40 protein-coding genes and 1 pseudogene are annotated in these 48,905 nt (G+C 68.6%); 24 read left to right on the forward strand and 17 right to left on the reverse strand.

Features of this window, described 5'->3' with window-relative positions:
- Positions 1 to 191: 191 nt before the first annotated feature.
- The gene (locus ABZS64_RS32115) at positions 192 to 959 is read left to right on the forward strand and encodes a hypothetical protein (RefSeq protein ID WP_355837325.1); all 768 of its coding nucleotides are present in this window, start codon (positions 192 to 194) and stop codon (positions 957 to 959) included.
- Positions 960 to 1,070: 111 nt separating this feature from the next.
- On the opposite strand, the gene ABZS64_RS32120 is transcribed toward ABZS64_RS32115, so the two are convergent.
- Positions 1,071 to 1,565, reverse strand: coding sequence for a cupin domain-containing protein (locus ABZS64_RS32120; RefSeq protein WP_355837327.1), 495 nt, complete (start codon positions 1,563 to 1,565; stop codon positions 1,071 to 1,073).
- 234 nt (positions 1,566 to 1,799) lie between these two features.
- Between ABZS64_RS32120 and ABZS64_RS32125 the strand changes: the two genes are divergently transcribed.
- From ABZS64_RS32125 to ABZS64_RS32145, 5 genes and pseudogenes are all read left to right on the forward strand, one after another.
- Positions 1,800 to 2,780, forward strand: a complete 981-nt coding sequence (locus ABZS64_RS32125; RefSeq protein ID WP_355837329.1) for an alpha/beta hydrolase — start codon at positions 1,800 to 1,802, stop codon at positions 2,778 to 2,780.
- A gap of 77 nt (positions 2,781 to 2,857) precedes the next feature.
- The gene (locus ABZS64_RS32130; protein WP_355837331.1) at positions 2,858 to 3,496 is read left to right on the forward strand and encodes a histidine kinase; all 639 of its coding nucleotides are present in this window, start codon (positions 2,858 to 2,860) and stop codon (positions 3,494 to 3,496) included.
- Between the two features lie 34 nt (positions 3,497 to 3,530).
- Positions 3,531 to 4,175 carry a response regulator transcription factor gene (locus tag ABZS64_RS32135; RefSeq protein ID WP_355837333.1) on the forward strand — a complete coding sequence of 215 codons (645 nt, stop codon included), beginning with the start codon at positions 3,531 to 3,533 and terminating at the stop codon, positions 4,173 to 4,175.
- 501 nt (positions 4,176 to 4,676) lie between these two features.
- A pseudogene (locus ABZS64_RS32140) lies at positions 4,677 to 5,201 on the forward strand (zinc-binding dehydrogenase); the annotation flags it as partial.
- Positions 5,202 to 5,319: 118 nt separating this feature from the next.
- A complete protein-coding gene (locus tag ABZS64_RS32145; RefSeq protein ID WP_355837400.1) occupies positions 5,320 to 5,958 on the forward strand; it encodes a DUF6300 family protein in 639 nt (212 codons plus the stop codon).
- Between the two features lie 104 nt (positions 5,959 to 6,062).
- Here ABZS64_RS32145 and ABZS64_RS32150 read toward each other — a convergent pair whose 3' ends face one another.
- The 3 genes from ABZS64_RS32150 to ABZS64_RS32160 all read right to left on the reverse strand — a co-directional run bounded on the left by ABZS64_RS32150 (position 6,063) and on the right by ABZS64_RS32160 (position 9,353).
- Positions 6,063 to 7,049 (reverse strand): helix-turn-helix domain-containing protein, encoded by a 987-nt coding sequence (locus tag ABZS64_RS32150; protein WP_355837335.1) that lies wholly within the window; start codon positions 7,047 to 7,049, stop codon positions 6,063 to 6,065.
- Positions 7,050 to 7,166: 117 nt separating this feature from the next.
- A complete protein-coding gene (locus ABZS64_RS32155) occupies positions 7,167 to 8,057 on the reverse strand; it encodes a helix-turn-helix domain-containing GNAT family N-acetyltransferase (protein WP_355837337.1) in 891 nt (296 codons plus the stop codon).
- 114 nt (positions 8,058 to 8,171) lie between these two features.
- Positions 8,172 to 9,353 (reverse strand): Gfo/Idh/MocA family oxidoreductase, encoded by a 1,182-nt coding sequence (locus tag ABZS64_RS32160; RefSeq protein WP_355837339.1) that lies wholly within the window; start codon positions 9,351 to 9,353, stop codon positions 8,172 to 8,174.
- 284 nt (positions 9,354 to 9,637) lie between these two features.
- On the opposite strand from ABZS64_RS32160, the gene ABZS64_RS32165 reads away from it, so the two are divergent.
- Positions 9,638 to 10,879: a ricin-type beta-trefoil lectin domain protein gene (locus tag ABZS64_RS32165; RefSeq protein ID WP_355837341.1), complete on the forward strand. Its 1,242-nt coding sequence runs from the start codon at positions 9,638 to 9,640 to the stop codon at positions 10,877 to 10,879.
- A 53-nt stretch (positions 10,880 to 10,932) separates the two neighbouring features.
- Here the strand turns inward: ABZS64_RS32165 and ABZS64_RS32170 are convergent, their stop codons facing one another.
- Positions 10,933 to 11,865 (reverse strand): LysR family transcriptional regulator, encoded by a 933-nt coding sequence (locus ABZS64_RS32170; RefSeq protein WP_355837343.1) that lies wholly within the window; start codon positions 11,863 to 11,865, stop codon positions 10,933 to 10,935.
- A gap of 118 nt (positions 11,866 to 11,983) precedes the next feature.
- Between ABZS64_RS32170 and ABZS64_RS32175 the strand changes: the two genes are divergently transcribed.
- A complete protein-coding gene (locus ABZS64_RS32175; RefSeq protein WP_355837345.1) occupies positions 11,984 to 13,222 on the forward strand; it encodes an MFS transporter in 1,239 nt (412 codons plus the stop codon).
- A gap of 76 nt (positions 13,223 to 13,298) precedes the next feature.
- On the opposite strand, the gene ABZS64_RS32180 is transcribed toward ABZS64_RS32175, so the two are convergent.
- Both ABZS64_RS32180 and ABZS64_RS32185 read right to left on the reverse strand, forming a co-directional pair.
- On the reverse strand, positions 13,299 to 13,490 hold the full coding sequence (locus ABZS64_RS32180) for a DUF6381 family protein (protein WP_355837347.1): 192 nt from the start codon (positions 13,488 to 13,490) through the stop codon (positions 13,299 to 13,301).
- A 148-nt stretch (positions 13,491 to 13,638) separates the two neighbouring features.
- Positions 13,639 to 13,830, reverse strand: a complete 192-nt coding sequence (locus tag ABZS64_RS32185) for a GNAT family N-acetyltransferase (protein WP_355837349.1) — start codon at positions 13,828 to 13,830, stop codon at positions 13,639 to 13,641.
- A gap of 346 nt (positions 13,831 to 14,176) precedes the next feature.
- Here ABZS64_RS32185 and ABZS64_RS32190 point away from each other — a divergent pair, with 346 nt between their 5' ends.
- A complete protein-coding gene (locus ABZS64_RS32190; RefSeq protein WP_355837351.1) occupies positions 14,177 to 15,037 on the forward strand; it encodes an aldo/keto reductase in 861 nt (286 codons plus the stop codon).
- Positions 15,038 to 15,154: 117 nt separating this feature from the next.
- Here the strand turns inward: ABZS64_RS32190 and ABZS64_RS32195 are convergent, their stop codons facing one another.
- Positions 15,155 to 16,180, reverse strand: coding sequence for an NADP-dependent oxidoreductase (locus ABZS64_RS32195; RefSeq protein WP_355837353.1), 1,026 nt, complete (start codon positions 16,178 to 16,180; stop codon positions 15,155 to 15,157).
- Positions 16,181 to 16,294: 114 nt separating this feature from the next.
- Between ABZS64_RS32195 and ABZS64_RS32200 the strand changes: the two genes are divergently transcribed.
- A complete protein-coding gene (locus ABZS64_RS32200; protein ID WP_355837355.1) occupies positions 16,295 to 17,113 on the forward strand; it encodes a rhomboid family intramembrane serine protease in 819 nt (272 codons plus the stop codon).
- A 127-nt stretch (positions 17,114 to 17,240) separates the two neighbouring features.
- Positions 17,241 to 18,221, forward strand: coding sequence for a hypothetical protein (locus ABZS64_RS32205; protein WP_355837357.1), 981 nt, complete (start codon positions 17,241 to 17,243; stop codon positions 18,219 to 18,221).
- On the opposite strand, the gene ABZS64_RS32210 is transcribed toward ABZS64_RS32205, so the two are convergent.
- On the reverse strand, positions 18,218 to 18,988 hold the full coding sequence (locus ABZS64_RS32210; protein WP_355837359.1) for an NPP1 family protein: 771 nt from the start codon (positions 18,986 to 18,988) through the stop codon (positions 18,218 to 18,220). The genes ABZS64_RS32205 and ABZS64_RS32210 overlap by 4 nt on opposite strands.
- Here ABZS64_RS32210 and bla point away from each other — a divergent pair.
- Positions 18,983 to 19,900: a class A beta-lactamase gene (bla, locus tag ABZS64_RS32215; protein WP_355837361.1), complete on the forward strand. Its 918-nt coding sequence runs from the start codon at positions 18,983 to 18,985 to the stop codon at positions 19,898 to 19,900. The genes ABZS64_RS32210 and bla overlap by 6 nt on opposite strands.
- 168 nt (positions 19,901 to 20,068) lie before the next feature.
- Here the strand turns inward: bla and cpt are convergent, their stop codons facing one another.
- The 3 genes from cpt to ABZS64_RS32230 form a co-directional block, all read right to left on the reverse strand.
- Complete coding sequence (cpt, locus tag ABZS64_RS32220; RefSeq protein ID WP_355837402.1) at positions 20,069 to 20,602, reverse strand: chloramphenicol phosphotransferase CPT; 534 nt, start codon at positions 20,600 to 20,602, stop codon at positions 20,069 to 20,071.
- A 115-nt stretch (positions 20,603 to 20,717) separates the two neighbouring features.
- Positions 20,718 to 21,188 carry a GNAT family N-acetyltransferase gene (locus ABZS64_RS32225; RefSeq protein WP_355837363.1) on the reverse strand — a complete coding sequence of 157 codons (471 nt, stop codon included), beginning with the start codon at positions 21,186 to 21,188 and terminating at the stop codon, positions 20,718 to 20,720.
- Between the two features lie 319 nt (positions 21,189 to 21,507).
- Positions 21,508 to 22,371: a hypothetical protein gene (locus tag ABZS64_RS32230; RefSeq protein ID WP_355837365.1), complete on the reverse strand. Its 864-nt coding sequence runs from the start codon at positions 22,369 to 22,371 to the stop codon at positions 21,508 to 21,510.
- Positions 22,372 to 22,719: 348 nt separating this feature from the next.
- On the opposite strand from ABZS64_RS32230, the gene ABZS64_RS32235 reads away from it, so the two are divergent.
- A complete protein-coding gene (locus ABZS64_RS32235) occupies positions 22,720 to 22,893 on the forward strand; it encodes a hypothetical protein (RefSeq protein WP_355837367.1) in 174 nt (57 codons plus the stop codon).
- A gap of 109 nt (positions 22,894 to 23,002) precedes the next feature.
- On the opposite strand, the gene ABZS64_RS32240 is transcribed toward ABZS64_RS32235, so the two are convergent.
- On the reverse strand, positions 23,003 to 23,668 hold the full coding sequence (locus ABZS64_RS32240) for a hypothetical protein (protein ID WP_355837369.1): 666 nt from the start codon (positions 23,666 to 23,668) through the stop codon (positions 23,003 to 23,005).
- A 382-nt stretch (positions 23,669 to 24,050) separates the two neighbouring features.
- Here ABZS64_RS32240 and ABZS64_RS32245 point away from each other — a divergent pair, with 382 nt between their 5' ends.
- On the forward strand, positions 24,051 to 26,180 hold the full coding sequence (locus tag ABZS64_RS32245) for a SpoIIE family protein phosphatase (RefSeq protein WP_355837371.1): 2,130 nt from the start codon (positions 24,051 to 24,053) through the stop codon (positions 26,178 to 26,180).
- Positions 26,181 to 26,182: 2 nt separating this feature from the next.
- Positions 26,183 to 28,630 carry a SpoIIE family protein phosphatase gene (locus ABZS64_RS32250; RefSeq protein ID WP_355837372.1) on the forward strand — a complete coding sequence of 816 codons (2,448 nt, stop codon included), beginning with the start codon at positions 26,183 to 26,185 and terminating at the stop codon, positions 28,628 to 28,630.
- Between the two features lie 73 nt (positions 28,631 to 28,703).
- On the opposite strand, the gene ABZS64_RS32255 is transcribed toward ABZS64_RS32250, so the two are convergent.
- Positions 28,704 to 30,200, reverse strand: a complete 1,497-nt coding sequence (locus ABZS64_RS32255) for an FAD-dependent monooxygenase (RefSeq protein ID WP_355837374.1) — start codon at positions 30,198 to 30,200, stop codon at positions 28,704 to 28,706.
- Between the two features lie 344 nt (positions 30,201 to 30,544).
- Here ABZS64_RS32255 and ABZS64_RS32260 point away from each other — a divergent pair, with 344 nt between their 5' ends.
- From ABZS64_RS32260 to fxsT, 5 genes are all read left to right on the forward strand, one after another.
- A complete protein-coding gene (locus tag ABZS64_RS32260; RefSeq protein ID WP_355837376.1) occupies positions 30,545 to 30,724 on the forward strand; it encodes a hypothetical protein in 180 nt (59 codons plus the stop codon).
- A 25-nt stretch (positions 30,725 to 30,749) separates the two neighbouring features.
- Positions 30,750 to 33,026: an FxsB family cyclophane-forming radical SAM/SPASM peptide maturase gene (locus ABZS64_RS32265; protein WP_355837378.1), complete on the forward strand. Its 2,277-nt coding sequence runs from the start codon at positions 30,750 to 30,752 to the stop codon at positions 33,024 to 33,026.
- Positions 33,027 to 33,219: 193 nt separating this feature from the next.
- Entirely contained in the window at positions 33,220 to 33,876 is a 657-nt protein-coding gene (locus tag ABZS64_RS32270) for a TIR-like protein FxsC (RefSeq protein ID WP_355837380.1), read from the forward strand.
- 1 nt (position 33,877) lies between these two features.
- Positions 33,878 to 35,098: an FxsC protein gene (gene fsxC, locus ABZS64_RS32275; RefSeq protein ID WP_355837382.1), complete on the forward strand. Its 1,221-nt coding sequence runs from the start codon at positions 33,878 to 33,880 to the stop codon at positions 35,096 to 35,098.
- Complete coding sequence (fxsT, locus tag ABZS64_RS32280) at positions 35,095 to 39,078, forward strand: FxSxx-COOH system tetratricopeptide repeat protein (RefSeq protein ID WP_355837384.1); 3,984 nt, start codon at positions 35,095 to 35,097, stop codon at positions 39,076 to 39,078. The genes fsxC and fxsT overlap by 4 nt, the downstream gene beginning before the upstream one ends.
- A 103-nt stretch (positions 39,079 to 39,181) precedes the next feature.
- Here fxsT and ABZS64_RS32285 read toward each other — a convergent pair whose 3' ends face one another.
- Both ABZS64_RS32285 and ABZS64_RS32290 read right to left on the reverse strand, forming a co-directional pair.
- Complete coding sequence (locus ABZS64_RS32285) at positions 39,182 to 40,114, reverse strand: alpha/beta hydrolase (RefSeq protein WP_355837386.1); 933 nt, start codon at positions 40,112 to 40,114, stop codon at positions 39,182 to 39,184.
- Positions 40,115 to 40,398: 284 nt separating this feature from the next.
- Positions 40,399 to 40,989: a hypothetical protein gene (locus tag ABZS64_RS32290; protein ID WP_355837388.1), complete on the reverse strand. Its 591-nt coding sequence runs from the start codon at positions 40,987 to 40,989 to the stop codon at positions 40,399 to 40,401.
- A 55-nt stretch (positions 40,990 to 41,044) separates the two neighbouring features.
- On the opposite strand from ABZS64_RS32290, the gene ABZS64_RS32295 reads away from it, so the two are divergent.
- On the forward strand, positions 41,045 to 41,809 hold the full coding sequence (locus tag ABZS64_RS32295; protein WP_355837390.1) for a type 1 glutamine amidotransferase domain-containing protein: 765 nt from the start codon (positions 41,045 to 41,047) through the stop codon (positions 41,807 to 41,809).
- Positions 41,810 to 41,973: 164 nt separating this feature from the next.
- On the opposite strand, the gene ABZS64_RS32300 is transcribed toward ABZS64_RS32295, so the two are convergent.
- The gene (locus ABZS64_RS32300; protein WP_355837392.1) at positions 41,974 to 43,086 is read right to left on the reverse strand and encodes an ABC transporter substrate-binding protein; all 1,113 of its coding nucleotides are present in this window, start codon (positions 43,084 to 43,086) and stop codon (positions 41,974 to 41,976) included.
- A 402-nt stretch (positions 43,087 to 43,488) separates the two neighbouring features.
- Between ABZS64_RS32300 and ABZS64_RS32305 the strand changes: the two genes are divergently transcribed.
- From ABZS64_RS32305 to ABZS64_RS32315, 3 genes are all read left to right on the forward strand, one after another.
- Positions 43,489 to 43,830, forward strand: a complete 342-nt coding sequence (locus ABZS64_RS32305) for a CU044_2847 family protein (protein ID WP_355837394.1) — start codon at positions 43,489 to 43,491, stop codon at positions 43,828 to 43,830.
- Complete coding sequence (locus ABZS64_RS32310; protein WP_355837396.1) at positions 43,827 to 48,170, forward strand: trypsin-like peptidase domain-containing protein; 4,344 nt, start codon at positions 43,827 to 43,829, stop codon at positions 48,168 to 48,170. The genes ABZS64_RS32305 and ABZS64_RS32310 overlap by 4 nt, the downstream gene beginning before the upstream one ends.
- A 352-nt stretch (positions 48,171 to 48,522) precedes the next feature.
- On the forward strand, positions 48,523 to 48,834 hold the full coding sequence (locus ABZS64_RS32315) for a hypothetical protein (protein WP_355837398.1): 312 nt from the start codon (positions 48,523 to 48,525) through the stop codon (positions 48,832 to 48,834).
- Positions 48,835 to 48,905: the final 71 nt, after the last annotated feature.

Here is a 48,905-nt window from a genome sequence, read left to right on the forward strand (position 1 = left end):
TTCCTCCGCCTTGCGATCGCACGCACCGCAGTGACATCAGCCGCTCCGCGGCGGGCCGCTCACTGATCCGGCCTGATCCAAACGACAGGCCCTAGGGGCCGCACCCTGACATGACGTCAGGGGCGGCTCAGGGTACGGCGAGGGGGCTTCCCGATGGCTGCCGCAATGTGTGCGACGGCAGGCTCAGAGTCATGCAGATCACCGCTGAGAAGCGCCCCTCGACGGTCCGCCGCGGGGCCGCCGGACTCGCCGTCACCGCCACCATCGCCGCAACGCTCGCCGGTGCGGCCGGCGCCCCCGCCCTCGCCGCCGACGCGCCTCCCATCCCCTCGTACGACTTCAGCGACTGCCCGGACATCCCTGCAGGGGTCGACGCGACCCGCTGGAAATGCGAAGTCCTCATCGCTACCGGCTCGTTGACCGTCGGAAGCCGAAACGTTCCCGAACTCGCGCCGATGACCATCACCCACGCCGAGGGCCCGCTGTCCGACGGAAGCAACGGGCAGGTCTTCGGCGCGCTGCGCGGCGCGCCCAGCGCCGTCCCCGGCGGCCTTCTGGACAACGCCGCTGCCGACCACAACCCCTTGCTCTCGCTGTCCTTGCAGCCGGAATACGGCGGCCGGTCCGACTTCTATTCCGTCGGCAACAGCCTCGGCCTGTTCACCATGCGCTTCCGCGTCCTCAGCCCCTTGCTGCCGCACAGTTGCGTCATAGGCGGCGACACCCCCATCGAGCTCCGCCTGCAGCGCACGGGCAGCTCCCAGTGGGTCTCGAAGAACCCGCCAGTCATCAGGTTCGACGCGCGCGACGACGCCTTCGCCGCCCCTGCCGCCGACGGCTGCCGCCCTCTGGGCAGGCTCGTCAACGACCGGCTCGGCCTCCCCACGACGACCGGGAACGCAATCACTCTGTCCGCGTACTACACGTTCAAGACCTACGACCAGCTTCCGCCACGCTGACAGCACTCGTCGTGGCGACAGGAGCTGCGTGAGCAAACACAGGAGTGCCGGTCACCGATCGTCGCTCGGTGACCGGCCCTCCCGCGTTCACTCAGGCCGTACCCACGACCACTAAAAGACCAGCCCGTGCCGCGTGACCAGAGCCATGGTCGCTTCCATGTCCGCCGAGCAGCCGTACGGCCCGGCCTTCTGTTCCAACTCCTCCGGGCTCAATTCCTCACTCAGCTGATCAAGCCACCGGAACAGCTCTTCAAGGCCCCCCGGAGAGATGATCTCAAGCACCCGAGCCGGCGTCTCCCCGGCGTTCCAGAACGTGTGCCACTCATCGCGCGGTTTGAATACGAGATCGCCAGGCCCGGCTACGACTTCCTTGTCACCGAACCTCGCACCAATCGACCCCTCGAGGACGAAACTGAACTCGTCCTCGAGAGTGTGTTTGTGCACTGGGGCCGCGAGCACCTTCGGGGGCAGACGATGCTCGACGAGCGAGAAGCGACCGCCCCACTCATCACTGTTGATCAGGAATCGGTCTCCGCACGCCCGCTCCGGCTGATAGAGCTCGCCGTCCTCAGGACCCAATATCCGGTGCTCAACCACTGCGCCCACCGCCCTCCACGAGGACTCCACAGACGACCTCTTTCGACGATACGCGAGCCTCCGGCCTCGTTCACCGTGAAAAGCGCAGGGCCGAGCGGAGGCTCTGGACGCATCAGAACCGTGAGATGTGTTCGCCAGAGCCATTTTGCCGAACCGGCAACAAGATTCGCAGCGACCGCGCCGCTCCCCGCATGATCGGCACGGATCTTGGCGCATGGCAGATCGAGAGCCCTGGAGGATTTCATGCCGCATCAGGCCACGGACGTCACTCACCGGCTGGTCCCCTCGCCCGCAGGCCGGATCCACGTGGTGGAGCAGGGCACCGGGCCGCTGGTGCTGCTCGTGCACGGCTTTCCGGAGTCCTGGTACTCCTGGCGCCACCAGCTGCCGGTGCTGGCCGCAGCCGGGTACCGCGCGGTCGCCATCGATGTCCGCGGCTACGGGCGTTCCTCCAAGCCCAAGGAGGCCTCGCGGTACCGGATGCTCGAGCTGGTGGAGGACAACGCCGCGGTGGTGCACGCCCTAGGCGAGCAGTCCGCGGTGATCGTCGGCCACGACTGGGGGTCGACCATCGCCGCCAACTCCGCCCTGATCAGGCCGGATGCCTTCAGCGCGGTGGGGCTGCTCAGCGTTCCCTACGCCCCGCGCGGCGGACCGAGGCCCAGTGAGGTCTTCCAACAGATGGGCGGGGAAGAGGAGTTCTACGTCTCCTATTTCCAGGAGCCCGGTCGCGCCGAAGCAGAGATCGAGCCTGACGTGCGCGGCTGGCTCGCGGGCTTCTACGCTGCTCTGTCCGCCGACACCATGCCCGAACCCGGGGCACCCGGCCCGCACTTCGTCAGCAGGGGCGGGACGCTGCGTGACCGCTTCCCCGCAGGCCGGCTGCCCGCCTGGCTCAATGAGACAGACCTCGACGTCTACGCCGGGGAGTTCGAGCGGACCGGCATGAGCGGGCCGCTCAACCGCTACCGGAACATGGACCGGGACTGGGAAGAGTTCGCCGACTTCGACGGCGCCCCCATCACCCAGCCCTCCCTGTTCATCGCCGGCAGCCGGGACGCCTCAACCACGTGGATGGCCGATGCCATCACGGCATTCCCCGTCACGCTGCCCGGCCTGACCTCCTCCCACATCCTCGACGGCTGCGGTCACTGGATCCAGCAGGAGAGGCCCGCGGAGATCAACCGCCTCCTGACCGACTGGCTCGCCTCCCTGCCCGCCTGAGACCCCCCGCAGCACGGCCTTGCTCAGCCAGGTGAAGCACAGGAGCGCTGCTCGGGCCCGGGGCGCTCGCCGAGCGGGTGCGGGACCTGGAGGAGACTCGGGCACTCGCGGTGGACGACTCCGCCGCACTGCTGCGCCGCCTGGAACGCGATCTGCACGACGGAGCGCAGGTCAGGCTGGTCGCCCTCGCCCTCAGCCTCGACATGATCAAGACCAAGCTGGCTGACGAGGTCTCCCTCGATCTCAGCACGGTCCGCCGCCTCGTCGACGGCGCCCACGAGAACGCGACCGAGGCGCTCACCGAACTGCGCGACCTGGCCCGCGGCATCCATCCGCCCGTCCTGGACGACGGACTGCCCAACGCCCTGGCGACACTCACGGCCCGCAGCACCGCGCCCATCCAGCTGACCGTCGACGTGCCGGAGCGCCCCTCCCCCGCCATCGAGACCATCGCCTACTTCTGCGCCGCGGAACTCCTCACCAACGTGATCAAACACAGCGGCGCCACCCGCGCCACGCTATCGGCCGTACGACAGCCGGACGGCACGCTGCGACTGCGCGTGAGCGACGACGGACAAGGGGGTGCCGAGGCCGGTCTCGGCAGCGGACTGACCGGGTTGCTGCAGCGAGTGCGCACAGTGGACGGGACACTGGACATCCGCAGCCCCGAGGGCGGCCCCACGATCGTCACCGTCGACCTGCCGCCGCACGCATGAGGTCCGTGGCCGACGCACATGACAGCATGCCGCCATGCGCGTCGTGATCGCCGAGGACGCCGCCGTGCTGCGGGAGTTGCTCGTCCAGATGCTGATGGACCGGGGGTACGAGGTGTGTGTCGCGGTCCCCGACGCGGACGCCCTGCGGACCGCGGTGACCGAACACAGCCCGGACGTCGCCATCGTAGACATCCGGATGCCGCCCACCCACACCGACGAAGGCCTGCGCGCCGCCATCGAGATCCGCCGCGAACAGCCAGCCACCGGCGTGCTGCTGTTCTCCCAGTACGTCGAGACGAAATACGCCACGCAGCTCCTTGCCGACGGTTCGGCGGGCGTCGGCTATCTGCTCAAGGACCGGGTGGCGAACGTCGCAGAGTTCACGGCGGCCCTCGACCGAGTCACCGCCGGCGGCACCGCCCTCGATCCTGAGGTGGTCACGCAGCTGGCCGGGGCCGGCCGTCGCACCCCCGACCTGGCGACCCTCACCAGCCGCGAGCGTGAGGTGCTCTCCCTCATGGCCGAGGGCCGTTCGAACGCGGCGATCGCAGCGGCTCTCCATGTCTCGGCCGGCACGGTCGAGAAGCATGTGGCCAGTCTCTTCGGAAAGTTGGGCCTGCCCGCTTCGGAAGACATGAACCGCCGGGTACTCGCCGTCGTGCGCTATCTCCGGGACTGAGATCTGCGAGGCGGCCCGCCGATTGAAGGGCCCGTCAGACCTCCATCACGGCATCGCACTGGGCGCAGACGAGCCGGGCGTACTGCGGTGGGTACCACGATGAACCCCCATGCTCCGAAGGCTTCCAGGAGGCCGCCTCCATGGCGAACGTGTCGTGACCGCACAAGGTGCGTGGCCCTGGAGTGGTGGACGCCCCCGGAGCGGCGTTCGCGGCGTGCACGCGCAGGACGGGCCGCTCTCCAACCGGTGCCCCTCCGGAAAGGGATCGCGCTGCAGACGGCTGATCGAGCTCGTACATCACGAAGATCTCGCCCATGTTCCAACGGTAGGCCGGTACGGCGGATCACGCATTGGTGGCACGGACCCGGGGGCTGGGCGGCCTGAATCCCTGGCGAGAGCTGTCAGTGATCCCGGCTGCAGTTCCCGCAACACGAGCACAACTGCACATAGGTAGTACAAGGGGTGGACGACAAGAATGAGGCAGACCAGACGCATACGCGCGGCGTACTCGGCGGTGTCAGCTCGCTGGCCGCCCAGCTGGCCCGCTGGGGCGGAGCAACGGTGCTCGCCACCGTAGTGCGCAGCAAGGACCTGGACCGCGTCGATCCCTCCGTGGTGTCCCACGCCGTCGCACTCGACCAGGACGACCCGGCGAAAGCCATCCGCGCCCACGCGCCGCAGGGCGTGGACCGCATCGTCGAGGTTGCACTGTCCGACAACGGTGACCTCGATGCCGCGGTGGTGGCCAACGACGCGGTCATCGCCGCCTACGCCACCCGGGCGGACCGGCCCCAACTGCCGTTCTGACCGCTGCTGTTCGCCAATGTGACCCTGCGCCTGCTCGGGAGCGACGACTTTCCCGTCCAGGCGAAGCAGCAAGCCGCCCGTGACCTCACCGCCGCAGCCGCCGTTGGCGCCCTCACAGTCGACATCGGCGACCGCTACCCGCTGGAGGAGATCGCGCAGGCCCACGACCGCGTCGACGCCGGCGGCCGTGGCCGCGTCCTGGTCACCATCCCCCAGTGACGACCGGGGCGCGGGCTTCGGCTTCCCACTGCAGCAGAATTCGACGAGGAGGTTGACGCTGCAGATCAGGCGGGCTTTGGTGGGCGCAGGCAGGAGCAAGGAGGATGGCGTGACCCAAGTGGAACTCGCAGAGAAGTTGCCGTCGTGTTCACGATGCGGCGGGCCGCTGATCACCAGCGCTGTCATGCCGCAGGAAGACGCGGAAGGCTTTCCGATCCACCTGGAACTGTGCTCTTCCTGCGATCCCGAGAAACCGGCCGCCGGCGCGCTGCTGCGCTGGTTCGCCACCGGCGGCGGCCACGACATGTCGCGCGTCCACGAGGGCGCGGACCTGCTGATGGAGTGGACCAAGGAGGGCATGGCCGAACACGGCTGGACCTGGTCCGCCCACGAACCGGACGATGCGCCCGGCGAGGCGGCCCGCCCCACTCCCGATGAGACGAGCCTCCGGGTGCTGATGACCCAGGACATCCCTGGCAACATCGCTGACGTCGAACGTCTTCAGGAGATCCGAGACGCCCTTCGCAGCCAGCTCACCACCGCAACTCCGGAGGAACGCGCACGGCTCCAGGAGGTCATCCGGCACTTCGGAGAAGCCACCGCGGAGGGCCTGGCCGCCCAGGACCCCACTGCCGCCGAACTGCGCGATGAGGTCCCCCAGCCACCGGGTCCATTGAGCCCGGAGGCCGAGCAGCGCCTGATGGAACTGCTCCGGCAACTGACGGAGGAGCCGCCACAGCGCGACTCGGACGGCTGACCTCGCCAGGGGTGATGTGGCAACCCGGCGACCTGTGAGGTGTCGGGCCCAGCCGTGTCTTCCGGCGTCAGGCGGTGACGGTTGGCACTCGATCCATACGTCGCTCAGCTGTGAGTCGATTTCCTGACTCCGATCACCTGGCACCGGTAGTCCTTGGGCGGAAGTTCGTACGCGGTGCGGAAGGCGCGGCTGAAGTCGGCTGCGCGGGGGAAACCCCAGCGAGTTGCGATGGCGTGGATGGGAGTGGAGTGCAGCGCCGGATCGGTGAGGTCGCGGCGGGCCGCCTCCAGGCGCCGGAGGCGGATCCAGGCAGCGACTGTGGCCTCTTCATTCTCGAAGAGGCGGTGCAGATAGCTGGTGGAGATGTGGTGCGCGGCAGCGATGACGGCCGGGGTGAGCTGCGGGTCGTGCAGGTGCTCCTGGATGAAGTTCTTGATGCGAAGCACGAGGGTTCGCCGGTGGGTGTCCGCCGGGAGGATGTTCTCGGCTTCGACGGCGTGGGCGAAGAGCGCGGAGACCAGATCGGTCAGGACCGTTCCCAGGCGGGCCCCGTCGGAGGACTGGTACGGGGTGGTGTCCGCGATCAGTTGAGTGAGGAACTGCGCCAGCAACGCGCCGATCCCCGTCCGCGCCGTGACCCGCCGTGGGACGGCGCGGCCGGTCATACCGAGCGGCAGCGGCAACAGCGACTTGGGGACCTCGACCCCCACAGCCGTGACCGGGTCCCTGCCGGTGCGGATCTCCCACGGCACCGAGGAATCGTTGATATGCAGGTCGGACGGCCGGTAGACGGCCTCATGGCCGTCCCAGTTGCCTACCCCCGTCCCGCCCACGACAAGTGAGAGGTGGTACAGCTCCGGGTCGGACTGACGGATCAGTTTCGGCGTGCGCCGGATGACCAGCTGCTGGAACGTGGCCGGCCACACGGACACGGCACCGAGGTCCAACACACGCTGGGTGGCCCGGAAGTCGTCGGCATGGTCGCTGCTCATGCGCACAGGAGCATGGGTCTGCCCCACACGCTCCGCCCAGTAGGCCAACCGGTCCGCCGCCGGCACGTCTTCACTCCGGAAAACGGTCTCGTTCAGCACTCGTTCTTCCCCCGTCTCGTGAGTGTCAGAAGATCAAACAGGGGGACGATAAGCGTCTGATGAACGGTTGCCTGCCGCCGCCATCCGGTGGGCGCGGCACGCCGGGGAGGCACCCGCTCACACTCCGGTGATCCGCTTCTCGAACCAGTGGTGGGCGTACGGCTCGTCGTTGAAGGCAGCGACCTCCTCGAAGCCGAAGGAGTGGTACAGGCTGATCGCGGCGCTGAGCGCCTTGTTCGTGTCCAGACGCAGTACGTCGCAGCCGTACCGGGCGGCCCGCGCCTCCAGCTCGGCCAGGAACCGGCGGCCGAGGCCGAGGCCCCGGGCGTGGGGCGCGACCCACATACGTTTGATCTCTGCCGGGGCGCCGGGCGGCAGCTTCAGACCGGCGCAGCCGACGGGCTCGCCGTGGAGCCGGGCGATCAGGAACAGGCCGTGCGGCGGCCGCAGTTCGCCCGCGTCGGGCAGCAGGCTCCGCGCGGGGTCGAAGCCGGTCTCGAAGCGCTCCTGCAGCTCGGTGAAGTAGGACCGCAAGCAGTGCTGGGCGTCGGGGTGTTCCGGGTCCACGACGTCCAGCGTGACCGTCCCGGCGGTCAGCAACCGTTCGACGTCGGCCATGGCGGCGACCAGCTGGGCGCGCTGGGCGGTATTGAGCGGCTCCAGCAGCGAGCCGGCCAGCTCGTCGCTGCGGCCATCGAGCAAGGCGCGCTCCGCGCGGCCTGCCTCGGTGAGCCGGACGGTGCGCACCCGTCTGTCACGGGGCTGCGGTTCCACCGTCACCAGTCCGTCGGTCTCCAGGGAGCGCAGCAGGCGGCTGACGTACCCGGAGTCGAGCCCGAGTCGCTCGCGCAGCCGCCGCACGTCCTGGCCTTGCTCGCCGATCTCCCAGAGCAGCCGGGCCGCCCCGATGGGCCGGTCACGACCCATGTAGTGGTCATAGAGAACCCCCACGCGCTCCGTGACGGTGCGGTTGAACCGCCGCACCTGGTCGATCTGCACACCATCCATTCTCTGACTCTAGTCAGAGAACGCTGCGCGGGCCACTGGGGCGACGCCCCGCGCTCGACCAGACACCGGATCGAGCGAGTGCACCCCTCACGGTCGGGGCGATGTTTCATCGCATCAGAGGATGTTGCGGACCTGACCGCGTTCGAAGTACGCGATCAGCTCCGGGTCGAGGGCCGGTACGTCGTACGGCACGCCCCCTTCGCGCAACGAACGGGTCGCGAGCACACCCGTGGCGACGCTCATCCGGGCGGCGACAGGAGAGGTGTCGGTGACGCCTCCGTCGCGCACGAACCGGCAGAACTCGTCCATGATCCGGCTGTCCCCGCCGCCGTGCGAGCCTCCGGCGTCCGGCACCCGGTAGGTCGCATCGGAGTCCGCGCGGTATCCGCTGGGGCCGGTGTTCCAGACCTTGACCTCGTCACCGGGGCCGTCACCGAAGTTCTCCAGCCGCCCCTCCGTACCGATGACGGTGTAGTTCCGCCAGTAGTCGGGGGAGAAGTGGCACTGCTGATAGGCGGCAACGACGCCGTTGTCGAGCTGCATGTTCATCACCGAGACGTCCTCGACGTCCACGACGTGGTTCATGTCGCGGCGGGCCGTCGGCGGCCAGTCGAACTCCCGCAGCCAGTTCGCCGGACGCTGGGTGTCCGGCTCGCGGCGCGGCAGGTCGCCGTAGACGAGGAGGTCGCCCAGAGCGGTGACGCGCCTGGTGTAGCCGCCGGCCAGCCAGTGCACCACGTCGATGTCGTGGGCGGCCTTCTGCAGCAGCAAGCCGACGGTACGACGCCGGTCTGCGTGCCAGTCCTTGAAGTAGTAGTCACCGCCGTAGCCGACGAAGTGCCGCACCCAGACAGCCTTGGGCTCGCCGATGTCGCCGCGGGCGATGATGTCGCGCATCAGGCGCACTACACCCATGTGGCGCATGTTGTGGCCGACATACAGCCGGGTGCCGGTCTCGTACGCGGTTCGCAGGATGTTGTCGCAGCTCTCGACGGTGATACCGAGCGGCTTCTCGACGAAGACCGCCTTGCCGGCCCGCAGCGCGTCGACGGCGATGACCTCGTGCGTGTCGTCCGGGGTGGCGACGATGATGCCGTCGAGGTTGCCGCGATCGAGGAGCAGTTTGTAGTCATCGACCGCCACCTCCGTGCCGAAGCGCTCGGCTTCACGGGCGCGCACCTCGGGGTCGAGGTCGGCGACAGCAGTGATCGCCGAGCCCTGTCCCGGCCGGTGGGCGCAGACGGCAATCGAACGGCGAAGGCCGAGCCCGACGGCACCGAATCGCAGGTCTGACACGGAGGTCCCTTCTGTCCTTTTGGGTGCTGGTACTGGCCGGAGACTCGACTGTCCCCCGCCCCGACTCGCGTCCACCACCAGCCTGTCATGACCTCGGGTGTCACCAACTGACAGGCCACACGCTCCTGTTCAGGGGCTCATCTATCATCTGATCGACTCCTGGGCACCCGACTGGTGCATGCAGGAGGTCGTGAAACGTCAATTGGTGAAAGGGCAACGGGGACTTGCGATTTACAGGTAAGCGTCGAATATCCATTGTCGCCGCGTGTGCGGTGGCGGCGATCGTGGGGAGTCTGCAGATCTCGTCCAGTGCGTTCGGCTCCCAGGACGAGGAGCAGGGGACGGCGCACTCGGCCGGCGCGCCGGCGGACAGGGAGATGGACGACTCCGGCTCGGGGGACTTCGGTACCTCCAGCACCGACGGGACGAGCTTCAAGAACGGCGTCATGTCGCTGGATGCGGGATCCGCGCCGAGGACGGCCGCGGCCGCCGCGCCACCCCATGGCGAAGGCTGGAAGCTGAGCGGTGCCACGAAGTGGCTGCAGACCGGCTACACGATCAAGTTCTACGACCAGAGGTCCGCGGACTGGCTGGCGCGCTACGTGAAGGCGTCGGCTGCGGACCTGCAGCGCGTCACGAGCCTGCCCGTCACCGTCGATACCAAGCCGGTGGGTTGGGACTATGTCAGGCCCAAGGGCGAGGTGGTCGTGGGTGTTCTGAAGCGCCCGTGCGTGCCACCCGCGGACGGCGGCAACAAGGGATGGAAGGTCGTCCGCGACGGTTCGGGGAGCCAGAATCTGAGTTGCGGTTTCACCGCTTCGTCTCTTCCCTCCACCGTGACCAGCGGACACGCGTACATCGACAGCGAGTTCTTCACCGCAGCCGGCAAGCCCTCGCCTTCCTGGGGTGAGACGTTCATGCGGAACCACGTCAGCCACGAACTCGGCCACACGCTGGGGCTGACGCACGCGAACCGCAGCGCGGCACGGGGTGACTGCGTCAAGGGCAGCGACTCCGGCGAGAAGCCGGTCATGTGCACGCCTGCCGAAGCGTATCCGGACAAGCGGGCGGGCACCTACGTCCAGCAGTTCGACGTGCAGGGCCTGCGCTACCTCGCCGCCGGCACCGGCGCGGCGCTGCCTCCGCAGGGCAAGGTGACAGGCCTGGGCAACAAGTGCCTCGACGTGAAGGGCGGGAAGGCGGCCAACGGCACGCAGATCCAGCTCTACACGTGCAACGGCTCGGTGTCACAGTCGTGGATCCTGGGGAAGGACGGCACGTTCCGGGCGCTGGGCAAGTGCCTGGACAACGCGCGCAACGCGAGTACGGACGGCAACAAGATCGACCTGTACGACTGCAACGGCCAGGCATCACAGCGCTGGTTGGTCAACGCGAAGGGCCAGATTGTGCACGTCGCGTCGGGCAAGGTGCTCGATGTGAGCGGCGGGAAGACCACCAACGGCACCAAGATTCAGCTCTTTACGGCGAACACGAACAAGCGCCAGCTCTGGGTCGCCCCGAAGTAGCATCCGTCAAAGGCAAGGGGCCGGACGGGCATGAACCCTGTCCGGCTCCTTCGTCATCTTCGCGCCCACTCCGGCGTCCATGTCTCGGCGACGCCGTGGTCGGGCTGCGTGGAGCCGAGGTGGTTACGGAGTGTGGTGAGCGCAGGGTGCGGGTTGTCGCTGCGCCAGATCAGTGAGTGCGGATAGACGGGCGTCGGCGCGTGCACGGGGATGCGGCGCAGGTCGTGGTCGGCGGGCCAGACGACCCGGGTCTGTTCGCCGACGAAGGTCGCGAGCAGCGGGGAGTCGGCGATCGTGTCGAGGAGCGGCTCGGTGCCGAACTCGGGGCCGGTCACCTCGATGGTGAGCCCGAAGGCGGCGGCGAGGTCGTCGTAGTAGGCGGCCCACTCGGTGCCGGCGACGTTGCCGGGCATCCAGATCCGGTGCCCGGCCAGCTGGGCGGGGGTGACCGAGCGGGCGGCGGCGAAGGCGTGGGCCGGTCCGGTGAGCAGTTGGACGGGCTCGTCGTGGACGCGGGCGGCCTCGATGCCCTCGGGCAGCTGCCGCGCGGGCCGGGTGAGGGCGCGGAAGGACGCGTCGATCGTGCCTGAGCGCACGGCGGCGAGGGCCGCGTCGGCGTCGAAGAGGGTCACGACGTCGAGGGCCACCTCCGGATGCGCGTGGTGGAAGCCCCGTACCAGATCGGCCGGTGCGAGCCGCCGGCCGATCACGTCGACGCGCAGCGCGCGACGGCCGGGCTGTACGGAAGCGGCGGCCCGCTCCTCGGCCCGGAGGAGATCGCGAGCGTGGGGCAGGAAGACCTGCCCGTCGACGGTGAGCAGAGCTCCGCGCGCCGTGCGGGTGAACAGGCGCACGCCGAGGTGCTTCTCCAGCGCGGCGACCCGCTTGGAGACGGCTTGCTGGGTGACCGACAGGGTGAGGGCGGCTTCCCGGAACTGTCCGGCGTCGGCGACGGCCACGAAGGTGCGTACGGCATCGAGATCCACGTACCCAGTCTTACAACGTCTGGTTGTCGCTTGCCGGGTGAGTCGGTTGTTTGCTCCGCTGCCTCAGGACCCGCTTTGATGTCGCCGGTCGACTTTCGAGGGCAGCGGAGAGGTGAGCATGCGAGCCAGACGGTCGCTGGGGCGGCAGTTCGGGTGGCTGTGGACGGCGTACGCCGCGAGCACGCTCGGCACACGGCTCGCCTTCGACGCGTTTGCGTTGATCGCGGTGCTCGTCCTGCACGCCGGGCCGACCGAGGTGGCTGTGCTGACGGCCGCGGGGCTTGCGGTGGGGGCGGCGGCGGCGGTGCCGCTCGGGCCGTGGGTGGAGTTTCGCCGTAAGCGGCCGGTGATGGTCGTGATGGACCTGATCCGGTGCGCGGCGCTGCTGACCGTCCCGGCGGCATTCGCACTGGGCTGGCTCACCTTCGTACAACTCCTGGTTGTGTCAGTGGTCGTCGCCGCGGCCGACATCGGTTTCAACGCGGCCAGTGGGGCCTTCCTCAAGTCGCTGGTGCCCTCGCACGACCTGCTCGTCGCGAACGCGCGCATCGAAGCCACCAACTGGACCGCCACCGTGCTCGGACCGCCGCTCGGCGGGGCCGCGATCGGGCTGTTCGGTCCGGTGACGACCGTGGTGGCCGATGCGGTCAGCTATCTGTTGTCAGCGCTGGGGATCCGTGCGATCGGCGCCAAGGAGATGCCTCCCGCACGCACCGGGCCGGCGCGGGTCGGCGGCCTGCTCGACGGGTGGCGCTACATCCTGGCCCACCCGGCGCTGCGCCCGATGTTCTTCAACACGGTTCTGGTCAATGCCCTGATCATGGCGGTCTCGCCGCTGCTCGCCGTCCTGATGGTCGGCGACCTCGGGTTCGCGCCCTGGCAGTACGGCCTCGCCTTCGCCGTGCCGTGTCTCGGCGGCCTGGTCGGCTCGCGGCTGGCAGGTGGGCTCGTCGCCCGGTTCGGGCAGCACCGGATCATGCTCACCGCGGGGACGCTGCGGGCGTGCTGGCCGGTCGGGCTGGCATTCATCCGACCCGGTACGGCCGGGCTGGTGCTCGTCATGGTCGTCGAGCTGGGGCTGATCACCTGCTGCGGTGTGTTCAATCCGGTGTACGCCACCTACCGGCTGGAGCGGACGGAGGCGGACCGGGTGGCCCGTACCCTCGCGGCGTGGTCGGTCTCAGGCAAGGGCACGACCGCGGCATTGACCGCGCTGTGGGGCCTGTTGGCCGAGGTGACCGGTATCCGCGCCGCGATCGCGATCGCCGGTCTCCTCCTCCTGACAACCCCGCTCCTGCTCCCCCGGCACGACCACACGTCGCACCACGAGCGGGATCAGGCCCCGAGCCGCACATGACACATCGCGGCTCGGCAAGGCCAACGGCCCAAACCGGCTTCGACATACCTGGGCCCCGGGCCTTGTGCCACAGCACTCACTCCTGGGGGTAAATGTCCCCCGCGGCCATGGCGCTCTCCTGCTCGCTCTGCTCGAACAGCTTGCGCGCCTTGTCCTGGAGCCGCTTCTGCTCCTCCGGGTCGGTCGCGCGTTCCGCCTCCTGCTTCAGCCCCTCTGCCTCCTGTCGCAGCTGACGGACGTGACTGCCGGATCCGCCTGCATCGCTCATGGTCACTCCTCGGACGTTCGGGATGAGCCGGCCCCTTCAGACAATCAGCGCCCCCGCGACTGTGCATCCCGAACGGTCTCCGGCAGCTGTCATGCAGGCCGCACACGGTCAGGGAGATGCGGCGGGTACCCCTCGGCCCGGTCTCCCCTCATTCGATAAGGGCGCCCTCGAAGGACCCCCAGGTACCGGGGTCGATCAAGGCGGCCAACGCCGCTGTGGCGATTCCCCGACCCCAGTAGGCCGGGTCGATCACATAAGTGACCTCGCGCTCGTGCGGTGACCCGAAGACAGCGGCGTGGCCCACAACGATGTCGTCGGCCAGCACCGTCCGCACCGTCACGGCGGCGTCGGAGCGAACCCCAATGCTCCTCGAAGTGACCGCGGTCGTAGTGATACTTCCTTGTCACAGCAGCCATGTGCTGCAACGTGGGATCCGTCAGCTGGGTCCAGAAGGCGGGCAAATCGCTGTCTTGCACCTCACGCAGGGTTATCCCATCAAGCTCGCCTCTCCGAATGATCACCAACTCGCATGCCGGGCTCAGCGTAGGACGCGCAGGAACGAACGGGCCTTGTTTCGTCCCGGCATATCGCGTACTGCCAGGCGTATCTGCGGAACGGCAGTGGACATGAGCCCGGAAGCGTAAAGTCGCGGGCGTCGCATCGGGGTCACCCTAGGGGGCACAGACATGCACAACCGCCGCATCGGCAGCGCCGTGGTCAGTGCCATCGGGCTCGGTGGGATGCCACTGTCCATCGAAGGGCGGCCGGATGAGGAGCGCGCGGTCGCGACCATCCATGCCGCGCTCGACGCCGGGATCTCGTTCATCGACACGGCCATGTCGTACTGCCTGAACTCCTCCGAGACCGGGCACAACGAGTCGCTGATCGCCCGGGCGCTCGCGGCGTACGGCGGCGACACCTCCGAGGTGCTGGTCGGCACGAAGGGCGGGGCGGCACGCGGAGCCGACGGAGCATGGTCCTACAACGGGGATCCCGCGACCCTGCGGGAGGCGTGCGAGGGCTCGCTCAAGCGACTGGGCGTGGAGGCCATCGGGCTCTACCAGCTCCACGTGCCTGACCCGACTGTGCCGTACGCCGACTCGGTGGGCGCGATGCGCGACCTGTACGACGCGGGCAGGATCCGCGCGGTCGGCATCTCGAATGTGGACTCCGACCAGCTGCGTGAAGCCCATGGGATCCTCGGCGAGCGGCTGGTGTCCGTGCAGAACAACTTCTCGCCGGCCACCCGCGACAGCGAGCCGCAGCTGCGTCTGTGCACCGAGCTGGGGATCGCCTTCCTGCCGTACAGCCCGCTGGGCGGTATCTCCCGGGCGGGCGGCCTGGGTTCATCACACGCCGCGTTCGCGCGGATCGCCGAGGAGTGCGGGGTCAGCCCACAGCAAGTGTGCCTGGCCTGGGAGTTGGCCAAGTCCCCGGTCGTCATCCCGATCCCGGGGTCGTCCAGGCCCTCGACCATCCGTGACTCGGCGGCAGCGGCCGACCTGAAGCTAACCGAAGGGGAGTTCGCCGAACTCGACGCCGCCTAAGGGTTGTCCCGCGAATGGATCGTTGAGTCGGCCTGCACAGCAGCGCGCACGCGTCGGCAGTACATCTCGCTGCGGGTCTCGCCGTCAATGACAGGGGCGGCTGGGTCAAGCAGGAGATCATCCGCGCGTCTCGTCGTAAACAATCGCGCCCTCGCGCAGCCAGGTGCGGAACCGCGCACCAAATTCCGCAGCATGCTCCAGGTGATTGCCCACCGTGAAGCCGCGGATGGTGAGGCGTTTACCGAGGACACTGAGCAGGTCGCCGGGCCCTTCGTCAGGACCCGCCTTGCTCTGCCGGTTGAGGGCTCCGCACACAGCGATACGGCCGTGCGGGTTCATCACCTCGATGGCCGCGCGCAACTGTTCCCCGCCCACGTTGTCGAAATAGACGTCGATGCCCTCGGGTGCGGCCTCGCGCAGCCGGTCGGTGACCGGGCCGTCGTGATAGTCGAAGGCCGCGTCGAACCCGAGCTTCCCGGTCACGTAATCGACCTTGTCCCGCGATCCGGCGCTTCCGATCACCCGGGCCGCTCCCTTGAGCCGCGCGATCTGACCGGCCATGCTTCCGGTCGCCCCCGCCGCGCTGGATACGAAGACGGTGTCGCCGGGCCGTAGCTCCGCCGCCACCATGAGCCCGGCATAGGCGACCAGTCCGAAGCCCAGATAGGCGGAGGGCGTCGGGTAGGCGTTCCGGTCGACGCGGCGGAACAGCCCGGCCTGCGCGACGGCATACTCGCGCCAGCCGAGCCTGTGCATCACCAGGTCGCCTTCGCCAAGTGACGGATCGGCGGAGGCGAGCACCTCACCGATGGCGTCGCCGGGCATCACTTCGCCGACCTGATAGCGGGGCATCGGCAGGCCGGACTCGCCCGCGATCAGCATGAGCATGCCGGGGTCGAGCGACATGAACATATTGCGGACCACCACCTGGCCCGGCGCGGGATCGGGGACAGGAACCTCGGTGATCTCGAAGTGACCGGGAGAGGGGAGGCCCTCAGGCCGTGCGACAAGTCGGGCCTCCAGCCCGGTGCGGCGGGTGCCGGAGCGGCCGGAGAATGTTGTGTTCTTCGAAGATGCTTCCATGCCGACGACGCTAGGGATTGACCCATGCGTGAAGGTCAAGGCGCCCGCGGCAGAGACCATGCAACCGCGCCGGACACAGCCCGCCGGCGCGACGAGCCGCAGGTGATACGGCCGGGCGGCTGACACGGCAGGGCCGGGGCGGATTCTCTGTGCCGATCGGGGCAGGTTCCGTGTGTGGTCATTCCCGTCTATGACTCGAATCCGGTGCGGCGCACCCCATGGGTCACCTACGCGCTGATCGTGGCCAATGTGGTGGTGTTCCTGCGCACGCCCGTCGCCGTGTCCTCGATCGCGGGCGACAGCAGCCTCTCGCAACTGTGCCATCTGCAGGCTTTCCTCGAGCAGTGGGCCGCCGTCCCGCAGGAGCTGATCCACAACCGGGTACCGGACCTGGTCCCGACCGGAACCGCCGCGGTGGGGTCACAAGGGCAGGGCTGCCTCCTTGGACCGCCCCGCTACGACAAGTCGCCTCCCCTGTCGGTGCTGACCGCGATGTTCCTGCACGGCAGCTGGCTGCACCTGCTGGGCAACATGCTCTTCTTGTGGATCTTCGGCGACAACGTCGAAGACCGGCTGGGCCGGGTGCGGTACCTGCTGTTCTATCTCTTCTGCGGGTACGTGGCCGGGTACGGCTTCGCGCTGGCCAACCCCGATTCCGCCGACCCGCTGATCGGGGCGTCGGGGGCCATCGCCGGCGTGCTCGGCGCCTACCTGGTGCTCTATCCGCGGGCTCGAGTGTGGGGCCTGGTGCCGTTCCTGTTCTTCTTCCCGCTGCGGCTCCCCGCCTCGGTAGTGCTGGGCCTGTGGTTCGTCCTGCAGGCTTTCTACTCGGCCGGCTACGGCGTAGCGGAGGGCGGCACCGTTGCCTATCTCGCCCATGTGGCCGGCTTCGTGGCCGGGGCGTTGCTGGCGCTTCCCCTGAAGGCCAGTACTCCGCCCCCGCCCGAACCGCAGCGCCTGCGCAAAGGGCCGCAGATACCGCCGCATTGGTGAGCTCACTGCCAGTCGCGGCACCCTGCCAGACAGGTCGAGCCCGCAACACAGAACTCCGGGCACTTCTGCCCGCACCGTCACCACTCGTATGGTGAGCCGTCACTTGTGTCCGGCCTGAGGGGAACTGATGGTGCGTAGGACCAGACTCATCCGACACTCCGCAGCATTCGCGGCAGCCCTACTGCTCACCGCCTGGCTCACCCCGGCAGCCTCCGCCGACGACCCCCCGGCCGAGCCGAACCCGGTCGCCGTCCAGCTCAACGCCTATTGGACCCAGGCCAGGACCGCGGCCGCACTGCCCGGCGACACCGGCAGGGACTCCGAGCCCGGGCTCACGACCCAAGCCGCCTCCCCGACGGTGGACGGCCCTCAGCCGGGCGAGTACATCCCGCCCAGCAAGAGTTTCGACGGAATTCCCCAGGCCGGCACCTTCTTCTGGACCGACTCCACCGGCACGGGGCGCACGTGCAGCGGGTCTGTGGTGCGCAGCCCAGGCCACGACCTGGCACTCAGCGCCGGGCACTGCCTGAAGGGCTACTCCGGCACGTCGCCCAAGCGCAACCTGGGCTTCGTGCCGCAGTACCACGACGGCCTCAAGCCGTTCGGCATCTTCCCGGTCAAGAACAACGGCGTCTACGTCCCGCAGCAGTACTACGACCTGGGCGAGCACGCAGGGGCCCAGTACGACTTCGCGTTCGCGGTCACCGAGCCCAACCAGGACGGGACGCGGCTCCAGGACGCGGTCGGCGGAGTGCAACTGCTCACCGGCACCGGGTACTACCACGCACCGGTGCGGATGATCGGGTATCCGTCGAGGGCGCAGAAGCCGCTGGAGTGCTGGAGCTGGACCACCAAGTGGGCCAGCGACGACCCGGCCGACCCGGGAACTTTCCCGCGCATCGCCTGCGACGCCTTCGTGGGCGGGACCAGCGGCGGGCCGATGCTGGTCCCGTGGCCGGGCGGCTGGGCGGTGATCGGGGTCATCGGCGGCTACCACACCGGCGGCAACACCCCCCAGGTCTCCTACAGCTCCTACTTCGGCGCCGCCACCCAGGCCCTCTACCGCGCCGCGATCGCGGGCGCCCCGCCCGCGGGACCGAAGACCTAGTACGAGCAGAGGTCCCGCGACACCCTCGCCGGGTTGTCGGTCGCGCTCCCCCAGTTGTACTCGTTGAACTTCGCGGCCATCGGGCTGTCGTCCGTGACGATCACGTACGAAGTGTTGTCACCGGCATGGTCGGCGTGCCGGTACTCGTTGTCGGTGGTCTGCGAGAGGTAGTCCTTCAGACCTCCCTGGTTGTTGAACATCGCGTGCTTGCCCCAGCCGACGTAGGCGCTCGGCCGCTCCCGGCCGTAGCCCCAATCGCCGTTGAAGTTCACGGACTCGACCTGGGTCCAGTCGCGCTCCACCCGGTGCTTGCCGTGGGCGCTGAGCATGATCTGGTAGCGGGTCCACTTGTTGTCGCCGGCGTACTTCCAGCCGGTCACGACATGCTCGAAGTCATACGCGTGGCCGATTCCGCCGGTGAACCCGTCCTTGGGGAAGAACAGCGTATAGCTGACCCGCACCTCCGTGCCGAAGCATGTCTTCACCGAGGCGTACGTCGGGAAGTACGACCCCGTCGCGGCACAGCCCGAATCGGCGTCCGGCCACGGCTTCAGCGCGGCAGACGGTGCCTTTGGGGCAGTCGGTCCACGGCCGTTGGGACCATCGGCCCGCAAGGGACAGCGGGCTGGCCGCGGTCTGGAGGGCGGAGCATCCAATCCCGCCAGGCGTCGCAAACAGGACGCCTTGACACCGGGAGGCAACCAGTCGGCCTGGCAGCTGCGTATTGAGTAACGTCCTTGCCACGGAAGAAAGTTGATGCCTTGCAAGCCAACGAACTGCGATCGTCCCGCCGCGCCGTACTCGCTCTCGGCGCCGGGACGGCACTTGCCACCGCCTTGTCCCTGGACGGAAGGGCATACGCTTCAGCACACGGCGAAGATGAGATCGCCCACCGGCTGAGTAAACTCGAGCAGCGGCAGTCCGCCCGCCTTGGGGTGTTCGCGCACAACACAGGCACGGGTAGAACAGTGGCGTACCGCGCAGACGAGCGCTTCCCGATGTGCTCGGCGTTCAAGACGCTCGCCGCCGCAGCCGTCCTGCGCGACCTCGACCATGGCGGCCGATTCCTGGCCAAGGGCATCCGGTACACGGAGAAGGAGCTCAAGGACTCGGGCTACTCCCCGATCACGGGGGACCCCGAGAACCTCGCCAACGGCATGACTGTCGCGGAACTGTGTGCCGCCGCCATCTGCTACAGCGACAACGCCGCAGGCAACCTCCTCCTCCACGAGCTGGGAGGCCCCACCTCCATCACCAGCTTCTGCCGCTCACTCGGGGACAGGACAACGCGGCTCGACCGGTGGGAGCCCGAACTGAACTCCGCCGAACCGTGGCGCGTGACCGACACGACCAGCCCTCGTGCCATCGGCCGGACCTATGCGCGTCTGACACTCGGCCGCGCGCTCACACCTCCGGACCGGAAGCGGCTCACCGGCTGGCTGCTGGCCAACACGACCAGCGGCGAGAGATTCCGCGCCGGGCTTCCCGACGGCTGGACTGTCGCTGACAAGACGGGCGGCGGCAGGTACGGAAGCAACAACGACGTGGGCATCGCCTGGCCACCGGACAGCCCACCGATCGTGCTGGCCGTGCTGACGACCAAACACGAACCCGACGCAGCGGGCGACAACGCGCTGGTGGCCAAGGCCGCCGAGCTGCTGGCGGCGACACTCACCTGACGCTCAGGGCCCACGGGGCGACCGACCTCGCGGCGCGGTCAGGGCGGCCTACCGGACAGCTGGAGCCCGAGCCGTGCCGGTTGGATTGCTTCCGGTTACAGCGCCGCGCGGTCGGTGTGCGCGCATTCGAACCCGGCGAACCCTCACGGCCGACAGCTGAGTTTTCGATCACTTGACTTGGGCAGCGATAGCCCGCGCACAGTCCAGGGACTCCGTGTGCGTGGTGTCCACCTCAAGGTCGTAGACCACGCCCCGGTGGACCATCTCCGCCTGCGACGCGGCCATTCCCTGGACCCGATCCCCGCGGGCGACCTCGCGGCCTGCGGCGACCGTACTCTCGCACCTGACGCCAACCCACAGCACGTCCAGTCCGCCAAAAGCCTTCTGCCACCGCTCCTGGGACGTCGCTCCGCCGAGGAAGACGTCATCGACGATGACCCGGGCGCCTGCACGGGCCATCGCGGCGACCCCCTCCATCCATGCTGTTTCCAGCTCCCGGAACGCCGATCCGACCTTCAAACCGCCATCTGCAGCGAATTCGATTCCTGCGTCCGATGTCTGCAGGGAAGCGGGCATCGCCTCGATCAGCGAGTCGACCGCGGCGACAAGCCACGGATCCCGCAGCACCGCCTGCAGACACCGGACGATCCCGGACTTGCCCGAGCTGGACCCGCCGTTCAACACGATCACCTGAGTTGTCACCAGGTCACGGTAGAGGCAACTGCCACGGCGCTCGAAGCGATTTTCGGCAAGCCCGCCCTGCTGCCACACCCCGGCGAACCTTCCCGGTCGCAGCACTAGCGGGGCGGGGCGCCTGTCACGGGCGCCAGTACAGAGAGGGGTCCGGGTGGTCGGCGAAGCCCAGTGCGCGGTAAAGCGGTTCACCGTCCGGAGAGGCGTACAAGTCGACTCGGGCGACCCCACGTTCCCGGAACCAGTCGAGCAGGCCCTGCATGATCGCGCGGCTGTGGCCGCGCCGTCGGTATGCCTGATCGGTGACCACACCGATGACGTGTCCGATCCGGCCGTTGCGCAGGTGCGGGCCGGGCAGCCGTTGCTCGATGGTGCCGATGCCACAGGCGGCGAGGCCGTGGTCGCCGTGCACAACGAGGATCCGCACGGCGTCCGCTGTCACCTGTTCCTTCAGCACTGCGGCAAGGCTGTCGCGCCAGTCGTCGTCCGCTGATGAGGAGTTGAAGAAGTCGTCGCCGAGGGTCTCGAACAGCGACGCCCGCAGGCGTACGAGCTCGGCGACATCATCCTCCACTGCCTGCTGTACATGCGTCATGTAATAACCGTATAGCGCATTTGAGACTTACGTCGACCTGATTTTGCACGGGAACGGGCCCACCTGGTGGTCCCCGGGCACTGAACTGCCCCGTGCGTCGAAACTGCTGTCAGACGGTCACCACGGGAATGCCGTCCGCGCGGCCGGCGAGCAGCGCCGGCCGCCAGTCGCTCCAGCTCACGATCGAGCAGCTCCCCAGGAGCCGCGTCCAGCAACAGGACTCGCATGTGCTCCATCCCCCTTCCCGCACAGGGACCTTATTCGGTCCACCTGGCCTGGAGGTGGTCACCATCGCGTACGGCCCCCCAGCGGCCGATGGCTATGCCGTAGTTCTTCGGCTCTCGGCCGCCACGGCTTCGACGAAACGCTCCAGCCCAAGCGGGTTGTCGTGAAGGAACAGATTCGGCTCGATGAGTTCCAGCTCCATGACCACAGGGTCCCTGGTCTCGTTCAGTGCCAGATCCACCCGGGCGAACAGCGGGGCACCCGGAGACGGCACCACTGCCAGCGCCTCCAGCGCTGTGCGGATCTCCACCTCGGTCGGCCGGTACGGGGCGGCACCGGGGTGCACCTCTCTGAAGTTGTCGATCACCTCTGGCTCGATCAGCACGGGCCCCTTTCGTATCGCATGGCTGAAGGTGCCGGAGAAGAAGACCAGAGCGCGTTCCCCTTCTTCCACGAGACGCAGATACGGCTGGATCATCACGGTGCGGCCTTGGTCCAGCAGCATCCGTGCATGGCGTGCGGCATCCGCGTGGCGGCCGGGCTCGTAGCGTGCGGTGTCCATTGCACCCGCGGAAACGGCCGGCTTGACCACCACTCCATCAGCCATGTCAAAGTCCTCTTCGCTGTACCGCCCGCCTGGTTCGACGAATTGCGTCGGTACGACGGAGACTCCGCGCTCGGTGAGTTTCACCAGATAGCGCTTGTCGCTGTTCCAGCGAACCACCGGCGCTGGATTCCACAGCTGCGTGACGCGAGCCGTCGTGTCGACCCATGCCAGGAACTCGCCGAGGCGTCCCGCGTAGTCCCACGTCGACCGGATGACCGCCAGATCAAACCTGTCCCACGCCACCGGGTCCGCATCCCAGGCCAGTGCTTCCGCTGCCAACCCGTCAGCGCGCAGTGCATCCACGATCAGCGGGAGATCGATGTCCGCTTCAACGCCGGCGTCACTCGTCACGACCGCGACCCTGGCAGTACCCATCGACTCCCCCGTCGTCATACCTCAGACCTGCCCCCGCGAGACACCAGTACAGGGAGTGTCACGGACAGACAAGAATTCCCGGCAGGCACTCTTCCACACACCGCTCCACGGCAGTCAACCCATTTACCGGAGAGTAAAGCCGCCGCCATTCGCGCTCGAATGTTCTATTGAACGATATCGATCACCGAGAATTTCCGGGCTTCCAATAAAGCCCAGGTCGGCGTAACCGGCTCCACCCTCCGGAGGCACGAAATGCGCTCTTCGTACGCGCATGAAACTCTGGGAGCGGCCCATCGTCCGACATCCGCCACAGGAGGCACGATCGTGGGCAAGAAACAGAGCCGGCAGAACCGCGGCGCCCGCACGGGCGGCCATGAGCGCAGCGCCGCCGCCGTGGAGGCGAAGGAACAGCCGAAGACGTCGGCCGCGCAAGAGCCGATGCACCCGATCTCGGAGCCGGTCTCCCGTAAGCATCAGCGGAAGTTCGGCCACAACTGACCCTGCGTGCGGCGTCATCAGCGCCAGTACGAGCGGTCCGGACCACACGCGAAGGTTGCGGTACCCGGCCTGGAGGCGGGCACCGCAACGTCCTTCTGCACAAGGGGCGTCAGTGCTGCGGCGCCGGTGATCCGGCCGGGGTGAGACGCGCCGCGCTGCGGTAGGTGGAGATGCCCAGGGCCAGCAGCCAGTAGCTGAGGATCGCACCCATCAGGGCGGTGGTGCCCCAGCCGTTCGCCGCGTAGAAGTTCGCGGGGGTGTTGCCGAAGAACAGGGACGGGACGAAAGCCAGGTTGATCCCTGCCAGGACGTATGCCGACCGGCTGGTCCAGCGCGGCAGCAGGTTCGTGCGCGAGATGACGTAGCCCACCGCGGTCAGGAAGAACGCGAGCATGAGGCGGGAGATCGACCCGTAGAGGATGTACGTGCCGCTGACGGTGATGGTCGGATCGATCGGGTGGTCGGCGGCGATGACCGCGCCCGCTTCCAGGCCACTCGAGACCAGCGTGATCGACGTGTAGACCAGTCCCGCAGCGAAGGCCATCGAGCCGGCCCACTCGTACGCGGGGCTCACGCGCTTGACCAGTTCACGAAAGGCCGTCACGAACACGACGAGGAAGGCGAGCGCGACAATCCCGATCAGCAGCCTGGCCAGGACGTTCGAGTCCGGCGGCGGGCCCGAGTAGACGAAGTACAGGGGCACTTCGAGGATGAGAGCGGCCGCGGTGGTGATGCCTGCGATGCCCGCCAGGCGCCTTGCAAAGGTTTCGTTCATGGGTGTCCCCCGGGTTGTCCGTGCGGTGGATTTCTCGTCGGTTCGTTTGCCGACGACGTAAATGCTGCCGCTCACGGCGCTTGTCGTCGCTGGGCCTGAGAACCGGATGAGGGGTGGTCCTACCGACACCCTCACAGGGGCGCAATGCACCGGCCGGGACTGCCGGCAGGAGGGGACCGCATCGGCTCCGTTCGCCCATGCCAGCGCCTCGGATAGGCTGATATGGGAGCAAACCGCACCCGAAAAGCCCGACAAAGCTGCGCCCAGAGTCGCCCTACCCGAAGACGCTGCATCGACAACGCGTCAGCAGCGCTCGCCCGAACATCGCCAGGGAGTGGCCGGCAAGCAGAAGCCCCCACACCCCCGGGGTGAGGTCATTGCGTTGGACACACACCAGTCGACCAGTGATGTGCCGGATCACCCCCTGACGGCCATCGGGTACGCGGGTGTGCTCCGCGACCTCCTTCCGATCGCGCTGTGGCGGGCCGATACGGAAGGGCGCATCGTGGAGTGGTCGCTCGCCGCCCGGGAACTGCTCGGCTACCGCCCGGAGCAGGTGATCGGCCGGTACGGGATCCCGGTACTGGTCCCCGAGCCCAACCGGGAGCTGGCCGTTCAGCTGACGCAGAGGGTCGTGGCAGGCGAGGCGGTTGTCGCAACCCTCCCGGTGCGCCATTGCGACGGGCACCTGGTACCGATGGAGATGTGGATCTGCCCGGCTGTGGACCGGCGGGGCGGAACCGGCGTCCTGGTCATCGCCGTGGAGACCTCCGCGGTGTTGAGAATGCGGGATTCGCTGGCGGCCCTGGAAGGTCTGTTCACCCAGTCCCCCATCGGTCTGGCCACGTTCGGCCCCGATCTGCGCTTTCTGCGGGTCAACGACGCGCTGGCGCGGATGAACGGCGTCTCCGCGGCCGAGCACTTCGGCAAGCGGCTGACCGAGGTCGCACCAGGGGTCAACGCCGCGGCCCTGGAGACGGTGATGCAGCAGGTACTGGATCGCGGGAAGGCGGTGGTCGATGTGCGCCGCTCCGGTCGCACCCCGGGAGATCCCGAAAACGACCGGACCTGGTCCTGCTCCTACGCTCCGCTGCGGGGCAGCGATGGCCGGCCTCTGGGACTGATCGCTTCCGTCATCGACATCACCGCCGGGCAGCAGGCGCAGGTCGATGCCGAGCAGGCGCGGCAGCGCTTCGCCCTGCTGGCAGAGGCCGGCGCGCGTATAGGAACCACCCTGGACCTGCGCCAGACAGCCCAGGAAGTGGTGCAGGTGCTGGTGCCCCGGCTGGCCGATTCGGCCGACGTACAACTGCTGGAAGCGGTGCTCGACCCGGATGAGTCCGCCGCATCCACCCAAGGCGTGGTGCGTCGGATGGCGGCCGCCTTCCCCGATCCGTCCGCCCCCACCGCGAAACTGGCGGCCGGCATGACCATGCAGGTCCCCATCGGCTCGGTGTACGAGCAGGTCATGACCGAGGGGCGCCCCATGAACCTCTACCAGGCCGACATCCCCGCGCTGATCCCCGAACCGCAGGCCGAGCGACTGCGTGGCTACCTCAGCAGCCGTATGGGCTGCGCGCGGATGGTCCCCCTGGTCGCCCGCGGCAAGGTGCTCGGCGCCGTGGTGGTGACGCGTACCCGCAGCCGCGAGCCGTTCGACGAGCAGGACTGCGTGCTCATCGACGAGCTGGTCGCCCGGGCCGCGCTGAACATCGACAACGCGCGCATGTACACCAGCCAGCGAGAGGCGGCCCTCACTCTGCAGCGCAGCCTGACGAACAATGCGCTACCTGAAGTGAGCGGACTCGAACTCACCGGGCGCTACCTCCCCGCCAGCGACCACGAGGTCGGCGGCGACTGGTTCGACGTCATCACCCTGCCCGAAGGCAAGACGGGTCTGGTCATCGGAGATGTCATGGGACACGGAATCCATGCGGCGGCCGTCATGGGCCAGCTGCGCACGGCAGTGCGAACGCTGGCACGCCACGACATCCCCCCGGTGCAGATGCTCTACTCCCTTGACGCCGCCGTCGCCGACCTGGGCGAAAACGAGATGGCAACGTGCGTCTACGCAGTCCACGATCCGGCTGCCGGCGGCTGCCTGATCGCCAGGGCCGGCCATCCACCCCCGGCCGTGGCCGACGCCCGAGGAACCATCGCGTTCCTCGACGGCCCCTCGGGAACGCCGTTGGGAACAGGCGGACAGGACTTCCAGACCGAGGAGGTGCCCCTGCCCCCCGGCAGTCTGCTGGTGCTGTACACCGACGGCCTCATCGAGGCCCGCGACAGAGACCTCGACCAGGGCATGCACCAGCTCTCCCAGGCGCTGCGACACCTCGACCAGCCGTTGGAGGAGATCTGCCAGCGCGTCCTCGACCGGTTGCTGCCCACACCGGCCCAGGACGATGTGGCGGTCCTCCTCGCCCGGACTCTGCGACCGCAAGGCCTGCAGAGGAGTCACCCCGAGTGGCACCGCGCGGGCGAGCCCGCCCGCAAGGCGGAAGGGTGGTAGTTATGGACACTCCGGTGACAACGTTCAGCGAGGGCCCGGAAGACCCCTTCGCAGTACGGCACGCAGCCTCGGTGGTGCTGGACGACCGCGGGATGGTCGTCGGCTGGAGCGAGCGGGCCGAGGCGCTGCTCGGCTACTCACCCGAGGAGGCGCTCGGGCAGCCGACGCTCGACTTTCTTGTCGACACCCGCGACCAGGGCATCGTCATGGACGCAGTGGCGGCATGCGTACGCGACCGGGGGTGGTTCGGGGTCGTGCCCGTCCGGCACCGCAACGGCCATCGTCTGGAGTTCGGGTGCCGGGCCCGGGCGATCATGAGGGGCGACTCCCCCGCCGAATGGTTCCTCGTCGCCGCGCCCGCCGAGGAGGTGATCCAGTGGGAGACGGACAGGTCGGTCCTCGACGGATTGTTCCGCCGCTCCCCCATCGGTCTGTCCGTCTTCGCCCGGGACCTCAGCATCCTGCGCGTGAACCGGGCGATCTCGAAGTTCAGTCAGCTACCGGTCGAGCAGCACCGTGGGCTCCGCACCAGCGACTTCCTCATCCAGCAGGACACGGACACAGTAGAGCGGCAGTTGCGGGAGGTACTGGAGACGGGCCGGTCCTCGATCTTCACCGAGCAGCCCTGCCGTCTGCGGCGGGATCCCGGCCGTGAGCTGGTCGTGTCGGTATCGGCGTTCCGGATGCAGGATTCCTCCGGGCGGATCCTCGGGGTGACGCAGACAGTCGAGGACGTGACCGACCGCTATCGGGCCCGCCGTCGGCTCGCCCTTCTCAACGAGGCCAGCGCCCGCATCGGGACCACGCTGGACGTGGCGAAGACAGCGCGTGAGCTGGCCGAGGTGGCCGTCCCGCACCTCGCCGACTGTGTCTCCGTGGACCTGCTCGAGCCGGTGACCCGCGGCGAAGAGCCCGTCCAGGAGATGTTCGGCCCCGTGCGCAGGACGGCGATCGACAGCATCCTGCCGGAGGCAGCAGAGGTGATGTATCCGGTCGGCGACATGATTCACGTCCCGGCGGAGTCGGTGCAGGCGCGGTGCCTCGCCGAGCGGCGTCCGGTCCTCGACGCGCATCTGGAGGGCCTCAGCGGGTGGCTGTCCAGGGACCCGGAGCGGGCCGAGCGCGCCCTCAGCCTGGGCGTCCACTCGCTGATGGTCGTGCCGCTGGTCGCGCGGGGGCTCGTGCTCGGCATGCTCAGTCTGTGGCGGTGGCGACGGGTCGAGCCGTTCGAGGAGGACGACCTCAAGCTCGCCGAGGAGTTCGCCTCCCGGGCTGCCGTCTGCATCGACAACGCACGCCGGTACACCCAGCAGCACGAGGCGGCGCTCACTCTGCAGCACAGCCTGCTCCCGCACGAGGTGCCCAAGCACCCGGCGGTCGAAGTCGCCCACCGCTACCGGCCGGCCGACGCCACGACCGGCGTCGGCGGTGACTGGTTCGACGTCATCCCGCTCTCCGGGCTTCGCGTCGCCCTCGTCGTCGGCGACGTGGTCGGCCGCGGCATCCACGCGGCGGCCACCATGGGCCGGCTGCGTGCCGCCGTACACACCCTGGCCAACCTCGACCTCACCCCGGACGAGGTCCTCTCCAACCTCGATGATCTCGTGGACCGTCTGGCCGCCGAGCAGGATCCGACCGACGAACGCGCACCTCAAGTCGTCGGCGCAACCTGCCTGTACGCGGTCTACGACCCGGTCTCGCGGCACTGCGCTCTGGCCCGGGCCGGACACCCGCCGCCCGCGGCGGTGACCCCGGACGGACGGGTGCACCTCCTCGACGTGCCCGCAGGCCCGCCGCTGGGCCTGGGCGGGCTGCCGTTCGAGGCGGCCGAGCTGCAACTGGCTGAAGGCAGCCTCCTGGCCCTCTACACGGACGGACTCATCCAGGGCCGCAAGCGAGACATCGACGAGAGTCTGGCCGATCTGTGCGAGGCGTTGGCCGTGCCCGCCCGCTCGTTGGAGGAGACATGCGGGGCGGTGGAGGGCGCGTTGCTGCACGACCGGCCCACCGATGACGTGGCCGACGACGTGGCTCTGCTCGTCGCCCGTACCCGCGTCCTGGCGGCGGAGAAGGTGGCCACGTGGGAGCTGCCCGTGGAGGCAACCGCCGCTGCTCAGGCCCGGACGCTGACGGCATCCCAACTGGCCGAGTGGGGACTGGAGGAGATGGTCTTCACCACCGAGCTGATCGTCAGCGAGCTGGTCACCAACGCCTACCGCTACGGTGGCGGGCCGATCTCCCTGCGGCTCATCCGTGACAGCCACCTCATCTGCGAGGTGTCCGACACCAGCAGCACCTCACCGCACCTGCGCCGGGCCCGCACCACCGATGAGGGCGGCCGCGGACTCTTCCTGGTGGCCCAGCTCACCGAGCGGTGGGGCACCCGGTACACACGCGACGGCAAGACCATCTGGACGGAACAGCCGCTGTCCTCGGCGTCGGCTTCGTAAGACGGTGCGGCACAGCCTTTGGCGCAGGCCTCAATGGCTCGCAGCGGAGCAGGGCAGCGCCCTGGTGCGCTGATCAGCGGAGCCGGTCGAGAAAGGCGAGTGCGGCCCGATTGTCCGCACCTTCAGTGATCAGGGCTATGTGGTTGTCGGGCCGCACGAGCACCAAAGCATCGCCGTCGATGCCATAGGCGTGTCGGGCACGGCCGTCGGCGTCGCGCAGTCCGGACGGCTCCGCGTCGATGGCGTGGGTTCGGACGAGGTTGCCTCGTGCCGTCACCTCGGCCAGTGCCCCCGAGGCGGCGGGGCCGAAGCCGAGCAGCGTGAAGTGCGGTCCGGCGAAGAGCTGGAAGAGCCGGACGCGGTTGCCCGCCGTGTCCTCGCATGGCGCGTCAGGGGCGCGGTCCCCGGGCCGCAGGACATGGCTTCCGGTTCCGGTGGCGAGCGAGCTCCATTGGTACCCCTGGCCGACGGTCGGCGGAGCTGCGGCCTCGACGCCGTTGCCGGGCTCCTTGATCGCCTCCAAGACTCGGTTGAGTCGGTCAGTGGTGATCTGCAGGGTCCAGGCGGCGACGGGGAGTCGCTCTTCGTCGTAGGTGTCCAGCAGCGCGGAGCCCGCTTGGCCGGTGAGGGTGAGTGCCAGCTTCCAGCCCACGTTGTACGCATCCTGAATGCCGGTGTTCATCCCGAGGCCGCCGGCGATCGGGTGGACATGGGCGGCGTCTCCGGCCAGGAAGACCCGGCCGACTCGCGCACGTTCGACCATACGGACATTGACCCGCCAGGTCGAAAGCCATGTGGCGTTGCGCAGCCGCCCCGCTGCGCGTGCGTGGCGGTCGAACAGGCGCTGGAAGCCCACCAGCGACGGCGGGAGGGGGGCACCCTGCCCGTCGATCTCCGGCGAGGCCTGCAGCTGGAAGGAGTTCGTGCCGGGGATCGGGCAGAGCATGATTGCGCCGTCCGGCGTGAACCACTGGTGCCAGTAGTCCCGGCTGATGCCCTCGGCTTCCACGTCGCCGCAGACCATGGCCTGCGCCTGCTCGGTGTGGCCTGCGAAGGGCACCCCGAGCGTGGTGCGTACGCGGCTGTGTCCGCCGTCGCATCCGATCAGGTAGGCCGCCTGGATGCGGCGTCCGTCGGCGAGGGTGGCGGTCACGCCGTCGGCGTCCTGGGTGAACCCGGTGAGTTCCGCGCCGAGTTCGACCTTCACGCCGTGGACGGCAAGGCGGTCGCGCAGGATCTCCTCAATGCGCCACTGGCCAATGAACACACCGCTGTCGAACGGCGCGTCGGGGGTGGGCCCCGCGCCGGCGAACGGATCTGTGTCACTGACGAACTCGCCATTGAAGTACTTGCGAAACACCAGATGCACGGTGCCGTCTGCGAGGACTCTGTCGGCGACACCCAGGTCTTCGAGGACTTCCAGGCTGCGCGGGTGGAGGGTCTTGCCGCGGGATTCCCGGTGGTGTGCGGCGCTCTTGGCGATGATGCGCACGGCGATGCCACGGCGGGCGAGGTCGCAGGCCAGGGTGAGGCCGGTGGGCCCGGCGCCCACGATCAACACGTCGGTCATTGAGGTCCTCTCGTCTCGGGTGGGATCACCCAACACCCTCCGCGAAGCAAAGTGCAACTCGGTAATAGAATTTACCCAGTTTCACAATGTGCCGACCTGGCCCTGGAGCAATCACCCGGACTGCGAGACACCACGGCGAGCGCTACCTCGACCATGCCGGAGCCTGGCAAACGGTCGAGCCGGCGCTCGACTTCACCTCCACCGCACTGCCGGCATTCGCCCTCACCGCCGACTGACGCCGGCACACATCTGCGGCGAGTTGGCCGGTGGGCGTCTTGTAGTCGCGTTGACGGGGCATCACGATAAGGAATGCCGCCCGGAGCCGTACAGTCGAGAGGACCCCAATGGACAGCGACGAGCTGCAGCCCGCGACGCTCCTTGGAGTGCTCCTGGACCACAGCGGCACCCCGCTGGGCCAAGTGTCCGAGGAGGCTCAGATCGCCGTACTGGCGCGGGTGGGTTCGGCACGCGGTGAGACGATGTCCGCTTTCCAGTCCTCAGGATCCGCTCAGCCCTCAACCTAGGACGCGGGTCTGGAGGAACGCTCAAGTGCCCGCGGGGACACGGCCCTTCCGCCAGTTCGTGATCAAGGTCCACAGCCGCTGCGACCTGGCCTGTGACCACTGCTATGTCTACATGCACGCGGACCAGAGCTGGCGCGGCCGTCCCGTCACGATGTCGGAAGAGGTCCTGCGGCTCACCGCAAGGCGCATCGCCGAGCATGCGTCCGCACACGGCGTGCCCCGCGTCCATGTGGTGCTGCACGGCGGTGAGCCGCTGCTGGCCGGCCGTGAGCGGCTGCGTGGCTTCGCCCGCGAACTGCGCGCCGCCCTGAACGGCGAGAGCGCACTCGACCTGCGGATGCAGACCAACGGGCTGCGGCTGGACGACGAGTTCTGCGCCATGCTCGCCGAGGAGGGAATCGTCACCGGCGTCTCGCTCGACGGCGACCGGCGCTCCAACGACCGGCACCGGATCAGGGCGGACGGATCGGGAAGCCACGACGATGTGGTGCGTGCCGTGCGCAAACTCGGTGAGCCTGCCCACCAGCGGGCCTTCGGCGGGCTGCTGTGCACCGTCGACGTGGAGAACGACCCGGTCGCCGTCTACACGTCGCTGGCCGAACTGGACCCGCCGGGCATCGACTTCCTGCTGCCGCACGCCACCTGGGACCGGCCGCCACCGCGTCCGTACGGGGCGACGGACTACGCGGACTGGCTGATCGCCGTCCACGATCAGTGGACGGCCGACGGAAAGCCGGTCCGGATCCGGATGTTCGAGTCGATCACGCGGCTCGCCAACGGCGGGGTGAGCCTCACCGAGGCGCTGGGCCTGGGCAGTTCGGACCTGCTCGTGGTGGAGACCGACGGCGCGATCGAACAGGCGGACTGGCTGAAGACAGTCGCTCACGGCGCTCCTGAAACCGGCTTCCATGTGGCGCGCGACAGCTTCGACGACGCCGCCGCGCATCCCGGTGTCCAGGCACAGCGGCAGGGGCTGGACGGCCTTTCGGCGCAGTGCCGGGCGTGCCCGGTGGTCGCGGTGTGCGGCGGCGGACTGTACGGACACCGCTTCCGTACCACCCCGCAGGGCTCCCGCGGCTTCGACAATCCGTCCGTGTACTGCGCCGATCTGCTGAAACTCATCCGGCATGTGGAACGGGCCGACGACAGCCCGGTTGCCCACGGACTGCGTTCCTCGCACTTCGACGAGCTGGCCGCCGGCTACGGCGGCCCGGCAGCCCTCCAGGAGCTGGAGCAGGCGCAGCTCAGCGTTCGGCGAGCCCTGCTCGCGAACGCCTGCCGGACCGATCCGCATCCGTCGGAGGGCCTGCGGGCAGTCCTCGGGCTCTCCGAGGCCGCTGTGGACGCGGCGCTCGCCGATCCGTATCTGCGCGTATGGGCGCTGGCGGTCTGCGAAGGGAGGGGATCGGACCCCGGCAGGCCCGCCGAGATCGCCCTGTCCGCCGCCGCGCGGACCGGAGAGCGGCTGAGCCTCACGGTGCCGCTGCGGGACGGAACCGTACAACTGCCGCTCCTGGGGCGGTTGGTGGCGGCCGAATCCAAGGGCGAGGTGACCGTCTCCGTCGAGGCCGGGCAGGTCCTCGTCGCCGGGAGGCCACTGGACGCGCTGCCGGAAGGATTCGACTGGCAGCCACTGCGCCATCTGACGGCGGACGGAATCAGGGTGGCACTGGAGGACTGCGATCCTTACCGGGCCCCGTATCAGGTCGAGGCCCTGCCCCGGCTCACGGAAGCCGAATTCCAGGTCTGGCAGGCGGCGTTCCAGGACGCCTGGCAGATCGTCCGCGCCGACTTTCCCCGCTATGCCGAAGGACTAGCCGCCGGGCTGCACGCGGTGACCCCGCTCGTCGCACCGCCGGGCCATGTGGCCGCCGAGACGTCCCGGCACGCGTTCGGCGCGTTCGGTATGGCGCTGCCGCCATCTGCCGACGCGCTGGCGCTGCTGCTGATCCACGAGTTCCAGCACGTCAAACTCGGTGCGCTGCAGGACATGTACGATCTGCTCTCCCCGGGCGGCGGCCGGCACCAGGTCGCCTGGCGTCCGGACCCGCGACCGCTCGACGCCGTACTGCAGGGCGCGTACGCGCATCTGGCGGTCGCCGACGTCTGGCAGACGCGCGCCAGGCACGCCCCCGACGGAGCCGGTCCGGATGAAGCCGCCCGGTGGGCCGAGTACTGGCGGGAAGCGGTCCAGTCCGCGCTGGACACCCTGTCAGCGGCGGGCGCGCCGACAGCTGTGGGCGAGCGGTTGCTGGCCGGGATGCGGACGACGGCCCGGGCGCTCGACAGGTCACGGCGATGATTCACTGTTCGCGCGGGCGCACGCAGGCGGGCGCACGCCGATGCGCCATGGACCGGCCCACACGGCAACTGGCATGCTTCGCCCTCTAGAACCGGGCGTTGATTTCGCGCTCCAATGGATTCCTGAGGACCGTTCCGGTACCGAGGCCACTCGCGTCCGGCAGACGGGCAGCGACAACGGGGGAGGCGATGCCATGACCCATCCGTTTGCGTCCGCGTCATCGCTGCCCGAGAACCAGGACCCGTACTTCTTTCTCAGCTACGCGCGTATCCCCTCGACCGAAGAGGAGCGCAGCGGCGACCACCCGGACCAGGACCTTGTCGACTTCCACCGGGAGTTATGCCGCCATGTCATGCAGCTGACCGACCACGACGGCAGTGAGCCGCCGGGTTTCCTGGACCGGCGGATGGGCATCGGTGCCGACTGGGAGAGGAACCTCAAGCAGGCCCTGGCGACCTGTCAGGTGTTCGTGCCCGTCTACACCAAGCGATATTTCTCCAGGGAATGGTGCGGCAAGGAGTGGGACGCCTTCGCCCGACGGCAGGCGCTGCAGCACAAGATCCGGCCGTACACGGTCAACGCGATCGTCCCCGTGCTCTGGCTGAGCCCCGCACACCTGGATCTGCCGCCGGTCGCCGAGGCGGTCCAGTACACACATCCGGACCTCGGACCGCCCTACCTCAAGATGGGCCTCTACGGACTGCGTGAGGCGGGCTACTCGCTGCAGTACCGCAGGGCCGTCTGGGGAATCGCGCAGACCATCGTCAAGGTCGCCCAGCAGGCGCGCCTCGAACCGTGCGACATAGGGCTGTTCGACGACCTCCGGAATGTCTTCGAGGAGGGATCGTAAGATGCCGCTCTTCTTCCTGAGCTACGCGCGGATCCCCGGCGGCCGCGCCGGCCACGACCCGGACAAGCTGGTCTTCGACTTCTACGAGGAGCTGCGCGGCAGAGTCGCCGCGCACGCCGGAGTCGCCAAGTCCGCGGCCGGCTTCGTCGCCCACTCGGGAACTCCCGGCGAAGAGGCCTTACGAGCACTGTCCCGGTGCCGGGCCTTCGTACCGCTGTACTCCAAGCGGTATTTCACCGATCCGCTCTGCGGCCGCCAGTGGTCCGCGATCACCCGGCGGGCGGCCTCGGTCCCCGCGCCGCGCATCGTGCCCGTGCTGTGGACGCCCTACCCCGCCGCCTCCGTGCCGGAAGCCGTCCAGGAGACACCCGCAGTACCGGAAGGAACCGGCGACGCCGAGGAAGGCTATGCGGCCATGGGGCTGCACCAGCTGCTCGACCTGGAGGAGAGCCAGGCCCGCCAGGTCATCGACTGGATCGCGCAGCGTATCGTCGCCGTCGCGCCCGGCAGTTCGGCGCCGGACCACCTCGACGCGGCCGGACTCGCCCGGCTTCCGGACGCGTTCGCGGCCACGCCGCCCAGCCCTCCCCTGCGTGTCACCGTGCTGGCGCCGTCCGAAGACCGCCTGCCGATCGGCCGCGAGGCGTCGCGATACGGTCCACGGCCGCTCGACTGGCGGCCGTACGGTCCTGTGGCGGGCGGCCCGGTCGCCGAGCAGGTCACCGAACTGGCCCGCAATCTGGGCTTCGATCCCGAAGTGGTGTCGTTCGACAAGGCGCTGGTCGATCTGCGCGGTACGGACACACCGGCCGCCCCATGGATCCTGATCGTGGACCCGTGGGCGCTGCAGGACGCGAAAGCGGCCGACCAGGCCAGGGCATTCGACGAGGCACACCGGCCCTGGACCGCCGTGCTGACCGCTCTCGCCGACGACGATCCGCAGACCAAGGAGCACTCCGAAAGACTGCGAGGACTCCTCGAATCCACCTTCCCCCGCTATCTGCGAGAGGGAAGAATAGGTCAGCAGTCGGCCGTTCGAGGACTCGTCACGGCCGATGCATTCGCCCTGTGGTTCGGCGAGTTGGCAGAGTCGGCCTACATGAGATATCTGCGATACATTCATCCGCAATCGTCCCCGCGGAGTTCGGCGCAGGGGAGACTGCCGGGGGCCGGTGCGGACGGACTCGGCACCGACGAGGGCGGCGCGGAGGCCAGGCCATGACCGGTGAGGACGCGGGCAGAATCATCACGTTCTACTCGTACAAGGGCGGTACGGGCCGGACGATGGCACTCGCCAACACCGCCTGGATCCTGGCCTCGGCCGGCAAACGGGTCCTGGTGGTCGACTGGGACCTCGACGCCCCGGGCCTCGACCGCTTTCTGCACCCGTTCCTCGACCGGGACAAACTGCTCACCACCCCCGGCGTGATCGACCTGGTCACCCGGTTCAGCCAGTCGGTGCTGGAACTGCAGAGGCAGGGCGAGGGCCAGTACCTCGGCGGGTGGGGCATGACCGACAAGGTCCCGGACGTCGACGACGCCTGGGTCGCCGAACGGGCCCGCTTCAACCACTGCGTCATCCCGGTCATCTGGGACTTCCCTCAGAGCGGCCGGCTCGACTTCCTCCCCGCCGGCACCAAGACCAAGGGCTATCTGAGCGCGTTCTCGCAGTTCGACTGGAAGCCGTTCATGGACGGCCCGCTCGCCACCGAGTTCATCGAATCCCTCAAGCGCGGATTCGTCCGGAACTACGACTACGTCCTGATCGACAGCCGGACCGGCCTCAGTGACATCTCCGACATCTGTACCGTGAACCTGCCCCACACCCTCGTCACCTGCTTCACCCCGAGCAGCCAGAGCATCGACGGCGCGGCCGCGGTCGCCGAACGCATCGAAGCGATGTACGGCAACCGGAACATCCGCATCCTGCCCGTGCCCATGCGGGTCGAGGACACCAACGGCCAGGCCGACCGGCTCGACGCCGCCCGCGCCCAGATCCGGCTGCGGTTCGGCAGGCTGCTCGGCCGGCACACCGCCATCCCGCCGCACGACTACTGGGGCAAGGTCGAGATCCCCTACCGGCCCGCGTACTCCTACGAGGAATTACTCGCCCCCTTCCGCGACACCCCGGCCAACCCCTCCTCGCTGCTTGCCGCCTACGAACGGCTCACCGCCGTCGTCTCCGACGGCGAGGTGACCGCCATGCCCCGCATGGAGGAGGGCCTGCGCCAGCAGTACCTCGACCTCTACACCCGCCGCCGGCCGCTCGACGTGTCCGATGTGTACATCAGCTACGTCCCGCAGGACCGCACCTGGGCCGACTGGATCCGGGCCGCGCTCGAAGCCGCCGAATTCCGGGTCCACCTGGCGCAGGAAGGCACCGACGAAGGCACACGGCTCAAGACCGAGACCGAACGGGGCGTCGAGTCCACCTCCCACACACTCGCCGTGCTGTCCGGCGCGTATCTGCGCTCCTCCCGCTTCAGGACGACCTGGGAGGCGCTGTTCTCACCGGACCGGCTGGCCAACCGCCGCCATCTGGTGCCGGTACGCGTCGAGGACGTGTCGCTCAGCGCGCCGTTCACCGAGCGGCTCGTGGATCTGACGCGCTGCGACACCGAGGACACCGCACGCGAGACGCTGCTGCGCGCCTTCGACACCGCGCCCGAACCGCGTTCCCGCACCCACTTCACCGGCGCCGACCGGCTGGCTCCGCGCTATCCCGGCGCCGAGCCGCCCGTATGGTCGGTTCCGCTGCGCACCACCTCGTTCACCGGCCGCACCGAGCTGCTGGAGACCATCCGGGAGGGCCTGCGTACGCGCAATCAGACCATTCTGCTCAGAGGCATGGGAGGGGTCGGGAAGACGCTGCTGGCCCAGGAGTTCGCGCACCGCTACAAGGGCGACTACGACGTCGTGTGGCACATCCAGGCCGAGCAGCAGCGCCTCGCGGTCGAGCAGTACGCGGCGATGGCCCGCCCGCTCGGACTGTCCGAGCGGACGAACCCGACCGACTCCGCCAGGGCGGTCCGTGAAGCGCTCGACAGCGGCGAGCCCTACCACCGCTGGCTGCTGATCCTGGACAACGCCGACGGCGCGGGCAGCCTTACCGACTTCCTCGCCGGCGGGCGCTCGGGACACGTCCTCGTCACCAGCCAGCGCTCCGAGGGCTGGAGCAGGTACGCGGAGACCATCGAGGTCGGCGTGTTCAGCCGGCCCGAGAGCATCAGCCATCTGCGCCGCCGGCTGCCGGACTTCGGCCCGGAGGAAGCCAATCTTGTCGCCGACGCGCTCGGCGACCTGCCGATCGCCGTCGAACAGGCAGCGGCCGGCATCAAGCAGACCGGCCTGAGCGCCCGCGAGTACATCAAGCTGCTGCAGCGGTCGACGGCCGGCGTCGAGGAACACGGCGACGGTGACCTCGCCGTCCTCACCAACACCACCGGCGGCACCTGGGACTTCGCGATCGGCCGGCTGCGCGAGAGCTATCCGCCGGCCGTACGGCTCCTCCAACTGTGTTCGTTCTTCAGCCCCGAGCCCATCTCCATGGACCTGCTGGAAGGCATCGAGATCGCCAGGGCACTCGGCGGCGGCCGCACCGTGGCCCGGGCCTACCAGGAACTCAGCCGCTTCGCCCTCGTCCGCGTCGACCGCAAGGCCAGAAGCGTCCAGGTGCACCGGCTCGTCCAGCTCTCGATGCGGCACAGCATGACCGAGCAGGAACAGCAGGACGCGCGCGAGGTCGTCTACCGCGCACTCGTCGCGGCCCGGCCCGGCAAGGACGACCCGGAGGACCCGAACACCTGGGACCAGTACCGGATCATCTGGCCACACCTCGGCACCGCCTGGGCGCACTCCACACCCGACGACGGCGTCCGCGAACTGATGGTGGACCGCGTCCGCCAGCTGCGCCGCCGCGGCGAGTTCGCCCAGGCCCTGGAGTTCAGCGAGCGATGCGTCAGCGGCTGGTGCGCAGTCGGTGAACCCGATGAGCGCTGGACGCTGCACATGCGCTTCCAGATCGGCAACATCCTGCGCGCACAGGGCAAGTACGAGGAATCACTGGCCCTGGACGAATCGGTGCGCGAACGGCAGATCGCGCTGTTCGACGACAAGGACGACCAGCACGTCCTGATGACCACCAGTAGCATCGCCGCCGACCTGCGCGGTCTCGGCCGGTTCTCGGAGGCGCTGGAACACGACCGCGAGACCCACCAGCGCTACAGCGACTTCTACGGCGACGACCATCCGCGCACTCTGACCGCGGCCAACAACCTCGCAGTCTCGTTGCGCGCCTCCGGCGACTACTACGCGGCCTGCGATCTCGACCGCAAAACCTTCGAGACCCGCGAAGAGATCCTGCTGCCCGACCATCCGCTGACCATCGAGTCGGCCGTCAACCTGGGACGGGATCTGCGCGACTGCGGCGACTACGCCGCCTCCGTCAGCCTGCTGAAGCGCGCTCACGAACGCTGTCTGCGCAATGTCGAACTCACCGAAGGCGCACCGACCGTGCTCAACACGGTGAAGGGGCTTGCCGGTTCGCTGCGCGGTGCGGGCCGCCCCGGCGAGGCGGAGCAGTTCACCCGGCACGTCCTGAAGCACACGCCCGAAGGCGAAGCGGGCGACTCGCCGGAACGGCTGCTCATCGAAATGAACCTGGCCAGCGATCTGATGGCGCTGGACCGCAAGGACGATGGCCTGGAGCTGGTACGCCGAGTCCTCGACGGCCTGCGACGCGGCCTCGGGGACGACCACCCGTCCACCGTCGCGTGCTCGGCGAACTATGCGGTGCATCTGCTGGCCGCCGGAGAGGCCGCCGAAGCCGAGCCGATCTCCGAGCAGGCGGTGGCGGCGTTCACCGAGATCCTCGGCGAGAGCCACCCACATGTGCTGGTCTCCCGGGTCAATCTGGCCAACGCGCAGGCTCAAAGCGGTCGGCACAAGGAAGCCCGCAGGACCTACGAGTCGGTCTTCGACCAGCTCCGGGAAGTGCTGCGGTCGAGGCATCCTTCGACACTGGTGTGCGCCGGGAACCTCGCCGTGCTGCTGCGGGAACTGGGGGACGAGAGTGCCGCCGAGACGATGCGCGGCGAGGTCCTGACCGAGATGACCAAGCTGCTCGGCGCCGACCACCCGAAGACGGTGGCTCTGCACTCTTGGCGGCGGACAGGCCTGGAGCTCGAGCCGCACCCGATCTGACGGGCGGCGCTCGGAGGGCGTCACTCGGAGGGCGTCACTCAGCAGGCGTTGCCAGACGGTGTTGCCAGACGGTGTTGCCAGACGGTGTTGCTGGGCGGCGTAGCTAGACGGCGTTGTCGCGGACCCAGGCCAGGATCGGCGGCAGCGCCGGCAGTGCGGCGAAATGCGCGGCTGACGGCTGCAGCACCGCGTGCAGCACAGCGGAAGCGCCGGGGATGCGGTCCGCCAGCCAGCGGAAGTGGCTCACGGGCGAGAAGACGTCCTGCTCTCCGTGCCAGAGCAGGACGGGCACACTCTCGATCTTCTCCGGATAGAAGCCCCATGGCTTGCGGAAGGACACGAGGTCGTCCAGCCAGCCCGTCGGCTCCGGAGGATCCCCCAGCTCCGTTCTCGCACCGGTGAACTCACCTACTGCGGAAAGGTAGTTGAGCATCAAGAGGTCCCGGATCCCGGCGTCCTCGACGATCAGCCGGTCCACGTCAGGCATCTCCTCGCTGAGCGAGCTGAGGAGCGAGGACGGGTTTCTCCGGATGGCCTGCGCATTGCGGGCCAGCAGTGCGCCCACCTGGGTGAGACCCAGCGAATTCTCCATCATTTCGTACGTCATCACATTGGACTCGGCCATGCCGGCCAGCCAGTCGAGGCCCTCGGCGTCCGGCGGCGCGACGGTGACCACCGCGGCGGCGCTCGCCACCCGGTCGGGGCTCAGCGCGGCGCAGGCGAGCGCGTGCGGTCCCCCGCCGGAGCGGCCGACCACCGAGTAGCGTCTGAGTCTCAGGTGGTCGGCGATGGCGAGGACATCGTTCGCCGCGTGCGCGACGTCACGGCCGGCGTGGCGGTTGGATTCCCCGTACCCGGGACGGTCGTAGGCGATGAGCCGGATGCCGAGCTTGTGGAGCTCGAAGGTGCGTGGCTTGGGGCCCAGCCGGCTGCCGGGCGTGCCGTGCAGGAGGAAGACCGGGTACCCCTTGGGGTCCCCCCATTCCTCGTATGCCAGCTTTCCGTCGCGGTCGGGCGCTTTCACCAAACCGAACACCCGTTGCCTCCCGTTGACCAGCGGCTTAAGCCCGGAACGGCACCAGAGTCCAGGATGGTGGACTTTGGTGCCGTTGGCAGCGCTCTAATCAGCCGAGTTGCCAGCTTCGGCGGTTACGAAGGTAGCCGACGGGCCTGGACAGCGCGCGGCGAACCCTCATGAAGTCCGGGATTGCGGGGGTGAGCCCCAATATCCGTGGTTGACGCCCCCTGGGCCCTTGCGGTTCCCCCGGCTGAGAGCGGCCACAAGGTCCCCGACAAAGCGCTCGCACGCGTCGCCCCGCGTCAGGACTGGAACCCCACAATCCCCTTACCGTCCGCCTCCCGTATCCAGTCGACACAGGACTCGATGGCGGCCAGCACCTCAGGGTCGACAGCCCCGTGCTGCTGCGGCGTGCTCGCCTCCCATTGGGCAAGAGCCTCCCGGCACTGTGCCGGGCTCCACTCGCCGTACCGGGGAAGGTCCGTCGAGGGCAGTGGACCGGGGAGCGATCCGTAGGAGAAGTCGCTGACGGCGACCGCCTTGATGCCGAGTTCGGCGAGGCCCTCGTCCACATCACTCAGCCACGAGCCCCGGAACGGAGAGAAGTGGTTGTTGAACAGCGGCCGGCCGTAGAACTCGCAGACCATCTTGTAGGCGTAGCCGTACTGGAAGCCGTACTCGTCGTCGAAGGGCCCACCTTCGATCACCGCTCGCAGCGCTTCGTACCGCGTCGGTGCCCCGCGCTCGATCTCGTATGCGAAGTACTCGTCGTCCGCGGCAAGTTGCCGCTTGAAGCGGCCGCCGATCATCCGGCGCATCCTCTCCTCCCCGCAGCCGACGGCGCCTCGCACGGTGGGGATGTCTACCTTGTAAATGCTCAATCCGTAACTCATGATCTCAGCCTAGGTGCGACCACTGACAGGCCGCTGCGCCTGAAAGGATGGCGGTATGCGCGTGCTGATGCCGGTCCCCGACCGCGATTTCGACGTCACCGAAGTGGCCGTGCCCTGGCGGATATTGACCGACGCCGGGCACCAGGTCGTCTTCGCCACCGAGCGTGCGGGGACACGGCCCGCCGCGGATCCCCTGCTGCTCACCGGCGTGCTCTTCGGGCAGCTCGGGGCTGCCCAGGAACCCAAGGGCTTCTATGCCGAACTGGCCCGGTCCGAGGAATTCGCCGCGACCGTGGCATGGGCGGATCTGGACGTCACTGCGTTCGACGGGCTGATCCTTCCCGGCGGGCACGCGCCGGGGATGCGGCAGTACCTCGGCTCGGAGGTGCTGCAACAGCAGGCCGGCAGGTTCTGGGCGCTGGACCGCCCGGTCGGCGCGATCTGCCACGGGGTGCTGGTGCTGGCCCGGTCGCGCGAAGTCGACAGCGATCGCAGTGTGTTGGCGGGCCGTCGTACGACGTGCCTGCCGAAATACATGGAGCGCTCGGCCTATCTCGCCACCTCATGGCGACTCGGCCGCTACTACCGCACCTACCCGGCCTATGTGGAGGACGAGGTCAAGGCCGCCCTGAACGATCCGGGCACACGGTTCGAACGCGGGCCCAGGGTGCTCACCGCGCGCGGCAGCGCGACCGACGACACGCACGCCTTCGTCGTGCAGGACGGCAACTACCTCTCGGCCCGTTGGCCGGGCGACGCCTACCTTTTCGGCCGTCGATTCCTCGAACTCCTGGAAGCGTCCACCGGATCGCAGCCCTGATCGGATGGCTACCAAGGCCATGAGGCGGCGCGGCCTTGAAAGCCGCGGGTGCCGACGCTTCGCGTTGGCCGGCTCGGCATATTGTGGCGGACAGTTCCGGCGCCGCTCAAAGTCCGACCGCCTCAAGTTCGGACAGATCTGGGCAGTCGGACCTCCGTGCTTTCTCAGCCGGCGTGAAGGATCCGAAAGCGATCGGGTTCCGCCGGATCTCGATCAACGACTTGGATTGGCGTCCGAGCCCATTGCCAAACGCTGATGCCTGGCGTGCGGGAGAACTGGATCTGCCCGCGGGTGCCTTCGACTGCAACGCGCGGCCAGGATTCGGCAGTGCGCGCCCGGTCCGCGCCGTGAGAACGCAGCACATCGGCGAGGATGGCGACCGTGTCGTAGCCCTCGAAGGCGACGAAGGAGGGCGCTTCGGCCAGCCGCTCGCGGAGGGCCGTCTCGACTCGTGCACCGAATGGGCTGAGGCGCTCAGGCAGGTAGCGCAAGAACGGGATCGCGGCGCTGTCGACGCCCAGCAACGCCGCCCATTCGGCGAACTCCGGTTGCCCGGCCGGAGCACCAATCATGATCTCGGCGACGCGCTGGTCGCGGCGGACAGACTTGACGATCGACACTGCCGGCTCCGGGTGGCCGACCAGAAGAAGGAGGGCTGTCGCGCGATTGTCGACGAGTTCGTCGCACACGGCCGTGGGGGCGAGCGCGCGCATGTCGAGTTCGATGACGGTGCCGCCGCGTGGAGCGAGGTAGTCCCGCAGAATGCGGGCCCCAGATGCCCAGTAGACACTCGACTCGGCTGCTACGGCGATTCGACTGTGGCCCGCGCTGAGGAGGAAGTCTGCGTAGATCTGCCAGCCGTGGGACTGTGCCGGGGCGAGGCGCGCGACCCATTCCGTTGGCTGCTCGGTGAGCGCGTCGAGAACCGCTGACGAGCAGAGGAACGGCAGGCCGAGGGCGTCGGCCCTGGCGGCAGCGGCGCGAGCGACGACGCTGTGATACTCCCCCGCCAAGGCAGCCACGCCCAGGCGAGCCAATTCATCTACGGCCGCCGCGGCCCTCTGCGGATCAGCCGCGGTGTCTCGGACCACCAGCTCGAGTGGTCTTCCGACGATCCCGCCGGCGTCATTGACTTCCTGAACGGCCAACTCGAGTCCAGCGAGCAAGTGTTGGCCTGCCTCGACCCAGCCAGGCCGAGTCAGCGGAACGAGAGCGCCGATCTGGACGGATGATCCGTCAGTCCGCTCCGCTCCAGGTGGCGATGGTGGCGTATTCATGCGTTGGCGTCTCCCGTGTGACGGTAGTACACGTTCATCTCATCTCGCCGTGGCGGGCGCACCTGGGTGACCATGCCGGACATTGCATCCACTGCCATCGCCAACAGGCAACCGATTATTTGTTCGCTGAGCTGCCAGGCTTCAAGAAGCCATCGTTGGTTGAAGATCCGGCTGTGAATGTCCGTAGTCGTATGCGCGACGAGGAGGCTTCCGGATGGCAGATGGCCGGCTGTGACACCGTCAGCGAATGCAGCCGATTCTGGCCATCCATGCTGGGGTCTGCGGAGCCGTCCGCTCCGTATGTGGTGGTCCTCGGGGAGGGGGTGAAACCAGGGGCCGATGGGAACTGTTTTCCGGTTGAGTAGCTCAGATCCATTCTGGATTTTCCAAGGAGGTGGGCCGATGCCGAACCTTGCGCGGATGCCGCTGGAGGGCGGCGGGGCGATTCTGCTGGAAGAGGTGGAAGACGCACCGGAGTTCGACGGGCCGGTGAAGGCGGGCCGGGTCGGTGACGCGGTGCGTGAACTGCCTCGGACATTGCAGCAGGCGCTGGTTCCGGTGCGGGAGACCGCACGGGCGGTGCTGGACCAGCTGCGACAGGCGGGTTCGCGGGAGGTGGAGGTGGAGTTCGGGGTGAATCTGTCGGCGAAGGCCGGAGCGGTCATCACCGCCGGCGAGGCAGCCGTCCATCTTAAGGTCCGCGTGGTGTGGGAGAGCGGGGAGTCCGGGCAGGACTCCCCGTGAAGAATGCGGGGACGATGGCGGGGGACGAGTCTGCGGCAGGCCCCGGTGGCGGATCGACGGCGGGTTTCCCGGACGACGAGAGCAGCCTTGCCAGGGCGGGTGAGCCGTCGGAGTCCGTGTCGGTCTTCCAGATACTCGCGTCGGACGGCGGTGTTGCTGGGGCGGGTTTCCTGTCCGGGGAGGACACCGGCTTCACCTGTGCGCATGTCGTGCGCGCCGCCGGGCAGTCCCCGGGAGGCCGGGTGGAGGTGCTCTTCCCGCATCTGCCGGACGCGCCGCGGGTGACGGCCGACGTGGTGACTGAGGGGTGGCGGGCACCGGACGAGGAGGACGTCGCTGTTCTCCGACTTGACTCGGTTCCGGCGGGGACCCGGGGCATGGCCGTGGGTACGAGTGCGGGGTGCCGGGGGCACGGAGTCTTCTCGTTCGGGTTTCCCGCCCAGGCACCGCCGGGCGGCCATTTCGGGTACGGCGAGGTCGGCGGCCTGCTGCCCGGGGACAGCGGCGTGGGAAGGCTGCTTCAGCTGTCGAAGGCCAACGACCTGACCGCCGGGTTCAGCGGAGGGCCGGTGGTGGACGAGATGACCGGCCTGGTGATCGGCATGGTCACCTCCATCGCCTCCCCCGACGCCCACCTGAAAGGGCTGGGCATCGCCTATGCCACCCCGGCCGAGGTACTGCGGGAGATCCGGCCCCAGTTGGCCGAGCACCGGGCGTGCCCGTATCTGGGGCTGGAGCCGTTCACGGCCCGGCACGCCGACTGGTTCCATGGCCGGGAGGCCGCCGTGGAGCGGGTGCTGGCGGCGCTGGGTGGGGACCGGCGGATGCTGATGCTGCTGGGCCCCTCCGGGGCCGGGAAATCGTCGCTGATCAACGCGGGTGTCCTGCCCGCCCTGGCCGATGGAGCGGTCCCGGGCAGCGACCGTTGGCTGCTCCTGTGTGCCCGCCCCGGCCAGGACCTTCTCACAGAGTTGGAGGGCTCGGGCCTGCCCGGTGCAGCCACCGACGGCCTATTGGCCGCTGCCGAGGCCCGCCTGGCTGCCGAGCCCGACTACGACCGTCTGCTGCTGGTCATCGACCAGTTCGAGGAACTCCTCACCCAGCCGGTCCCCACGTCGCGCCAACGTGCCGACGACGGGCGTCTACGGGCCGTGGACCAACTCGTGGAGCTGGGTGGCTCCCACGCCGCCGTCACCGTGCTCCTGGTCATGCGCAACGACTTCTATGCCCCGCTCGACGCCCTCGCCCCTGACTTGATGAACGCCGCCCTCCCCGGGCTGTGCAACGTCCCCGCGACACTGAGCCGCCCCGACCTGCAGGCGATCGTCACCCGACCCGCCGCGGCCGTGGGCCTGCCTCTTGAGGCCGGCCTCGCAAACCGGATCGTCAACGACGTCCTGGACACCGACCCGGTAGTCCGGCAAGCGCCGGTCACGCTGCTCCCGCCTCTGGAGCTGGCCCTGCGCCAGTTATGGGTACGCCGCCGCCGCGAGGACGGCCACCTGACCCACGCGGCGTACGAGAAAATCGGCAAGGTCACCGGCAGCCTGACGGCTTGGTGCAACCGCGCCCTCAGCCAACTACCCGCCGCCCAGCACCCAACCGCGCAACGGATCCTCACCGCACTGGTCCGGCCCGCCGACGCAACCAACGGCATCCCCGCCACCCGCCGACCCGTCCCTCTCAGCCGCCTCCGCGCCCTGGCAATCGACCAGACACTCGCGGGCCCGGCCGCTGACGCCGCCTTCGATGCCGTTCTGGCGGCCCTGACCCGCTACCGGATCATTGCCACTGGCACCACCACACCTCCCGGCGCGCCCCCTGGTGAACCGGCGGCGGAGCTCATCCACGACGCTCTCATCCGCGGCTGGGCCGACCTGCGTGACTGGGTCGCCCAGGACCACCAGTTCCAGGTCTGGCTCCTGCGCGCCGCCGAGCAGCAGGCCCGCCACGCGCACAGCGGCCTTCCCGGCGACCTGCTGGACGGCTCCCTCCTCGCAGAAGGAGAGGAATGGGCAGGCCGGCGCTCGCTCCCGGCCGAGATCATCTCGCTCCTGGAAGCCAGCCGACAGCATCAGCATTCAGCCATCCGCCGCACCCGGCGCATCAACACCGCTCTCGCCGGAATGCTGGCACTCGCCCTGATCGCCGCCGGCGTCGCAATCCATCAGCGGCAGACCGTCATCGGCCAGCGTGACCGTGCCGCCTCCGCCCAGGTGGCCGGCGTCGCCCAGTCACTTCGCCGCACCGATCCCGAGCTCGCCCGGCGGCTGGCGGTGGCTTCGGGGCGCCTGGCCGGCACTCCCGAGTCCTGGTCGGCCCTGCTGGCCCTGCGCAACCAGTGGGAAGACGATGCGCTCAAACTGCCCGGCTTCGTGGCGACGGAATCCGATCTCGACGGCACCGGGCAGACCTTCGCGGGGGCGGCGGGCACCCGCGTGGAGTTCTGGAACGTCAAGGCCCGGGTGAAGACCGGTTCCTACACCGCCCCGGCCAGGGTCCACCAAGTGGACCTTTCCGACGACGGCAAGACGGCGACCGTGAGCACCGATGACGGATACACCCGCCTGCTCGACGTCTCCAGCGCCCGCCTGCGCAGCACTCAAACCTATCCCACCGCCAAGGAGAGCACCGGACTCTGGCCGAGGACAGCGGTCAGCCCGCTGGGCACCTACCTGATGGCCCAATCGATCGAAGCGACCGACACGGCCATAGAGACCACGCTGGCCATCTGGGACACCCGTACCGCCCGCAAGATCATCACCATGAGTTCCCGCGGACCTGTCTCCTTCTTGGCGGACTCCTCGTTCTCCCCGGACGAACGCGTACTCTCCCTGCCCGGCGGCGGCCAGGGGAAGCGGTTCACCTGGTTCGACACACACACCAAGAAGAAGCTGCCCGTCCCTCTCCCCTACGGGGTCAAGGCCGCCGACATCCAGGGGCCCGTGGTGTTCAGCCCGGACGGGAAGTCCGCGGCTCTGACGCTCAAGGGCGGCAAGATCAACGTGTTCGACCGACGCGTCGGAGGGCGGCTCGGCACCGAACTCAAGGGCGACGAGGACGACTATCCCCTCTACTTCAGTCACGACGGCCGGTTTCTCGTGCGGAACGCCTTCGTCTGGGACAAAGAATCGTTACGGGCATCCGAGCCTGTCATGCGCTACGCGACCACCCAGAGCGAGTGTCACCCCCTGACGCCCCTGCGTTTCACGGCCGACGACTCGAAGCTCCGGTGCGCCGGGACCGACGGCGTCGTCCGGTCGCTCGGCGTCCGCGCCTTCACCAAACCCCCCGAGCCGACCGGTGGGTACTACCAAGAGAGTGCGGTGAGCCTGGACCGGCGCACCTTCGCGCTCAGCGATGGCGGTGACATCGAAATCTGGTCCGCGCTGTCACGGACCAAGCGTTCCACCGTGACCTCGGTCGCGCGAAGTAAGGGGCACAGCGTGGAGAAGATCCAGCTCAGCCGCGATGGCCGGCTGCTTGCCGTCCTCGCCGATACCCAGATCGAGATCTGGGATACGGCGAAGAAGAAACCATCACTGCTAGGCAGCCTGTCCATCCTCGAAAAGGACCAGCCAGGCGGAGCGACGCAGCCGTACCCATTCGTACCGGACAAGGCGTTCGCGTTCTCGCCGGACAGCAAGTCACTCGCCGTCCAGGTCGTGAAAGCCCAGACCAACATGCTCACGTTCTGGGACCTGACCACCATGCGCCGGATCCGCGAGGTGCGCGCCGACCTCGGCTACCCCAGCAACAGGGGGGCCGTCTTCTTCCAGCCCGACGGCAAATCCGTGATCGCCGCCCCGAACCTCGGCAGGGTCGCGTTCCCCTCCGGCCGGGTCATCACCAAGGGCACTCCGAGTCTGGAGGTGGACTCCATCAGCGACGACGGCGCGACGATCTACACCTACCCCCGCGGATTCCGGCCCTACATCCGGCTCCGGGACGCTCAGACGCTCCTGCCCGAAGGGAACGACCTGCGGACCGGCGCGGTACCCCTTTCCCTGTCCACGCCGGAAACGGCCACCGCCGCCTCATCCGACGGCCGGCTGTTCGCCACGGTCGATCAATCCGGGCCCACTTACCAGATCAAGGTATGGAACCGCACCCGGACCCAACTCGGCGCCCCGCTCACGGCGTACAACGACGAGATCGTCGCGCTCGCGTTCGCCCCCGACAGCTCAGCACTGACCAGTGTGGACAAGCACGGCAGATTCTTCACCCACACCATCGCCCCTGCGCAGCTGATCCGAGACCTCTGCGCCAAGTCAGGCCCTCTCACCGAACAGGAATGGAAAACCCACATCCCCGACATCCCCTACCGCAAGACATGCTGACCTGGTGGAAACGAACCAGCCGAACTCGCCGACCTGGTCGCCGGAACCAGCGTGCACAGGAGTTCAGACATCCGTGCAAAGGACTTCGGAAGTCGACACGCGCTAACGCCCAACAACCCCTGGAACCTTTCCGGTCGATCGCCAGGACAGGGTCGAGGTGGGGCCACCCTCAGCACTGCCTGCGGCGTGCGGCAGGATGACAGGTCGCGCCGAGTCGACTCCGTATGTACCGACGCGACCGCACAACCGCACTCCCAGATTGCACAGGTGGCAAGGTGACGAGACATCACATCCGGATCCCAGCGGCGACCACCGCCGCCGGCGTTCTTCCCCGTGCAATGGGAGGGACGCAGTGAACCGGGATCTCACCATGCACGACGTGATCGTCTCCGGAATCGCGGTGGCCGCAGGCATCGCGGCCGCCGTGCTGTTGCGCGTGATCCTGAAATGGCTCGGCGTACGGGCTGACAGAACCCGCTGGGGCGGCGACGACATCATCGTGCACGCCCTGCAGGCACTGGCTCCCTGGGCCGCGATCACCGGCGGCGCGGCGGTCGCGGCGTCGGTGCTGCCGCTGACCGCCAGGGTCGGACGCAACGTCACCATGACGCTCACCGCCGTGCTCATCATGGCCGCGACCGGGACTGTAAGACGTTCGGTGTAACTCCCGATCATGGAAGATGCATCGATGACCAGTGAGAACGTGACAGAGCACGAGCCCGTGGAGTCGACAGC

This window comes from Streptomyces sp. NPDC005408, from assembly GCF_040606445.1.
Lineage (GTDB): Bacteria > Actinomycetota > Actinomycetes > Streptomycetales > Streptomycetaceae > Streptomyces.

Excerpts from the sequence above, each read along its gene's own strand:
- ABZS64_RS32115 (WP_355837325.1), top strand. The coding sequence starts at position 192 with ATGCAGATCACCGCTGAGAAGCGCCCCTCGACGGTCCGCCGCGGGGCC.
- ABZS64_RS32125 (WP_355837329.1), top strand. The coding sequence starts at position 1,800 with ATGCCGCATCAGGCCACGGACGTCACTCACCGGCTGGTCCCCTCGCCC.
- ABZS64_RS32135 (WP_355837333.1), top strand. The coding sequence starts at position 3,531 with ATGCGCGTCGTGATCGCCGAGGACGCCGCCGTGCTGCGGGAGTTGCTC.
- ABZS64_RS32155 (WP_355837337.1), bottom strand. The coding sequence starts at position 8,057 with ATGGATGGTGTGCAGATCGACCAGGTGCGGCGGTTCAACCGCACCGTC.
- ABZS64_RS32175 (WP_355837345.1), top strand. The coding sequence starts at position 11,984 with ATGCGAGCCAGACGGTCGCTGGGGCGGCAGTTCGGGTGGCTGTGGACG.
- ABZS64_RS32180 (WP_355837347.1), bottom strand. The coding sequence starts at position 13,490 with ATGAGCGATGCAGGCGGATCCGGCAGTCACGTCCGTCAGCTGCGACAG.
- ABZS64_RS32190 (WP_355837351.1), top strand. The coding sequence starts at position 14,177 with ATGCACAACCGCCGCATCGGCAGCGCCGTGGTCAGTGCCATCGGGCTC.
- ABZS64_RS32195 (WP_355837353.1), bottom strand. The coding sequence starts at position 16,180 with ATGGTCTCTGCCGCGGGCGCCTTGACCTTCACGCATGGGTCAATCCCT.
- ABZS64_RS32205 (WP_355837357.1), top strand. The coding sequence starts at position 17,241 with ATGGTGCGTAGGACCAGACTCATCCGACACTCCGCAGCATTCGCGGCA.
- ABZS64_RS32225 (WP_355837363.1), bottom strand. The coding sequence starts at position 21,188 with ATGACGCATGTACAGCAGGCAGTGGAGGATGATGTCGCCGAGCTCGTA.
- ABZS64_RS32240 (WP_355837369.1), bottom strand. The coding sequence starts at position 23,668 with ATGAACGAAACCTTTGCAAGGCGCCTGGCGGGCATCGCAGGCATCACC.
- ABZS64_RS32250 (WP_355837372.1), top strand. The coding sequence starts at position 26,183 with ATGGACACTCCGGTGACAACGTTCAGCGAGGGCCCGGAAGACCCCTTC.
- ABZS64_RS32255 (WP_355837374.1), bottom strand. The coding sequence starts at position 30,200 with ATGACCGACGTGTTGATCGTGGGCGCCGGGCCCACCGGCCTCACCCTG.
- ABZS64_RS32260 (WP_355837376.1), top strand. The coding sequence starts at position 30,545 with ATGGACAGCGACGAGCTGCAGCCCGCGACGCTCCTTGGAGTGCTCCTG.
- ABZS64_RS32270 (WP_355837380.1), top strand. The coding sequence starts at position 33,220 with ATGACCCATCCGTTTGCGTCCGCGTCATCGCTGCCCGAGAACCAGGAC.
- fsxC (WP_355837382.1), top strand. The coding sequence starts at position 33,878 with ATGCCGCTCTTCTTCCTGAGCTACGCGCGGATCCCCGGCGGCCGCGCC.
- fxsT (WP_355837384.1), top strand. The coding sequence starts at position 35,095 with ATGACCGGTGAGGACGCGGGCAGAATCATCACGTTCTACTCGTACAAG.
- ABZS64_RS32290 (WP_355837388.1), bottom strand. The coding sequence starts at position 40,989 with ATGAGTTACGGATTGAGCATTTACAAGGTAGACATCCCCACCGTGCGA.
- ABZS64_RS32295 (WP_355837390.1), top strand. The coding sequence starts at position 41,045 with ATGCGCGTGCTGATGCCGGTCCCCGACCGCGATTTCGACGTCACCGAA.
- ABZS64_RS32300 (WP_355837392.1), bottom strand. The coding sequence starts at position 43,086 with ATGAATACGCCACCATCGCCACCTGGAGCGGAGCGGACTGACGGATCA.
- ABZS64_RS32305 (WP_355837394.1), top strand. The coding sequence starts at position 43,489 with ATGCCGAACCTTGCGCGGATGCCGCTGGAGGGCGGCGGGGCGATTCTG.